This window comes from Kluyvera sp. 1366, from assembly GCF_054823405.1.
Genome location: NZ_JBTRDW010000016.1, coordinates 1 through 42290, shown reverse-complemented (window position 1 = coordinate 42290; position 42290 = coordinate 1). Strand labels below are relative to the sequence as shown.

At 52.1% G+C, this 42290-nt stretch carries 27 protein-coding genes and 5 pseudogenes; 13 read left to right on the top strand and 19 right to left on the bottom strand.

What is annotated here, in order from left to right; all coding sequences use genetic code 11:
• The 8 genes and pseudogenes from ACVLVH_RS23540 to umuC all read left to right on the top strand — a co-directional run.
• Positions 1–681, top strand: a pseudogene (locus ACVLVH_RS23540) (F-type conjugative transfer protein TrbC); the annotation flags it as partial.
• Between the two features lie 217 nt (positions 682–898).
• The gene (locus ACVLVH_RS23535; RefSeq protein WP_498950317.1) at positions 899–1432 is read left to right on the top strand and encodes a phospholipase D family nuclease; all 534 of its coding nucleotides are present in this window, start codon (positions 899–901) and stop codon (positions 1430–1432) included.
• A gap of 134 nt (positions 1433–1566) precedes the next feature.
• Entirely contained in the window at positions 1567–1821 is a 255-nt protein-coding gene (repA, locus tag ACVLVH_RS23530; RefSeq protein WP_498950315.1) for a replication regulatory protein RepA, read from the top strand.
• 223 nt (positions 1822–2044) lie between these two features.
• On the top strand, positions 2045–2116 hold the full coding sequence (gene tap / locus ACVLVH_RS23525) for a RepA leader peptide Tap (protein WP_498950319.1): 72 nt from the start codon (positions 2045–2047) through the stop codon (positions 2114–2116).
• Complete coding sequence (gene repA, locus ACVLVH_RS23520) at positions 2109–2975, top strand: plasmid replication initiator RepA (RefSeq protein WP_498950313.1); 867 nt, start codon at positions 2109–2111, stop codon at positions 2973–2975. Before tap ends, repA (ACVLVH_RS23520) begins: the two co-directional genes overlap by 8 nt.
• Positions 2976–4056: 1081 nt before the next feature.
• Positions 4057–4290 carry an EexN family lipoprotein gene (locus tag ACVLVH_RS23515; protein ID WP_498950311.1) on the top strand — a complete coding sequence of 78 codons (234 nt, stop codon included), beginning with the start codon at positions 4057–4059 and terminating at the stop codon, positions 4288–4290.
• 347 nt (positions 4291–4637) lie between these two features.
• Positions 4638–5015, top strand: a complete 378-nt coding sequence (locus tag ACVLVH_RS23510; protein WP_498950309.1) for a S24/S26 family peptidase — start codon at positions 4638–4640, stop codon at positions 5013–5015.
• 2 nt (positions 5016–5017) lie between these two features.
• Positions 5018–6280: a translesion error-prone DNA polymerase V subunit UmuC gene (gene umuC / locus ACVLVH_RS23505; RefSeq protein WP_498950308.1), complete on the top strand. Its 1263-nt coding sequence runs from the start codon at positions 5018–5020 to the stop codon at positions 6278–6280.
• A 156-nt stretch (positions 6281–6436) separates the two neighbouring features.
• Here umuC and ACVLVH_RS23500 read toward each other — a convergent pair whose 3' ends face one another.
• Positions 6437–7105: an SOS response-associated peptidase family protein gene (locus ACVLVH_RS23500; protein WP_498950306.1), complete on the bottom strand. Its 669-nt coding sequence runs from the start codon at positions 7103–7105 to the stop codon at positions 6437–6439.
• A 54-nt stretch (positions 7106–7159) separates the two neighbouring features.
• On the opposite strand from ACVLVH_RS23500, the pseudogene ACVLVH_RS23495 reads away from it, so the two are divergent.
• Positions 7160–7404: pseudogene (locus tag ACVLVH_RS23495) on the top strand (DNA polymerase III subunit theta).
• 60 nt (positions 7405–7464) lie between these two features.
• Here the strand turns inward: ACVLVH_RS23495 and ACVLVH_RS23490 are convergent.
• A complete protein-coding gene (locus ACVLVH_RS23490; RefSeq protein ID WP_498950305.1) occupies positions 7465–7590 on the bottom strand; it encodes a hypothetical protein in 126 nt (41 codons plus the stop codon).
• A gap of 845 nt (positions 7591–8435) precedes the next feature.
• Between ACVLVH_RS23490 and ACVLVH_RS23485 the strand changes: the two genes are divergently transcribed.
• The gene (locus ACVLVH_RS23485) at positions 8436–8894 is read left to right on the top strand and encodes a helix-turn-helix domain-containing protein (protein ID WP_336769032.1); all 459 of its coding nucleotides are present in this window, start codon (positions 8436–8438) and stop codon (positions 8892–8894) included.
• On the top strand, positions 8891–9466 hold the full coding sequence (locus ACVLVH_RS23480) for a VapC50 family PIN domain-containing toxin (protein WP_498950303.1): 576 nt from the start codon (positions 8891–8893) through the stop codon (positions 9464–9466). The genes ACVLVH_RS23485 and ACVLVH_RS23480 overlap by 4 nt, the downstream gene beginning before the upstream one ends.
• 8 nt (positions 9467–9474) lie before the next feature.
• On the opposite strand, the gene ACVLVH_RS23475 is transcribed toward ACVLVH_RS23480, so the two are convergent.
• Positions 9475–10509 carry a tyrosine-type recombinase/integrase gene (locus ACVLVH_RS23475; protein WP_498950301.1) on the bottom strand — a complete coding sequence of 345 codons (1035 nt, stop codon included), beginning with the start codon at positions 10507–10509 and terminating at the stop codon, positions 9475–9477.
• Between the two features lie 1083 nt (positions 10510–11592).
• Positions 11593–12054 (bottom strand): GNAT family N-acetyltransferase, encoded by a 462-nt coding sequence (locus ACVLVH_RS23470; protein ID WP_498950299.1) that lies wholly within the window; start codon positions 12052–12054, stop codon positions 11593–11595.
• A gap of 651 nt (positions 12055–12705) precedes the next feature.
• Between ACVLVH_RS23470 and ACVLVH_RS23465 the strand changes: the two are divergent.
• A pseudogene (locus ACVLVH_RS23465) lies at positions 12706–12945 on the top strand (hypothetical protein); the annotation flags it as partial.
• Between the two features lie 210 nt (positions 12946–13155).
• Here ACVLVH_RS23465 and ACVLVH_RS23460 read toward each other — a convergent pair.
• The 6 genes and pseudogenes from ACVLVH_RS23460 to ACVLVH_RS23435 all read right to left on the bottom strand — a co-directional run bounded on the left by ACVLVH_RS23460 (position 13156) and on the right by ACVLVH_RS23435 (position 23714).
• Positions 13156–14688, bottom strand: a pseudogene (locus tag ACVLVH_RS23460) (IS3 family transposase).
• A 40-nt stretch (positions 14689–14728) separates the two neighbouring features.
• Positions 14729–15528 (bottom strand): annotated as a pseudogene (locus ACVLVH_RS23455) (Tn3 family transposase); the annotation flags it as partial.
• Positions 15529–15807: 279 nt separating this feature from the next.
• Entirely contained in the window at positions 15808–19785 is a 3978-nt protein-coding gene (locus tag ACVLVH_RS23450) for an Ig-like domain-containing protein (RefSeq protein ID WP_498950298.1), read from the bottom strand.
• 651 nt (positions 19786–20436) lie between these two features.
• On the bottom strand, positions 20437–21120 hold the full coding sequence (locus ACVLVH_RS23445) for an outer membrane protein (RefSeq protein ID WP_498950297.1): 684 nt from the start codon (positions 21118–21120) through the stop codon (positions 20437–20439).
• Between the two features lie 252 nt (positions 21121–21372).
• Positions 21373–22890, bottom strand: coding sequence for a catalase (locus ACVLVH_RS23440; RefSeq protein WP_498950318.1), 1518 nt, complete (start codon positions 22888–22890; stop codon positions 21373–21375).
• Positions 22891–22964: 74 nt separating this feature from the next.
• Entirely contained in the window at positions 22965–23714 is a 750-nt protein-coding gene (locus tag ACVLVH_RS23435) for a carbonic anhydrase (RefSeq protein WP_498950296.1), read from the bottom strand.
• Between the two features lie 633 nt (positions 23715–24347).
• Between ACVLVH_RS23435 and ACVLVH_RS23430 the strand changes: the two genes are divergently transcribed.
• Positions 24348–27416: an Ig-like domain-containing protein gene (locus ACVLVH_RS23430; protein ID WP_498950294.1), complete on the top strand. Its 3069-nt coding sequence runs from the start codon at positions 24348–24350 to the stop codon at positions 27414–27416.
• Positions 27417–28064: 648 nt separating this feature from the next.
• On the opposite strand, the gene ACVLVH_RS23425 is transcribed toward ACVLVH_RS23430, so the two are convergent.
• The 9 genes from ACVLVH_RS23425 to ACVLVH_RS23385 form a co-directional block, all read right to left on the bottom strand.
• Positions 28065–28757, bottom strand: coding sequence for a response regulator (locus ACVLVH_RS23425; protein WP_498950293.1), 693 nt, complete (start codon positions 28755–28757; stop codon positions 28065–28067).
• Between the two features lie 28 nt (positions 28758–28785).
• On the bottom strand, positions 28786–30657 hold the full coding sequence (locus ACVLVH_RS23420; protein WP_498950291.1) for a TolC family protein: 1872 nt from the start codon (positions 30655–30657) through the stop codon (positions 28786–28788).
• Positions 30658–30671: 14 nt separating this feature from the next.
• Positions 30672–31907, bottom strand: coding sequence for an HlyD family type I secretion periplasmic adaptor subunit (locus tag ACVLVH_RS23415; protein WP_498950290.1), 1236 nt, complete (start codon positions 31905–31907; stop codon positions 30672–30674).
• Complete coding sequence (locus tag ACVLVH_RS23410) at positions 31907–34255, bottom strand: type I secretion system permease/ATPase (protein WP_498950288.1); 2349 nt, start codon at positions 34253–34255, stop codon at positions 31907–31909. Before ACVLVH_RS23410 ends, ACVLVH_RS23415 begins: the two co-directional genes overlap by 1 nt.
• Positions 34256–34410: 155 nt before the next feature.
• Positions 34411–35241: a hypothetical protein gene (locus ACVLVH_RS23405; RefSeq protein WP_498950286.1), complete on the bottom strand. Its 831-nt coding sequence runs from the start codon at positions 35239–35241 to the stop codon at positions 34411–34413.
• A 35-nt stretch (positions 35242–35276) separates the two neighbouring features.
• The gene (locus ACVLVH_RS23400) at positions 35277–36167 is read right to left on the bottom strand and encodes an OmpA family protein (protein WP_498950284.1); all 891 of its coding nucleotides are present in this window, start codon (positions 36165–36167) and stop codon (positions 35277–35279) included.
• Between the two features lie 46 nt (positions 36168–36213).
• On the bottom strand, positions 36214–37275 hold the full coding sequence (locus tag ACVLVH_RS23395; RefSeq protein WP_498950283.1) for an Ig-like domain-containing protein: 1062 nt from the start codon (positions 37273–37275) through the stop codon (positions 36214–36216).
• Positions 37276–37504: 229 nt separating this feature from the next.
• Positions 37505–38386, bottom strand: coding sequence for an OmpA family protein (locus ACVLVH_RS23390; RefSeq protein ID WP_498950281.1), 882 nt, complete (start codon positions 38384–38386; stop codon positions 37505–37507).
• A gap of 53 nt (positions 38387–38439) precedes the next feature.
• The coding region (locus tag ACVLVH_RS23385; RefSeq protein WP_498950279.1) for an Ig-like domain-containing protein at positions 38440–42290 on the bottom strand (3851 nt) is incomplete at its 5' end.

Below are 42290 nucleotides of genomic sequence, written 5' to 3'. Positions count from 1 at the left end.
CCGAAGGACACGCTGGAAATTCTGCAGCTGATGGCCGGCACCGAATACCGCGCGCACATGAGTGCGCTGGTGCAGCAGGGCAGCATCCTCGGGAGTGGCCTGAGCGATGACCCGCGTCTGCAGGTGAGCGAAAAGAAAAAGGTCGACGTGGAGGAGGTGCAGGCGCTGCAGGAAGGTGAAAACGTCACACTTTTCGGGGGCAAGGTTGTGCGCGGCAGCTCGCTTTATATCAGCGATGCCGACAAGTTCACGAAGGAAGCGGTGCGCATCAATCGCTTTATGGAGGTCAGCCCGCCATCCGAAGCCCGGCTGCTGGCCACCATGCCTTATCGCCGGCGCCGCAGCTACGTGCGGGCCGACCGGGTTCAGCACATTCTGCAGGTCCTGGACGCGCCCCCGGCCGCCCAGGATACCCGTGGGCTGGTGCTGACCGACCCGGCGCTTGCCGCCGTCTGTGAATTCTCCCTCGAGTGCGAATACAGCTGGAAGCGGGCGCCCTCAGCTGCGGTGCGTTCGGCGATACTCTGGCACATGGTGCAGGAAAGCCTGCCCGCGCGGGGACGGGGCTATAAGGTCCGGCTGCGCGAACCCCGTCTGATGGGCATGGGGCGCGAGGCAATTGAAAAAGCCGCGCAGAACTACGTGGCGCTGGCGTCTGAAAATACTAAAACGTTTAGCTAACCGATTGTCACATATGGTTATTTACAGCGAAAGGGCTAAAGCTTTTAAGCCTGAGTCCGATAACAAACGTGAGACTGCTCCACAGTCTGCCACTGCTTGAATAAACGTTTGTAATGCTGATCCCTTTTAGGGCCTTTGAGGCCCTCTTTTTTTGCCTCTGCAACATGAATCATCAGACTTATTGCCGGCCACTGCCGGCTTACTGCAGGAACAAAACATGAAATTAACGTTTGCAGCGATCGCTATGGCGACCTCGCTGAGCTTTGTCGCGTACGCATCAGCCGCGAGACCTTCCATTGACGTCGGATTTTCGCCTCATGGCAGCGCGGAGCAGCTGGTCCTCCGTACACTGGACGAGGCGCACGAGAGTATCCGCCTGATGGGCTACATCTTCACCTCGCCCACGATCGTTAAGTCCCTGGTTGCGGCAAAACGTCGCGGTGTGGACGTCAGGGTAGTGGTGGACGACAAAGGCAACCGCAGCAAATCGAGCCAGGCAGCAATGAACGTGGTGGTCAACGCCGGCATCCCGCTGCGCACTAACGGCCAGTACAAAATCATGCATGACAAAGTGATCATCACCGATGGCCAGAACGTGGAGCTCGGCTCGTTTAACTATACGCGGAGCGCAGCGGAGTCGAACTCCGAGAACGCGCTGGTCGTACGCGGGGTGCCCTCGCTGGCGCTGGTGTACCTGACGCACTGGCAGTCTCGATGGGATGGAGGTACGGACTGGCGATCAACTTACTGAATTACGCCTGACAAAAGTGAGAGTGGTCCGCGCGCCAACGCTGATCACACTAAAGCTTAAAGTTAAGTCGCTGATTTATGGGTTATGTAGTATTCTCTGCAAAATTCGCTCTGAATTTAGTGGAGGAGGCAGAAATGTCGCAGTCAGCTAACAAAGTCACTTCCTCAGCAGGATCTAAGCGCCCATATCGCAAAGGTAATGCGTTAAGTGCTTCTGAAAAGCAGCAGGCAGCGGTGGCCAGAAAAAAACTGACTCATAAAGAAGTTAAGATTTTTGTGCGCAATCCAATAAAAGCCCGGCTTTTGGTCGAGTGTGAAAAACTAGGCATGACACAGGCTGAGTATATTGAACGTCTTTTAGAACAGGCGTTTGAAGTGAGCAATAAGTAATGGCATTACTTTCTTGTCGTATGTCTGTTGAAGTGATAGATTGCAAACCGTAAAGAATTCTGGCGGGCCACGCCGCGAGGTGGCAGGGTACTGGTACTGACAGATTACTGAAAGCCAGAAAAAAGAAAACCCCGATAATCTCTGAGTTTGGCGACTGAGGAAGGTTAACGGGGCTCACTGAAACTGCATAGAAGCTGTTGCTCTATGCGGGGAGTATAGTTTTATGCCCGGAAAACTGCAATACCTCCTGTGCATACTCCTTCTGTGCAACATAAGCGCAGGAAGGTGTGACTGAACAGGTATCTGAAAACACTTCATTTTACCGGCAGGTAAAGAATCCAAATCCGAAATTTGTCCCGGAGAAAGGAAAGAAAACTCTGCCGTTCTGCGAAAAAATTCGTGAGAAGGCAGTGGGCTTTACGCAACGCGTAGAATTCCAGATGCTGGTTGCAATGTCGATCGCCCGTGGTGAACGCAAACGCCGTCCACCCAAGCTCCGCATGCGCGCGCTGGAAGCAACACTCCAGGCAATGTGCTGGTACCTGAATCCGCTGGCCAACCGCGTGGGCGCCTCGCTCACGACCATGAGCATCCGCTGTGGGCTGGCCACTGAGAAAAAACGCCTCTCGATCACCCGATTCACGGGTGCCTGCCATACGCTTGAGCAGCTAAAGCTCATCACCTACAACACCGAGTATGATAAAGAGATAGGCTGTAACATCCCGACAGATATCACCTTCACGTCGCTGATGTGGAAGGTGCTGGACGTGTCGGAAGAAGCCGTTGCTGCTGCACGCCGCAGCCGTATCGAGTGGGAAAACCTTCAGCGTGAGAAGAGAGGGTTACCGCGCGCAGACGCCGGTGAACTCATCAACGCCGCCTGGGCGTTCGTGCGCGAACGCTTCCGCGAGTACCAGAAGTCGCGCCGGGAGCAAGGCATCAAACGTCACCGTGCGCGCAAAGACGCACCGCGCACCCGTAAAGACATTGAGCTGCTGGTCCGCACTCAGCTGAACAAAGATATCGTTAACGGTCGCTTCTTTGGCGGCCTGGACGCGGTGAGAGCGGAAATCGAACGCCGCGTGGCGGAGCGCATGAAGATGTCGCGTGGCCATTATGCGCGGCTTGATGACGACAAGCTTGTAACCACCTGACACGTTTCTGATATCCTTCTTTTCCACCGAATGGCGCTCTGGCGCAGGCTTATCCGCTTCCGCAATCCGGCCTGTAAGGCCGCTCTTTACCTTCACCCCATTGTTTCGGCTATCCGGTTTGCGCCGGAGGCCCACGCGCGCCTGTGATTCTCCATATATATGAATATCATTCACTTGTGGCTGATTCCCGCCATAAGTCCAGGTCATACTCAGCCCATTAATTCATCAATGCAGCGACGCTGAAGTCACGCCCCGCTGCGTTTCTGTGTTATCCACATTAACCGCGAGAGGGTATTTATATAATCTCCTGACCGAAGGGCCAGTTAACTGCGATTCGAACTTTTTACAAACCGCGATGATCCTTTTAAAAACCCGATCTACTTTCTTTTAAAGATCCGTCATTACTCACCTTTAAAGAAAAAACCTATACGACTCCGCCCTGTGGACAATTAAATGTCAGCCCTCGCAGCGAACTATTGTTCGCGCAGGTTCGTAATAGGCGCTTCGCACCTTTAGGTAGCTCCCGCCAGGGCGGGCAGGGCAAAAGTAGTTACAACACACAATAAATTCACCTGCAAAAACAACCGAACTTAAACCCTGTGCGAAATCTACCCTGAAAAGCGCCGCCGCCCCGGCGCAGAAGGCCGGAACAGAATCGCTTTAAAGATGGATGATGTAACTACCACAGGTGTTGCTGTAATACTGAGGCCCGCGGTCTCTGTCTTTCGTCTTCGACCATCAGACTAATACGCGACTGAAAGGCCGCTGCTTAAACGGCGTCTTGCAGGGAGGGGTTGGGCTTTCGCCACCATTGAGCCTGTAACCGGCTCTGCCGGGCTCACGGCGCCCAATGGCATAAGGGTGGTCCTTAACGATTTCTGGCGCCTCCATGCCGCTAACGCGGCATACAGTGGACAGGCTGCGCGCTGCTCGCCTGCCTGAGAGTATCCGAGATGCTGGGCACGCGACCATTACCCGTTGATTCATAGACGTGTATTTACTCAGAGCTTGGACTGCCGAACTTTAAAAACGCGTATGATGCCCGTCTGCAATTGCTGTAGATATTCTTAAACAGGGAGACATGATAAAAACTGGACTGCTGTCACTGAGTTTACTGGCCACCATGCTGCTTGCCGGTTGCGATGCGAGCGCGAAGAGCATTGACTGGTACAAAGAGCATGATAAGGAGCGTGCAGCTAAATTTGAGGAGTGCAGAAAATCCTCCGATCCGCGCGGCACTGCAGACTGCCGTAATGCCATAGATGCCACCGTCCATGGCGGCTCTTTCACAAAGAGTCCGGATAAAACCTGGTAAATCCTGCCCCGGCGCTGCCGGGCTGTTTATTTCATCCCTTCACTATCGTTCGTTAATTCGCTCGCACTGCAGAAGAAAAGACCTCTGACAGGATGAGATCTGTCACATTGTTACGTCCTGTTGTCACGACCCGTTAAAATACTGGTTTGCATAATTCATGGCCAAATACCTGAGTGATCGCCTGATTTTTTAACTATAAGCCCGGTCTAACTGGCGAACGTAAATCACGCGGTTATGGTTAATTACTGCGGACAGTACAATACGGTTTTTTCCCTGCCACTGGCTCACAAAACCGGACGTATCACCGTAATTTGGCAGACATTAATGAGTAAGAAGGGAGCATAACGATGGCCTTTCAGAGCCCGGCACAGAACTACGTTGAGACGCGTCTGAATCTTGGTGACCTCGTTCATCTGTCACCCTATTCGACCTATCTGATGCGCAGCGACAGTGATTTTCCTGACGCCGGCATCGTGAAAGGTTCAGTGCTGGCCATCGATCGGGCGCTGATGCCATCGCATGGCCAGCTTATCGTGGCGGAGGTCGACGGTGAGCTGTCGCTACGGCGTCTGCTTCTCAATCCCGTTCCCGCCCTGCAGGCTCCGGATGCGGATGAAACCGTCACGCTTATCGATGTGAGCCAGCCGCTGCCCGTCTGGGGCGTTGTGGCCTATTCCCTCACCGATGTGGCCGGCCTGGGGTTTAGCGGACCGCCGGTAGAGTGACCATGTTTGCCCTGGCCGATGCCAACAACTTCTACGCTTCCTGTGAAACCATATTCAGGCCCGACCTCCGGGGCCGGCCTATCGTGGTGGTCTCCAACAACGACGGCTGCGTTATCGCGCGTTCGGCAGAGGCGAAGCGCATGGGTATTAAAATGGCCGCTCCGCTGTTCCAGAACGAACGCTTCTTTCGTGAGAATGGCGTGCACGTGTTCAGCTCCAACTATGAGCTGTATGGCGACATGTCGGCGCGGATGATGGCCATACTGGGGGAGATGGCGGCCGGGCAGGAAGTCTACTCCATTGACGAAAGCTTTCTTGACGTCACCGGCATTGGCAGCCTCATTCCGCTGGAGATGTTCGGGCAGCAGATGCGCGCGCGTATCCGGCAGGAAACCGGGCTGATTATCGGCGTTGGCTTTGGGCCGACTAAAACGCTGGCCAAACTCGCCAACTACGCGGCGAAGAAGTGGACGCAGACAAAGGGCGTGGTAGACCTCTCCGACCGGAGCCGGCAGCGGAAGCTGCTGCAGCTGATCGACGTCAGCGACATCTGGGGCATCGGACGGCGCATCAGCGTCCGGCTGAACCAGCTGGGCATCAACACGGGCCTGCAGCTGGCAGACAGCAACGTCAGTATGATACGTAAAAACTTTGACGTTATCGTCGAGCGCACCGTGCGGGAGCTCAACGGTGAGTCGTGCCTCGCCCTTGAGGACGCACCGCCACCAAAGCAGCAGATCGTCAACTCCCGGTCGTTTGGCCAGCGCGTTATTCAACTCGAGGATATGCAGCAGGCGGTAGTGCTTTATGCCACCCGCGTAGCAGAAAAGCTCAGGGAACAGCAGTCATACTGCCGGCATATCAGCGTGTCGATCGCAACCGGGCGTCACGGAAGTGAGCCTCAGTATTCCAACACAGCCTCCCGCATCAGCGATTATCCCACGAATGACACGCGCGATATTATTGAATTAGCGCTCAGTGGACTAAGCACTATCTGGCGGGAAGGCTACCGGTACGCAAAAGCCGGCGTCAGTCTGGCCGATTTCTATCAGTCGGGTGTGGCGCAATATGACATGTTCAGCGAACAGCAGCCGCGTGCAAACGCCGATGCGCTGATGTCAGCCCTCGATAAGATAAATCGTTCCGGGAGTGGAAAGGTCTGGTTTGCAGGGCAGGGAGCGCGTGACAGCAGCTGGCAGATGAAAAGAGAAATGCTCTCGCCCAGATACACGACGCGACTTAGTGATATTCCCTTGATCAAATAAATCACTTCCGGACGATTCTTTAAACAGCATCCTTATTAGCGGAAATATTGAGTAAATGCAGCGGAGACAATCATTTCCCTGCGCTTTTGTTGTACGTCAGATGTTTCGTGCTTCGGTACGCCTGCTCATTACTTGTTTACGAGGATGAAGTATTTCTTACTGAACGGGTTCAATAAGCTCGATACCCTGATTATGGATGTTGCCCACCTTCGCGCTTACGGGGTGCCAGGTGAAGTCCTTCTCCGGAATGACCGCATCTCGTACGATTTCTTCTGCCCGTTGTGGTGTGGTGTCAGCACTCAGCCATTCACGGACGGCGTCAGCAGCGATCACTAGCGGCCTGCGATCGTGGATGTCGACCATGCCCTGGTTGCTCGATGAGGTCACAATGACAAACCCTTCCTTACCGTGGTCCTGTCCATAAGGCTGCTTACCGATGGCAGCAAAAAACAGGGGCTGCTTTTTTCTGTGGCAGATTAAGAACGGCTGCTTTTTCCCGCCCTCTTTCTGCCATTCGAACCAGCCGTCAGCCGGCACAATGGCGCGCCCGTGGTTCCACAGTGGCTTAAACATGCGGCCGCTCGCTGCCGTTTCGCCGCGTGCGTTAATGAGCGGCTGCTTATCCCACCACTCCGGGCCGTAACCCCAGAACACGGGATCGAGGTGCAGCGCATCCTCACGCTCGCTGAGGAGCAGCACCTTTGTGCCTGGCGCCACGTTGAAGCGGCCAATGGGCTCCGGATCGAACGTGATTTCGTCCGGTTTCAGTCCGAGTGAGTCAAAATAGTCATCACGGCTGCTGTACTGCGCAAATCGTCCACACACAGACACCTCCTGCTGTAAGGATAGAGGGGTATACTGACGTCAGGAGGATTTAACATGAAACACAATTTAGCCGCACAAAGCCCGGAAGAACGCGCTAAGGTCACGTGGATCTGGCCGCCTCAGGCGTGGCGTACAAAGAGCGCCTTAACCTTCCCTTTATCCCGGCCGAAGCTGAAAGGCAGCAGCCAGAGGAATTGCGCGAATACTTCAGGGAACGGCTGCAGTATTACCGTAATCTGGCACTGAAGTTCCCGCGCGGGACCGATCCGGTTTATCAGAAGGAACCAAAGGGAGAATGAAAGGCGATGACGTGCGGGGCAGGTATGGACATAAGCCCCTGACAGGGGCCCGGTTTACTTCTAATGCGATGAGGCCGGCGATCCCAGCATAATGCCGATCATCGAGAGCCCGGTAATAAACAGCCCTGCAATCACGATCACGCCGGTCAGCTCTGACACCTGATTCATGTCCATCCATAAGTTCATCAGATGAACGCCGCTGTCCGGAACCGGCGTCCTGTCCCCGTCGGGAATGAACTCGCAGAGCCCGGCGGGTGGCACCTCGAAGTAATTTTCCTTTCATCAGCCTGAAGGCATTAACAAAACCGGACCGGCAAATCGCTGCGAGCCTGTAAACAATTCGATTACGGGCCGATGTGGCTCTGGCCGTTCCCCAGAGTCTGTCAGGCGGACAACATCCCGATCGCATTACAGAGTCACAGCGCCCTCACAGCCGGTATGGGCGCCTCAGTAGCGCATGACAGAAAGACAGTCAGCTGATAGACGATGAGCTTATTATCGCAGCGGTTGCCATGGGCAAGCGTGAGCGCAGCGACGTATCCAAACCTGCCAGCGAAAGAATGCGCTAAATGGCCGGGTTAACAGGCCTGTCCATACATCCTGACACCCTGCATCAGACGGCATGAACTGTTTACCCTACATACGCCGTGAGCAACCCTTCATCAGTCACTGCAGTTTCCGGCGTTCATCACTTCCGGTACAGAAGAGTTTCATTCCGGGTATGGCAGTCATCCTCAGCATTTCAAATAAGTCTGCAGAAATCTGACTGCGCATAATTTCTGCAGTCACTGACCAGCCAGTCACTATGGGTATTTGCGGCGTAAGCGATTATCGCCTGACGGATCCGCCACCTTCGTATAACAGTCCATGGACATGGCATCAGCACATCCGGTAAACAGACCTCACCGCCATGCCCGCGCTGCCGGACTACATAGCCCGGGGCGTTAAGCCACATCATCACACCATAATGCTGTTGCATAAGGCGCCAGCATTTGCGAAAATTTCGAATAATAGGTACAGGAGGTGTTTAAATGACACAACTTCAGAATAAGCTTCCTTCCCTGCATGAAGCGGAACTTGCGCGCCTGTGTAGCCGGGAGCTCTCCGCCGTCCTTGAAACACGGGCAGAGTCTCAGCAGGTTTCACTCACTGACAGAAGTGGCCGGATCCACAATGTCAGCATTCCGGTCAGCGCGCTTCGTATGCTGGTTGACGTGCTGACCGAACTCGGTGACGGGAACGCCGTGCGCCTTGTTCCGGTAGGGGCCGAAATGACTACGCAGGAAGTGGCCGACCTTTTGAACATATCGCGTCCGACGCTGATTCGGCTTCTGGACAACGGTGAACTGCCTTACCACCGCGCGGGAAACCGCCGTAAAATCCGCTACGTGGACGCGCTGGCCTACCGCGAAAAACTGGTTAATCAGAGGCATGATGCACTTGATGAGCTGGGCGCGCTAGACCAGGAACTGGGGCTGGGTTACGAATGAGTTCTGGCTATACCGTCATATTTGACGCCTGCGTTCTCTACCCTGCACCTCTGCGCAGCTTCCTGATGTACCTTGCTGCCGGCGGACAGTTTCGCGCGAGATGGACGGAAGACATACACGAAGAGTGGATCCGGAACGTGCTGCTCAACCGCACCGAACTGAACCGGACTCAGCTTCAGCGGGTCCGTACCTTAATGGATCGCCACGTGCCCGATGCTCTCGTCACCGGATATCAGTCTCTGACTGAATCCATCAGGGGATTGCCTGATAAAGACGATCGTCACGTTGTCGCTGCGGCAATCGTTGCCCAGGCTGAAGGCATTGTCACATTTAGCCTGAAAGATTTTCCTGACGACGTTCTCGCGACATGGAATCTGCGGGCCATTCATCCTGACAGCTTTATTACAGATCTGACCGAACTGGACGTTACCGTAGTACTGGATGCCGCGCGCCGCCAGCGCGCCAGCCTGAAATCACCGCCGTTCACTCCTGACGAATTTCTTGACTGCCTGCTGCGCCAGCAGCTGCCGGAAACCGTTTCACGCCTGCGTCCCCTGACGGCACTTATTTAACAGGATTATTACTGCCAGTCCTCATCCTCCATCAGTCCGACCATGGCCCCGTTGTGCGCATCGACTCTGCGGATATAGCGCATCACCGTCTGCGTCTGTGTCCAGGTGCCTTCCTGCATAATCTGCGCGATGGAGATCCCTATTCTCGCCATGTCCTGCGCTGCGCCGATCCGGGCGCTGTGGCCGCTCCAGCTGGAATAGCGTCCTTTATTCGTTTTCAGCGGCGTCCCCGCACCCGCCTGACGTCGGGCACGCCGCCAGATATCTTCCAGACACGGCGCGCTCATGGGCACGCCAGAGACTGCGGTCACTTTGTTTGACCGGTGTACGGGGCAGAATATTACCGCATCAGGCTCGCCAGCCAGACCGGCTGCGTTGATCCACGCCATCAGCCGTTCGGAAGAGCGGGCGCTGAGGGCCTTAACGATACCGCCCGACTGCAGGATGGTTTTGGTCCAGCCAACGTCCAGGAGGATGCGCCCGTCGGCCGCGCGTGAGATATCCCGCACCCGCAGCCGGGATATCTCACTCATACGCAGCAACGTGCCGTAGGCCACGTGCATGAAGGCGAGGTCACGCAGGTGCTGAAGCCGGGGCGAGTTGTTCCATACCGCATCAAGGCGGTTCAGATCAGGCCGGCAGAAGGGGACCGCCTGGCCGGTGCGCTCACCCGAGACGACGGCCGTACGGTTGATCTTCTTTCTGGCGCGCACAACGTCGGGTGAGACCGTCGGAGGGATCAGCCCTGCGTTACGGTGTAACATGGCGATAAGCGCGGCGTGCACCGCTATGGTTGAAGTAGCCCGCCCGGTGGCCTGCAGGTGAAAAAGATAGTCCTGCAAATCCGCGGGTGACATCGGCAGGAACGACCGCCGGTTTTCCTGCGACCAGCGCCAGCAGCTCCGCATCACGCTCAGCAGCTGCCGCCACGTGTTTGGAGAAAATGCCTCACGGTGACGGACGAACGCGGCCAGCCTCGCGGTCAGATCGTCATCACTGCTGCCGCTAAGGGCAACACCGTTAAAACCGGAGAGTTCGCTCATGTTGGAAGGTTTCGCCCGTATATTAAGCGGCAACGCTACGTGAATTCTGAGGACACGGCAGGGCAGTTATCCGCCAGAATTTACGTAGCGCTGCCGGAATTTTAGCCGTTTGCGCTCAGCGCCTGTTCAGCCGGGTGGGGTCCAGGCCTCGCCGTTTCGTATAAATGGCCACAAAGGTCAGGATCCGCCCCGGATCCTGATGATAGCGCGTTTCTGCGCCGGTGTCTGGCCTTATATAATGGTAATTATATAAGGTTAGACATTTTTGTCAGACGTTTGCTCTACCATAAAGGTGTAGTCGTAATGGTTTATATCAAGTCCATTTTTGGAATTTATAGATTTTGATAAATCATAAATAATTATCAGCCCATGTAACAATGAATTTTCTTTCAGAGTTTTATTGCCATTAAAGCTTAACCCACTGACATAAGTGCGAATCAGGACGTTAAAGACTTTTAGCGGCTCCGCAATGAATGCTGAGAGCAACGAGATACTCTTTGCCGAACCGAATTAGCGAATGTTATAACGGCCTAAGTAATTAATCCAACGTGAATTAATAGAGCATGTATTCACATCCTAATGGATATTTATTTACAGGGAAATAGCACGAGGAGTGAGCATGCGTTAATTTTTAATGGCATGCCACAAACTGAAATCTCCTCAAAACCGAATTCGTAAAGTAATAATCGGATATGAACAATCTGGTGTTAGATCAGGCCTGCAACTTTGTAAATACGGTGATGATTTGTTGAAGAAAAAGCAGTTCCAGGTATCGTCAACAATCTGCAATAAGAGAATGAATGCCATATTTGTAGATTGAATTTTAAAAAAAACCTGCGCTGTTAATGATAATTTAAGCATGAAAAAAAAGATATAGTAAATATACCAATTTAGCAGTGCCAGTTTTGAACTAAGCTGATATGGCGACTTAGAATGACCTGTTAAGAAAACTGTGATGGCGGTTTCTGGTGCGGCCTTTTTTCATGATAAGTGAAGTTAACGGGCTAATGTCATCAAGGATATTATTGAATAAGGCTAACTGTAGAACGTCTTGGTATTTATGACAGGTACTCTTTATTTCCTTTAATACGAAAGGATCAATATATCGTTATCCTCCGATTTCACAGTGAAGCCGACTTTACTGATAATGCGTCTGGCGACATGCATTTCAGGATGAAGATGAATTTCACAACCATTTATCGGACCTGAGGAAACACGCAGGATCTCCATCATCCGGCTGAAAATGCCCTTTCCACGCCATTCTGGCCATACACCAGCCATATATAAAGTAAAAGGATCTAAACGTAAAGAACACGCCATAAACATGTATGACTCGCCATTGTTTGACCTTGCCAGTAGCAGTTGCTGTTCGGTGCTGTTGAATGCATGCATCAGGCGGACTTCAAGGTCACCTTCAACATCGGACGGGAATCGCTGTGAGGGATAAGGCGTTGAAATTCGACTGGTAAATGCGCAGACGATAAAATCTATATCATCGCGGGTTGCCTCTTCAAAAGTATGGCCCGGAAATGTAATTATATTCATTGCTTACATGTCAAATAATATAATTCAGACATGATACATCTGAATTAAGATTGATATTCCATATGAGAGGGTCAAGAATGACCAAGCCAGTCATACATTCCGTTTATCATATTCCATGATAAAGACTTAACTTTCAGCCTTCCTGGCAGATGGGTCGTTTATGTACATATGTAATTTATAATTTCACATTCTAACAAAAATCTCCTGCGGCTCATGCCAGCATGATAAATCATGACGTATCAGAGCTTCATGGCTTATAAGATTCTGTTTTGACGCCCTAGGATATATTAAATAAATATCAAACATACCAAGTACTTTAGGTTATCATCGTATAACATGCAATATTAACACCCATATTTTTTCATATATCCCAGTGGTAATTAGGGTAAGCATGGCTTACAGATTCATGTGATATTCATTCTTATGACAGACCGCCCTAGCATCAGATTTTTTATAAAAATTTTAAAATGCATCCACTCTGTATTTAAATGGAATTCCGGCATTTTTGACTACTGCCTGAAAGGCCTCTGCTTAACCTAGAATCGGACGGGGGAGATGTTTAGGTAGGTCGGCCGAGATGTTTAAGCGTAACTGTAAGAAAAACGCGGCTAGGCCTCCCTGTTTGTGGGTTCGCATTCAATTTGCGTGTAGTTTAAGGGATTGATGGAGAAGTATCGCCAGCGCACTGGCAAAGAGCCGGATGCAAAGAAAGAGAAAGAGTTCACTGCGGAAGCCCGGCAGCAGATTATGACGACGAAACTGGCCAAAGAGAAAGCGCTGGCTGAAAAGGCAAAGAAAACGCCAACGCGCAGGAAGAAACCTGAATCGTTGAAAGAGAGTGAAGTCAGTGATTTCAACTGGAAGGCGTCGGTGATTAAAGGGCGCAGATAACGGCAGCGTGCGTTCAACAGTCCGTCGCCGGGATGATCGCGGGTTACGGATTGTGGGTGACGGAGGTGAAAGAAGGCAGGTGATGAGCGGATAATGGTTGAGGTGCGCAATGAGATACTTCATTTAACATAATAAGTATTTCGCGAACGATTATTGTTACTCCAAAACGCTAATGTCGTACGGGGGAGAGGCGGATGTTTTCCTGGACTGTTATGTTTTGATCTCCAGATGCTGCCGGTACCTGACCGGACTCATTGCACCTAATGATATTTTGATCCGACTCTCGTTATACCAGCGTATATATCTGTCCAGGAAGCACATAAAATCTTCCAGCGTTGTGCCCGCCCAGTTTCTGCTGTAGTACATTTCGTTTTTGACCCGCCCGAAGAAGCCTTCACACGCTGCATTATCCGACGAGCAACCTTTGCGCGACATGGACCTTATAAGACCCGATGCGTTGATACGATCCAGTCATCCCGGCCACCGGTAATGGCTGTCTATGTCGCTGTGTATCACCGGCCTTTCATGTTCTCTGAGCGTATCGATCGCATCATCCAGCATGGCATCCACCAGTTTTGCATCAGGCCGTGTTCTTATGGTCCAGCTCACCACTTTGCCATCAAAACAGTCGATGACTGGCGACAGGTAGACCTTGCCGGCCGGAAGCTGGAACTCGGTTATATCGGTCAGCCACTTCTCATTTGGCCTGAAGGAGCGAAAATTTCTTGCGAGAAGATTTCAGGTGCCTGACCGATTTCTCCGCAGTAAGCGCTGTAACGGCGACGCCCTGCACGCTTAACTATCAGCTGTTCTTCAGCCATCAGCCTGCGGATAACCTTTTCTGAGATGTACGTGTTGTTTTCACGGAGCATCGCGTGGAGACGCCGGTAACCATAGCATCGGTAATTTCCCTCAAAGATCTTTGCCAGGGCTATGCGTATTTCCGAGTACTTGTCATGCAGATGAAGGCCCGCTTCGTGATAAAAATAGCAACTTTGTGCGAGCTACAGAGCACTGAGCAGTTCAGCAACTGGATAACTTTCCTTCAGGGCATCAACGAGTTGGGTTTTTTCGCTGTTCTTCAGGGTCAGGACGCTGATGCCCATGTCTTTTTTTACCAGTTCATTCGCTTTTGTCAGGATGTCACGTTCAAGTTGTAACTGATGAACCTGCTGTTTCAGCTGCATTATTTCATCGTGCAGTGCATCCTGCTGCTTATCCGGCGGAGCTGGTTTTCGTTTACGCATGGACTGATAAGCCTCATCGTCGATCAGGTCTTTCTTCCATTTGTACAGGACTGGAACGCTGATATCTATCTTTTGTGCAACTTTAAGGGCTGTTCCACGGCGGGTGCACAGCTCGCGGACAGCCTGAGTTCTTTCTTCCTGGCTGAAGCATTTATGTGTGTTGGAGCGAATAATCAGGGTGCCGCCGTCCCGGATAAATCTCTTCGATCCAGCTCTTGAGCACTTCGCTGCTGGGATAGCCAATGGCGCGGCGCGTATAGACTAGGCAACCGCCATGCGTAATGTAATGCTCAACCGCAGCGACTTTCTGCGCATGTGAATAGCGTTTTCTGGATTTTAATCCCCTGGGTAAGTCGCCGTACTCCTCAAAAATCCGAACCCACCGACCAAGCTGTTTAACGGATGGATAGCCCAGCTCCCTGACAACAACTGTCAGCCTTTTGCCATACCTGAGGTAAAGATCCACAGCCCGAATACAATCTTCATATGAGTGCATGAATTATCTCCTGAAGGTCCAGGAAATCGTCCGCACCTCCATCGTGTAGTGATTTATCAAAATCGCCAGATGGGATCAGATAAACATCGAAACTCCTGTACCTGCGAGATCCCTTTACCCAGATATCACCTGAACGCAAGGCTGCCTTTAGCTCATTCAGGACGCAAAATTCGTAATATTTCGGTCGATGCCAGTGGGAGTGATCATAACCTCTCTCCAGCTTTCCGGGATAAACCCGGTTGGGGCGGAAGGTGGTACTTTTCGGAGTTGTTTTCTATACATCTCTCTGAAGGTATCCAGCGCGTCACTGAGCTGCATTGCGGTAGGTGCAGCCCTGAACTGCAACGAGTACAGCATCCGGAGGGCGTTTTTACGCAGCGTACTGTATTTTTCTGTGATTAGATGCAACGGGTCGAAGTTGTCCTCTCGTGACAGGAGCCGCGTCTCTTCCACGCTGTTGATAAATTCCTGCCAGGGAAGGACGTCTTCTATTGCGGGCTAGGGGTCTTCACCGGATTCTCTGGCATTAAGCAATACCTGTCCTACGGTAACGTATTGCTTCAGCTTACTCTGAATCAGCTTTCCTGTTTGCTGGAGTTGTTCGACCTGCGTGCGTTTTGCCCTGCTAAACAAAATGCCCAGAATACGCTCGTGCAGATCAATATCTTCGTCAGTCAGGGTGGCCCTAACTTCCGATATAACACGGACCTGAGAGGCATAACGGCGAACATCTGTAAATTTTGCCAGGTCCCGGCTACTCATTTTCCTGCATTCGCGTGCGAGTTTCAGGATCCGGTTCTGGTGAACGGAACGCGCAATACCATCAGGCAGTGCCAGCGACTCATACTCCGGGTAAAGACAAGACAGCAGTAATCCTGAGTTACTGGCTGTACGGTCCGCTCTTGCCAGAAGTGGATTTTAAAACTTTTAGTAAGATGACAAAAATCAGTGATCCACTACAGGATTATATTTTCAGCTTATTCGCTCTTTCTTTCAAAGCCATATTAAGCGACTCAGAGAAATCGGCTCAACCTGTGGAGATTTAGGGAGGCAATTTAGGGGGGGGGACGATTAAAGCCCTGCAAGACTGCAGGGCTTGATTACATTTACTTTTGAGGTTTACTTAACGCAAACGTATCCATTGTTTGCACCTAATGTATCATTTCGGATACCGATAGCGGCATGAAGGCTATTAAAGTCTGCGTACCAATTTGCTTGCCATTTCGATGCGATGTAATACCTTGCATCACTGAATTCTCCAGTGACTGCCATATCTTTAAAATCTTTATTCTCACTCAAGAATGTAGCGAATTCAGTTTCTCCAGCCGCTTTTCCTCCACCATAAGTGGCGCAATATCCATTAGCTGTACTTTCTACCGAGGTTAAGTGATCGCTTGCCATCGTCCAGAACATCAAAGTGCCTGCTTTTAAAACGGCGCGAACCGCCACACTTCGGCTGACACCATTCGCAGTAACCGTTGCCGTACCGTTACTTTTCGCTTCAAGTACAGGGGCAGTGAGAACTGCCGTGGCTTTTCCTGTGCTGTCACTGGCACCGTTGTCTGCAATAGCGCCCGTAGTGGTTAACCATGTTGGTTTAAAGCCTGCAACTGAATTTCCATTGGCATCGGTGATGGTTGCCGTCAGCGTTGCAGTTTCAACGCCGGTACCAGTAATTTTAGCTTTATCGGATGCAATACTGTCAACTTTAGCGGTGGCAATATCCCCAATGAAGCTGACTGTTGATGCATCCGTGTCGGTGCCGCGAACCGTGGCGGTGACCACTGCTGCTTCCGCTTTGGTATGTCCCAACTTTATAGTGGCTTTACCCGCAGAGTCAGTTGTGCTGCTGCTGGCGCTCAGTGAACCCTTATCTGTGCTCCAGCTCACCGTGAAACCTGAAAGCGGATTTCCGTTGGCATCTTTCACCATCGCGGTGTACGTAGCGGCATCAGTGCCGTTCGCGACGACGGTGGTTTTATCTACCGTCATGTCACCGCTGCCAATTACTGCACTGCCCGCATCGGCGATAAATATGACGGCGGCGGCGGAAATCGCGCCACTTGTGCCGACCTGAGCTTCCACTACGGCGTTGCCTGCTACTGCTGAATTCAGGGTAACAGTTGCTTTTCCATCCGAATCAGTGCTGCTGGAACTGGAGGCCAGGTGACCAAAGTTTGTCGTCCAGCTCACGGTAGCGCCTGAAACCGGGTTGCCGTTCGCATCTTTTACTACCGCGGTGTAAGTCACCAGTTCAGTACCGTTTGCCAGTGCGCTGGATTTATCGGCGGTGAGACTGCCTGCATCAATCTGTGCGCTGCTGCTGTCGGCGATCAACGTTACCTGTGGCGCGTTTACCGCTGTGTTGCCGTTGGCGGCGGCCGTCACCTGCGCGGTACCTGCCGCTGTGCCTGTCAGCTTCACGAATGCATCACCGCTGCCGTTAGTTACGCTGCTGCTAACACTCAGAGTTCCGTGATCTGTTGTCCAGCTAACGTTCTGACCGCTGACCGGGTTGCCGTTGGCATCCTTGACGCGAGCCGTGAACGTTGCCGCGTCACTGGCGTCAGCTACGATATTTGTTTTGTCCGCCTTCAGGTCGCTGCTTTCAATCTTCGCAGTGCTGCCGTCAGCGGAGAAGTTTACCGCCTGTGCATTAACTGCGGGTTTCATTGCGAGTGCTGCACTGACAACCGCGGAACCTGAAGTAATGGAACTCAGCTCTATCGTCGCTACGCCGCTGCTGTCGGTTTTACTGGTGACTGCGCTGAGGCTACCCAGCGTGCTCTCCCACTGTACGGTCTGGTCGGCCAGCACATTGCCTGTCGCATCTTTCACAATAACGCTGTAGGTAATGGAATCAGCACCATTGGCTATTGCTGTATCTTTATCTCGCGTCAGGTCACCGCTCGCGATGCCGCCTGTTGCCGCATCGGCACCGAAGCTCACTTTTGGCGCGTTAACTGCCTTATTTTTACCCACCGATGCCTGAACCTGCACCATCTGCGCCAGTGTATGGGTCAGTTTGATAGTGGCCTTGCCGTTGCTGTCCGTAGTGCTGGTTGCGCCGCTAAGCGTGCCGCTGTCTGTCGTCCAGTTCACCAGGGCGTTAGCGATTGGATTGCCGTTGGCATCTTTTACCGTTGCGGTGTAAGTCACCGCGTCCTGGCCGTTTGCCAGCGCATCTGCGCGGTCAACGCTCACGCCATCTTCACTAATGATGGCAGTAGCCGTGTCAGCGGTAAATACAACGCTGGCTTTGGCGCTACCGTTCGCGGTTGCAGCAGTAACTGCGATGGTTTCCGCAACCGTGTCAGTCAACAGCACGGAAACATAGCCGTCAGAGCCGCTGACGGCAGTCAGGCTGCTGCCAGCCGCCACCTGCGCGCTACCGCTCAGGCTGAAATTTACTGCCACACCGCTGACCGGATTACCGGTGGCGTCAGTTACACGAGCACGAACTTCATTGGTCGCGCTGCCGTTGGCGGCCGCGTTATTCACCACCAGGCTGATATCGCTGTCTTTTATCGTTGCGGTAGCCACATCGCTGACCTGATTGACCTCAACATTTTTCAGCGCCTGACCGTCAACGGTGGCGCTAATGACTGCAAGCGCCGGACGCGTTGCGGCGGTTAACGTCGCGGTATAAACGCCTTTACCCTGTTCAGCGATTTCACTTATGACCGCAGGCTGTGCCGGAACCTGCGACATCGCCATGATGGTTTTAGCCTGCTCTTCCTTCACGCTCAGTTGCAGGGCCTTAGCCATACCATCAACGGATTGTCCCTCTTCATCCTGCAATGTGATGCTGATGGTTGCTGTCGCCTTGCCGTCCGCCAAGATAGTTTCCTGTGACGTCGTAATGCTACTCCCCTGAGCGTTAACGGCCGGACGCGCCACGCTCACTGTTGTCGTGGCCGTTCTGGAGGTATTTTTGCGCACATCATACGCCACTGCGCTCAGCACATAACTGTTCGCCGCGCCAGCCACATATTTAGGCAGCGCAATCTGATACTGACCGTTGCCCATGTCCTGAATTTTTCCGCCCGCCGCAACCAACGCCGCATCGTTCCAGAGAATATGGGATAGCGCATACTTAGTGCTGAGCTGATAGCTCACCGGCACCAGACTGCCGCTGGTGCCGCTAATCTCTTTGGGCAAAATCAGGTTCATCAACTCTTTTTTGCGGTACTCCAGCACGATGTTGTTATTGCGCTCAACCAAATCCAGTGCGCTCCCCGCCAGGGTGCGCTGTAATGCAACGTTAGCCGGGTCAATCTGTGATGACATCGGCTGACCTAGCTGATAGGTGAGCTGCAGGCCAAAAATCGTGTCATCCTGGCTGCCGCCTTTTTTATGTTCGGCAGAAAGGGAAATGAGAGGCACCGGCGTATAGCTTAAGCCAGCCGTAATGGCATCCGGATTTTTCTGACGCTTGTCTTTACCAAACAACGCAACTTCGTTGCCGTAATATTTTTCGTAAATCAGCTTCGCGCCAAGGGAAGGATAAGCGGGCAGCCAGGCCTCGGTGCGCAAATCAAAACCGGAGGCCGGGCGCGCGTCGTAGTCTTCAACGTCACCGGAGTCGCGCCAGCCGGACAGGCGATAGTAGCCATTGCCGGAGAGCTTGAGATAGTCGCGCCAGGCCTCAACGCCGGTGCCGAAGCGCTTGTGTCCGCGACTGAAGTTCTGGTCATAAAAGGCGTTGTAGCCGACCATCCAGTCACCGGCGAAGTGGCGCTGACCCAGGCCGAAGTTGCCGGTGATTTGTCCGTCTTTATTGCGCACGCCGTTCTGAGTAAACAGAATGCGCTCGTCATTTTTATACAGCGGCACCAGCAGGTCCAGTGAGGCGGTATGAGGTTTGAAATGATTATCGGTGCCCAGTTCAACCTGTGCTGTGCCGAAATTCTGCAGCCACTGTTGCAACTGCTGCTGCGCCATACCGGAAGCCTGCTGAGCAGCAAGACCGTTCAGGTCGCCATTTTGTGCCGCCTGGCCGAACGTGCTGAGCTGCTGTGCAGCAGCGTCGCTCTGCCGATCAACTGAAAACGGGCTGACAGCTGCCTGAACCGTCAGGGCATAAAAAGGCGTCATTGATATACCTGCCTGCACAGCGATTTGCAGGTAAACCATTTTTTTTACCCACGTTGTGGCAGGTGCTGAGTTTTTAGAAATTGATTTCACTTTAAAATTCCATCTAAAGGGATGTAAGAAAATTCTGTGAGAATTTTCCCGCATCCGATGGGAGGAATTAACGGGCCTGGTCTTGGTTACATTGTTAGGTTAGGCACTTCTCAATTTTTCAAATTAATCAATATTGAGTAAGCATTCGTCTAAAGAGGTATTGGCAGGAAAAAATGCGGCTTGAAGAATACTTTCATCAGAATTTAATGCTGACTTAATTTTTGAAGGATGATCAAGGCATTTACGTCCGTTTTTCACTCGCATCAGCACGCTAAGCCTGCTTAAAAAACAGGCTTAGCGTAGGATGATTTCTGTTGTCCAAGCGGATCCCTAGCTGATTGAAAACAGTAAATTCAGCCGCCGTGCAACTTGTAAACACATCGATATCTACCATTATCCAAAAGGGAAGAAAAGAACTCCGGCCGAACTGAATCGCCGCGGGTTTTAACAGCCAGCTCCGATTCATTTAATATGACTTAATAGAATAATGCAAACTGTCCTCTGAATGTAAAAAAAGCCGACTATCAAGTCGACTTTTAACTTTCGATTCTGATTATATAATCAGAATAAATAACGCATACCTAACATAAGCTGGTTTTCAACCAGATGGGCCTTCATCTGCTCATCTTTGAGCAGACGTGCATTGACGAAGTTATTGTAACCGCTTTCTACTTTACCCATATCCACATAGCGATAACCCAAATCAATATTAAGTTTTTCGAATGGTTTGTAGCTAACACCTGCGCCAACACTCCAGTTTGGATTAATCTGCGTGCTGTCAGCATACTGGCGGCCTGGCACTCCCTGCCAGCCACCGGCTTTAATTCTGCTTAAGCCGATGCCTGCGGTACCGTAAAGAGAAAAATTGTAGCCGAGTTCAACGTCACGATATGCATTAATCATCAGACGATGAACGTTTGTTTGCAAATGATTGTAACTGGTTGCGAACGTTGACGAACCGCTGGTAAATTCAGAACTCTGACCGAAGGTATATTCACCTTCAGTACGCCAGCCATTACCCCACTGATAGCCATAAGCCAGAGCAGCCGATGAATTAGTCGCTTTCTCTTTGCCGGTAACAAACTGTCCAACACCCGGACGAGCGCTGGTATTCATTTCCTGTGCACGTTGCTGTGTCAGCAAATATCTGGCAGCGCCGTAGTAGCCCTCATCAGGCTCTGCTGCAGTAGCCATATTGGCAATCAAAAATAAGGGAGCCGTATAAAACATATTTTCCATTTTCATCAAAATCCGTTCTCATCAATAGTTTAAGGGAGGAGTCTTTCTTCTTGCATATTTTATAAAGCGAATGAGAATTTAAATATCAGGATAAATACGCAGAGCGCCAGGTATTACTACGTAACAAATATTAATTAACAATCACGCCATTTATCATCTGAAGAAAAAGCACTAATTACAATTGAAGAAAGGAAATTAATATATCGTAATGGAAAGCTGATGACTGCTAAAAGCCACCAACATTCCTCTAATCACCAATTAGTCACTTAATTTTTCAGCAAGCGTCTTAATAGTTGAAACATTGTCGCCCGTCACTGCTGACAGACGCGTTCCGTAATCTTTATCTGCTTTATAAAAGTACGAAAGCATGATTTCTCGACTTTCTTTATCAACCGGTTTCAACGCGCCACCGAGAGTGGATATCAGGTCAGTTTTCATTTTTTCGGAGAAGCTGCGATAGAGTTCACCGGCCTGTTTGAAGTTCTGAGTCTTCGCGATCTGTTGCTGTTGCGTGGTACCACTAATTGGTAACTGACTGTAGGTCGCAGTGGCGAGTTGTTCACGCGGATACAGGCGGCTTGGCTGATAATTAACCCCCTGATTTTCTGACTTAGTGCCATTCATCTGACCGTCCTGATTTCCATTATTCACGGCCACGTGCGGTTTATTGATAGGTAAAGTAAGCACATTGGTCCCAACACGATGCAACTGCGTATCCGCATAAGAGAAAAGACGGCCCTGGAGCAGTCGATCTTCAGAAGCCTCAATCCCCGGGATCAGATTGGACGGTGCCATCGCAACCTGTTCAGTTTCCCTGAAAAAATTATTGACGTTACGGTCCAGAACCATCTGACCTATTTTAACTTCTGGAACATCAGGCCAGATTTTCGTGGCGTCGAGAGGGTTGAAATCGTATTTACTTAGTTCGCTGGCTTTAATAGTCTGGATGTATAGGTCCCATTTAGGATAGTTATGCTTGTCAATAGCCTGCACCAGATCTTCAGTCATGTGGCTGTAGTTTTTAGCCTGAATTTCTGCGACTTGTGCCGGGTCGAGGTTTTTCTCTCCCTGTAGTGACTTCCAGTGGAATTTTACGTAATGCACTTCGCCTTTAGCATTAATGAACTTATAGGCATGAACGCTGTTTCCGTCCATTTCACGGTATGAGGCGGGCGTTCCCATGTTGGAGAACAGCATGGTCAACCCATGCGTGGCTTCCGGGACATGAGAGAAGAAGTCAAAAGTACGCGCACTGTTGTCGAGATTGGAGCGAGGATCAGGTTTAAAGGCGTGAACCATGTCCGGGAATTTTATAGCATCACGAATAAAAAACACCGGAAGATTGTTTCCCACCAAGTCCCAGTTTCCCTGTGAGGTGTAAAATTTGGTTGCAAACCCTCGCGGATCGCGCAGCGTTTCGGGGGAATGGGTGCCATGCACAACCGATGAGAAACGCACGAATACTGGCGTTACGGTATTAGGCTTGAACACGCTGGCAACAGTCAGTTCACTGATATCTTTTTCAGCGGTAAACTGACCGTGCGCACCGGTACCACGTGCATGCACCACACGTTCAGGAATGCGTTCGCGGTCAAAACGCTGTAGTTTCTGGATTAAGTGCCCGTCCTGCAACAAGGTGGGGCCACCCGGGCCCGCCGTCTGCGAGTTTTGGTTATCACCAACGGGAGCACCATTATCCTGAGTCAGCGTAGCTGCAGCGATGGGCAGTGCAACACTAAGTACAATTGCACCTGTTAATGACTGCGACAAAATCATATTTCTCATTTGACGATCTGACTGTTCCATATATGCAATTTTCCCTGGGTAGTAAGCGGGTAAGCCCCGCAGAATTATTCGACAATAAGACGCCCGTTAATTGGCTGAATGGGCCGGTTATTTGCGTTGGCTAGTGCATTTTTAATTTTTGCCAGCTGATTGGCTGACAACGTTACGGTTTCTTTCATGACCAACCAGCGCAATCCCTCAGTGCAGGGTGGTGTAGTCAGGGATCCGCTGTAACGATAGTAATGACGATCTGCCGGGAACAGCGCGCTAAGGTCTGTTTTTTCTCCCAGTGACACGACCTTGTTTATGTGGGTTGGCAATATGGACAGCAGATGTTCGAGCGCCTTATTTTCGTCACCCAATTCAAACATCACGGCGATAACTGCGACTTCACCTGACGCACTGGCATGCACAAAATGCGCTTCAAGTGGGAAAGCCTTACCGTTGATGCGGTTCTCGCTGGGGGCGTGGAAATGGTACTGACGCAAAATGAAAATCTCGTTATCAAGCTTGAAGTCGTCTTCGTCTTTCACAATAACCTGCAGCGTATGCCCGTCATTGACTAACGATTCTGCTTTGGTGTGGAAATCGAGTTGAAGCGGCGCTAATCCAGCCTGAATGGTCGTGCGGATATCAATAGGTGACTGGAATTTTCCAGAACTACAGGTAAGAAATTCAGAGCTGAGATCCCCCCAGTTAGTGGGGCCTGCCTTGCCTTCATACTGCCAGTGGGTCTGTGTATCTGCAAAAGTTGAGATACTTGCTAGAGCAATCGCTAAAGCGAGGATGAGATTTTTTAAGGTTGTTTTAATCATGGCTCACTTCATTCAATTTTCACGTCCCTGCACTCGTGTCAGAAAGCAGTTTCCTTTTAGCGGTAATTCAATAATGGCAATCATATGAGATAGGCAGTAATGAATTGAATTGTACTGACACCTGTATCTTTAAGCATCGAGCCCGGTCTTGAATTAATAGCGCTAACTGGAAACTTTCAGATATTTTTATGGCACGCAAAGAAAATCCAAGAGAAAGATATGTAAAAAAATCACTTGCATCTATATTTTGACAATTCATCATAATCCAATTCATGAGTAAAATTTCACCTCATAGCGAACAATCTTAATTCTCACGCTCGTTTGCTTTATATCTCAGAGTTCAGCAATAAAAAACCTTGAATCACCTGGAAAATCACAGAATTATTGCGCAGCGCTCAATCAAATTGAATCAACCTATTAAATAAATTGTCAAATCAAAGTTGGTTATCTTTGGCTTTATTCGCTTGCTAAAAATCTTGTTGATTTTACCATTTGTGGTTAGATTTGTGTTTTCGTTAAAGTAAATACTTAGCCCCCTGGATTCATTCAGGACATGGCTCGTATCAATTATAAAAATAAACATTTATTTTCCTCTGTGGTTTTGTTGTTCTTCGAAACACACAGGAAGATTAAATGAATAAAGACTACGAAAACTCAAGCGCAAATAGTTCCCTTAAAATCTCATGGCTTATATCCGAAATGGGATACGTCGTTCCCGGGAGTGTATTAAGCGAAGCCACTCCCGTTGTTTCAGGTAATGCGGTCCCGGGCAGCACAGTCGAAATTTATAATGGGAGCATGTTACTGGGGACCGCTGCTGTTAATGCATCAGGAAACTGGAGTTTTGCCACCACGCCAGAAATGTCGCTTTCGGGTAAGGTTTCAATCAGCGCATCACAGAATGGACAAGCTTCTTCTCAGTTCAGTTTCACTGTCGCAGACGAGGGTGTTCCTCGCGCCTCGATTATCGCCATAATGAGCGGTGAAGATGCCATCTATCCGGGTATGGAATCTGCCCCGGCCCCTACTTCTATGGCCATAACGGGGAGACCGTTTTCGGTAGTTAACATCTATGACAAGGGCATCAAAGTAGGCAGCGTATCGTTAGACGATAGCGGGTTGGCAAACTATGAATTCCTGCCTTCATCCCAAACGGGCGACCATGCTTTCACGGTGACAACATCAAATGAATCGGGTGAGACGGCTCCCTGGACGTTAAGTATTGCTGACAGCGCTACGACGGGCGATGATGCAGATTCAGAGACGACTCCCGAACCAGATCCTGTTATTGCCGAGCCGGTGACCATTGATGTACAGGCCTATGATAACGAAAACGTTCGTCAGTACTTCCCCAGCGGCGGCACGACCGATGACAGCCGGCCGACATTCACCGGCACGGCCGGTGCAAACCAGATCGTCACGCTGCATGATGAGAAGGGCCGCGTACTGGGTAGCGTGCAGGCAGGCAGCACGGGAAAATGGCGACTGGAAATAACCGAGTCGCTGGAAAATGGTGCCCACGCAGTAACCGCCCGCTCACTGAATCAGGAAAGCTCTGCGTTCCAGCTGAACGTAAAGGCCGCGGACAGTACCCCTGTCACCTTCTCCACCTGGGCTTATGACAGCGAAGGCGTGCGCCAGTATTTTGCAAGCGGTGACACCACCGATGATTCGCGCCCGACCTTTTTTGGCACCGCGGGTGCGAACGAGACCGTCACGCTCTTCGACGGCAGTAACAACGTGCTGGGCAGCGTCCGCACTAACGCTTATGGCTCGTGGAGTCTGGAAATAACTCAGCCTCTGACAGATGGCGCACATGCGGTAACGGCCCGCACGCCTACCCAGGAAAGTACCGGGTTTAACCTGACGGTGCAGACGACGCCGATCACGCCGGTGACCATTGATGCACAGGCCTACGACAACGAAAACGTTCGTCAGTACTTCAGCAGCGGCGACACGACCGATGACAGTCGGCCGACATTCACCGGCACGGCCGGTGCAAACCAGATCGTCACGCTGCATGATGAGAAGGGCCGCGTACTGGGTAGCGTGCAGGCAGGCAGCACGGGAAAATGGCGACTGGAAATAACCGAGTCGCTGGAAAATGGTGCCCACGCAGTAACCGCCCGCTCACTGAATCAGGAAAGCTCTGCGTTCCAGCTGAACGTAAAGGCCGCGGACAGTACCCCTGTCACCTTCTCCACCTGGGCTTATGACAGCGAAGGCGTGCGCCAGTATTTTGCAAGCGGTGACACCACCGATGATTCGCGCCCGACCTTTTTTGGCACCGCGGGTGCGAACGAGATCGTCACGCTCTTCGACGGCAGTAACAACGTGCTGGGCAGCGTCCGCACTAACGCTTATGGCTCGTGGAGTCTGGAAATAACTCAGCCTCTGACAGATGGCGCACATACGGTAACGGCCCGCACGCCTACTCAGGAAAGCACCGGGTTTAACCTGACGGTGCAGACGACGCCGATCACCCCGGTGACCATTGATGCACAGGCCTACGACAACGAAAACGTTCGTCAGTACTTCAGCAGCGGCAACACGACCGATGACAGCCGGCCGACATTCACCGGCACGGCCGGTGCAAACCAGATCATCACGCTGCATGATGAGAAGGGCCACGTACTGGGCAGCGTGCAGGCAGGCAGCACGGGCAGATGGCGACTGGAAATAACCGAGTCGCTGGAAAATGGCACGCATGCTGTCACTGCTCGCAGCAATGGGATATCCAGTGAGGCGTTTACACTGACTGTCAATAATCAGCAGAATGAAGTCACTGAGCCAGAGCTGCCAATCATCCCTGAGATACCTGAAGAGCCAGAGTCTGAAACCCCGGAGCAACCGATAAAACCGGAAAATCCTGATGAAACGTCACCACTGCTGACGATAAATAGTAAGATCGTCGATAATTACCGTCTCGCTTCAACTATTGATGCGGCAATACAAACGACCGACGATAAACGTCCCCGCCTCAGCGGTACCGGCCCTGTAACGCGATATGTCGAATTACTGGATGATACCGGGCGCTTGCTGGCGAAGGTGTTAACCAACATGTACGGAAAATGGTCAACCGAATTAACTGCCGACCTCAATGAAGGCGTCAATACGATCTATGCAAAGTATGGCGATCTTGTGAGTCAGGCAATGTCAGTGACCGTTGATTCCACTGCACCAACAGGTTTCCATCTATATAATAATGCTTATGACAATATTGATGGGGCAGCATTCTATAAGCTCAATAATATTGCCAACGTGCATGACAATCGTCCGACCTTTGGTGGCAGTGCGCCTGAAGGAAAAACCATTTACCTCTATAATAAACTGGGCGACTTCCTTGGCAGCACCAAAGCAGACAGTAACGGCGAATGGGAATTGCGCATCACTCAACCCTTAAGCAATGGCTTACATACCGTTGTAGCGCGTATGGATGGGCAAGAAAGTGAATCGTTCGTAATGCGGATCAACGCCAAGAATCCTCCGGAAGCCGTTATCAAATCTCTGAGCATCGATAGCCTGCTGCAGGAGGGCGAAACATCATTGTTTTTGAGTGATGAGGTGCAAAAAGAGATAAAGAATTTGTCGCTTGAGGATATTGTTCTGGATATGCGTCATGAAACGCAGGATGGCGTCAATGCAAGCAGCATGGCGTCCACATTCGATAAGTTTGATGATGATAAGCACGACATTCTGTAAATGTCTAAAAGGTCTATAAGTAGATGATCATCCCATCGACATAAAATATGAAAAAATGGCGACCAAATCCATATGGTCGCCATTCCTTATACTCAATAACTGGCTTGCTGGTTATTTACAGAAACAATACGATGTGAGTTCACCATCTAACAGTTTTGACTCTTTAAAGGCAGCCTCAAGTTAGGCTCCTGTTTCATGGAGTTCTTCCTGTTTATCAGATAGTTTTATTTGATATCTACCAACTTCCTAAAGTCTCCTGATCCTGATGAACATTATGAAGCAGTGCCCTGAGGTTCTGTTGATTGTCTCAATCTTTTCCTGCAGGAGAGTTATTTTGCATTGAGTCGTCAGGTAAAACTGCTCCCTGTGCAATGTGCGTTTACTTCGGTTAACGCCAAACTGAAAGTGGCTAAACAGCCCTGAAAGTAAGTTGCCCGGGTTTTAGCAAGTTCTCTTTCAATCTCAGCTTTACGCGTTGCACAGTCCTGGACTGAAATAACTGAATGAGCAATCCTTAAGGCCATTGCAATAGTCAGAACTTTGAAGATGACATGTATTTTCAGACTCGTAGACATTATGGACCCACGACGACAAAAGCTCGTTATCTTTGCTACGAGCTTTTTTATAATCACTTAAACACTGTCGGGATTATTTGAACAAGTCATTCCGGTACTTGAATAACTCAAGATCGCTTGAAACGCCAAGTTTCCGCATCCCGGATTGTTTGTGACCACTGATAGTTTTACGGCTTCGTTTTAGCTTTGCCGCAATTTCAGTCAGGCTCATCCCCTCTAGAAAGCTGTAAATCACCTCGGCTTCACGGGGTGTCAGTAATTTGGTCAGAGAGGCAATACACGCTTCTTCGCTACCGTTGATGATAGCTGCATCGCGCTTTCGTGCTGGCACCTGAGCCAGCTCAAGGGCAATTTCATCAGGCACATGCCGGTGCCCGTACGCTACGCTGCGGATGGCCTGCAGATAAACGGCCGGAAGCTCACGCTTTGCAATGTAACCGCGGACGCCAAGCATAAACGCAGTGCGGATCACGGCGAGGCTCTCCATCGAAGAAAAGAGCAAGATTTTAATATTAGGATTATGAGATAAAAGCTGTTTAATAAATGATAAACCATCCAGCTCATCACTATGCAAAATATAATCTAACAACAAGACATCACAATCATGGTCGCGCAGCCACGTAAACAATTCACTGCTGTGTCCGAAGCTTCCAACCATTTCAATATCACTGGCATTTTCAATCACGATCCGAATCGAGTGGCGAATAATTGGATGGTCGTCCAATATCACCAGCCTTATTTTATCCATTGGCATCGTCGTAGTCATAATTTTACTCGCTCTCTTGTGGCGGAAATTACTGCACTGCAGGAGAATTATTCAGCCAGCTATACAACTGGCCTGCGCTGGCATAACCGCGGAAAATAGCGCTATAGCCGTCAAAACGGTTGGTTACTTCCGCCACACGGTTATTGTAGAAATCCGATTCAGCACTCAGGACGTCGAGTAGCGTACGCTTGCCCAGGTGATACCACTGGTCAAAGAAATCAAGACGGATGCGATCAGACTCGCGCGACAGGCTTCGGTAGAGATCAGCACGCTGTAGCATGGAACGCGCATCTTGATCGGCCGCGCGAACGCGCTGCTCAAGATCGTCGCGCTGGTTATCACCCTGCTCGCGCATGGCAGCAGCACGCTGCACAGCAGCCTGCTCAGCGGCTTTGGCTGAACCGCCGCGGAAAAGCCCCCAGCTAACATTGATACCGGTTTGCCAGGACTGTTCACGACCGTAATAGTCTTTACCTGTGTCTTTACTCACGACCCAGTTCACCTTCGGTAATGAGGATGCTTTCAAAGCATCAGCCTCGGCAAACGCCGCCTGAGACTGCGCGCGCGCCTGCTGCAGGGTTGGATGTTTTTCAATCTGAGCCAGCAACGCATCGAGACGTGAGGGCTGCAACTGCCACTGTGGAGACGGCGGCATTGCCACTTGCGTTTCACCGATCAGGCGATAGAGCACAATTTCGGTATCGCGTGCCTTGGAAACAGCATTATCCAGCGCTGACTGTGCCTGCAGATAACGGCCGGTTGCCTGCGTCAGCTCACTGCGGCGCCCCTGGTCGGCCTGAACAATGCCGCTCAGCATTTTCACCAGCTCCTGCATGCGCGAGACATACTGTTTGCTCATCTCAATCACAAGGCGCTGCTTGCTTAACTCGATTAAGCCACTGCTGACCTGCCAGGCCAGATCTTCACGCTGGGCGATGTTCTGCTGATCCGCCGCTTTGACGGAGAACTCTTTACTCTTGATGGTGTTACTGGTCTGCCCGAAATCAATAAGGTTAGTGGCCACGTTCACGCCAAAGGCCGGCATGTTGCTGTCGCTGGCATTACGTGAACCATTTCCAAACTCATAGCGGCGCGAATTGGATGTCACATCAACCTGTGGCCAGCGCTGACCTTTTGCATTGCTTACATCCTCTTTTGCTGCATCAACCTGGAGGCGCGTGCTGCGCATTTGCGGGCTGCGCTCAAGCGCAGTCATCACTGCACGCGCAAACAGACCGCGTAATTCTCGTTCGCCCGGACTTGCGCTCGCTAATGCAGCCGGCGCTGGTGTAACAGATAGCGCAGGATTAGGCGTGAGCTGTGGAGACACTATGGAGGGCGTCATCAGCCCCGGCTGTGCACTTCCGGCAGGGCGGAATACGGGTAAGTCCGCATTCACCGTTGCCACCGGTGCTGACGTCAATCTCGTCACGGGCTCGGCACGCTGACCGTATTCAGGCGCCCCTGGAAGCAGCGGCGCCGCCGGCGTTTCCGATACGGTCGGTGCCGGGCGTTGCAGCAACGGTGTGGCAGGTAACGTTTTGATTTCAGCACCGGTAAGCAGTTTTGGCTTGTCAGCGACAACTGGAGTAGCCGGTTTCACCGCGACAATGGGTGCTTTCAGTACGGCTGCCGGAGCCTGAGGTGCGGCCGGTTTAACCTTCACTGACTGAGGACGTGTTGTCCGTGTCCGCTCAGCCAGCATCTCTTTCATTGCATCGGCGTGCACAGTGGTACTGGCTTGCGTCGTCGAGTTTGTAAACGGTTTGGCTTCCGCTTTGCTCACTTCAACGAACATCAGTAACTCATCATCATTCGCCTGCAGACGGCCACTCTCCAGTGCCAGCAGCGAACCAATCAGCATGGGCAGCAGGCGATAAGAGGTTTTTAACGTTTTCATTATTCTGCTCTCTCTTATCGTTCACGGAACGCTTCACGCGCTTTCATTACCGGCTTGAGCAGGTAATCAAGAATGGTTTTCTCACCTGTGCGGATCTCAACAGATGCAATCATGCCAGGAATAATGGGCAGGGCTTTGCCACCGGCATTCAATGCACTGCTGTCGGTAAGCACCATGACGCGGTAGTAAGTGTCATCCGGTCGGCCTGCAGCGGCCTTTGCATCATCTTTCAATGTATCCGGGCTGATGAACTCCACCTCGCCTTTTAATCCACCGTAGATTGCGTAGTCATAGGCGGTAACCTTCACTGTGGCGGGCAGGCCGGGATGTAGAAAGGCCACGTCAGAAGGACGAATTTTCGCCTCAACCAGTAACTGATCTTCAAGCGGCACAATCTCCAGGATGTGCTCGCCTGGCTGAATAACACCGCCAATGGTATTAAAGCGAATGTTTTTTACCGTGCCCTTTACGGGCGCATTGATGGTAGTGCGTTCCATTACGTCGGCGCGCCCAATCAGGTTTTCACTGGTCTGCGCCAGCTCCAGCTCCAGCTTGTTGAGCTCGGAGTTGGCATCCGCCTGGTAGCGATTACGGCGCTCGACGATCTGTGACTGAATTTCGTTGGCCTGACGGCGCATACGTAACAGTTCAACTTCGGATAATAAGCCACGTGCTGCCAGCGGTTCCGCCAGACGGATTTCACGCATGGAGAGTTCATAGCTGCGTTGTAAGGCGGAAACTGAGTCATGCAGTGCACGCTTACGTGCCTGATATGCCTTCGTCTCCTGCTCAATCACACCGGCATCTTTCTGTACCTGTTCGTCGTCAAAGCGGAGCGGCTGGCTGTAAGCCTCGGCGCGCAGGCGTGCGATTGTGGCTTTCAGTCCAATAACCTTGTTTAACGCTTCGCGATAGCTCGCCTGCGCACGGGTTGGGTCAATTTTTAACAATACCTGACCGCGCTCAACGTTCTCGCCTTCACGTACGTTCATCTCCGCCAGGATCCCGCCTTCCAGACTCTGGATGATCTGTTCACGGCTTTTGGAAATGATCTTCGCTTCACCTTTTGTTATCTCTTCAACGCGGGCAAAATGCGCCCAGGTTACGCCTCCGATCAGAACCGCCATTACTATCCACAACACCAGGCGTGATCCAGGCGTACGCTGGCTCAACAATGAAGACTGAATGTCGTTCATAAAATCAGCGTCCACCGCTGATAGTTGGGACTTGCGGCTGAATAAATTACGCATCACGCGGAAACCTCTACGTCTGATTTTCCGTCTGTTACCGTAGTACTGCGGCGGGTGACGACCGGTGCAGCCGGTTTAACGGATGTCTTATTGGCCGCAGTGGGCACTTCGCTGTTCGCTGCGGGTTGTTGTACGTTGGTGGGCGCCACCGGCTGACCGCTCAGGCGAGCCAAGACCGTGTCTTTTGGTCCATCAAGCACGACTTTGCCTCCATCAACCACAATCACACGGTCTACCAGCGTCAGCAGTGAAGGACGATGGGTAACCATCACCAGCGTCTGGCCTTGGGTTGCGCCATGCAGGTGGCGGAGGAACTGATGTTCGGTCTGGCTGTCCATGGCGCTGGTCGGTTCATCCAGTAGCAGGACCGACGGGCGACTCAGTAAGGTGCGCGCCAATGCGACCAACTGGCGCTGACCGCCAGACAAGCTGCAGCCGTTCTCGCCTACTGGTAGGTTGATCCCGAGCGGATGGCGTGCGGCGATCTGATCCAGGCCTGTCAGGCGAAGAACACGCAGAAACTCCTGCGGTGCCGCGTCGGGCATACCAAGCATGACGTTTTCGCGAAGTGTGCCAAAGAACAGGCGTGAGTCCTGGCTGACAAATCCAATGTGGCGGCGCCAGTCAGCCGGATCGATTTGATTGACATCCAGGCCATCTGTGAACAGTTGCCCTTTCGTCGGTAGATATAGCCGTGCCATCAGGCGCAGCAGTGTGGATTTTCCGCTGCCGATTGCGCCGAGAATTGCGACGCGCTCACCGGCGGTAATCTGCAGGTTTATGTCTTTAAGGATCTCAGGATTAGGCTGCATCGGTGGCGCCGGGTAGGAGAAGCCCACTCCCTTCAGCGCGATATCGCCTTTAAGCTCTGGATTGGCAATATATTCCTGCTCACTGTCGCGATCGGTTGGCATCTCCATCAGCTTATTGAGCGAGCTCAGCGCAGATTTTGATGATTGATAGCGCGTCGCCAGACCAATGACTTGCCCCAGCGGACTGGTGGCGCGTCCCGCCAGCATAACAGTACCGATCAGGCCACCCATTGTCAGGTTGCCAGCGTCAATCATGTAGACGCCAATCAGGATCAGCATCACGGTCTGGAACTGCTGTAAGAAGGTCACCGACGTCGTTGCAAGAGTAGAGTAACGCTTTGATTTTGAGCCGCTGTTAGCCTGCAGTGCGCTGAATTTTTCCCAGCGGCGTTGCATATGTGCCTGCCCGTTGGTGGCTTTCAGCGTTTCCATACCTTCAATCGATTCAATCAATACGCCCTGTTTCAGCGCCGCGTCTTTCATATTTTCACGCATGATTTTCGCCAGCGGCCACTGAATGATTACGCTGATGATAATGATCAACGGCAGCATCAAAAGAGGGACGAAGCCGAGCGGGCCGCTGATGGCAAAAATAACGCCTACGAACAGCAGCACAAAAGGCAAATCGGCGAGAGCGGCAAGTGTGGCGGACGAAACGAAGTCGCGCAATGATTCAAACTCTCGCAACTGGTTTGCAAAGGTGCCGGAAGACGCGGGTTTATGCTCCATGCGCACGGCCATGGCCTGCCGAAACAGCAAGCCGCCAACTATCAAGTCCGCTTTTTTGCCCGCCGTGTCGAGTAAATGCGCACGCACAAAGCGCGTCAAAGCCTCGAACAGCATGGCGACAGTGACCCCAATGGCCAGAGACCACAAAGTAACAAACGCCTGGTTTGGAATGACGCGGTCGTACACATTCATGGTGAAGAAGATACTTGCCAGGGCCAGCACGTTTATCAGCACCGAAGCAACCGCCGCGCTGCGATAGTAACGGCGGTAGCGCCATAAAGTACTGAACAACCAGTGCTTCTGATTCTCCGGCAGCCCTTCCTCAACACGGCGATCAACTTTAGCAGTGGGTTTCCCAAAGATGGCAAAACCGCTGTACCACTCGCTGATTTCGCTGTGCTCAATCTCAACCGGCGCTTCGCCTAATTCCGGGAGAACAACCTGGTAGAAATAGGTCATCTTCTCCTCGGCATTTTTCCTGCGCACACGATCCAGTAAAATGCAGCCGCCAGAGGCTTTACGCACAAGAACAACCGGCATTATTTGCTGCGGAATGTCCCACAATGAGCGTTCGACTAATCCAGCCGTGATACCCGCGCTTTCCAGCGAGGTGAGCGCCAGCGAAGGAGATAGATAAACATCTTTTGGTAAGCCGGCAGTCAGGGCGTCAAAGCTGCGTGCCAGACCATAGTGGCGGCATAGCCACGCTACGCTTTGCAGCAGGGTATCATCGATACGAGTCTGCACGCGTGCCAGCGATTGCAATGCGTGTTCCTGCTGAGAACTATCTGTTTCTGTTGCGTTCATTTACCGCATCTCATGTTATGTTTATCGACCCGACCCACCGGGGGTTGCCAGGAAAATTCTCGTCTTAACCCGAATTATCTGATACGAGCCGGGTCTTGCATTGATCGCACACGGGCACGGAACTTACGTAACAACAGGATATAAATGGTTTTATTTTAACGAACCAGAATTTCGACACGCTGAGAATCTACTGAGCAATGCTCGTCACAACTGACGAATTGCGTGGAGATCACGCGCTCGGGTATGGCTGCCAGCATCAGCGCATTCTGTATCGCACGTGCACGCGCCTGACGCACCGCCTGTCCTTCCGGGCCGGTTATCCGCATCACCACGCTATGCAGCAGCGGATGATTCTGACGTACGGTCACCACAAGGTCGTTCAGCGCAGCCATACCACTTTCGCTTAACACCTCAATGCCACTCTCCTGCTTAAAGAGCTGGGTGGTGGTCAGCACATAATGGCTCTGCCGCTGGCTGGCGGCATGGTCGTAGACGCACGTAACTACTGAAGTCGCGCGCGAATGAGCATGAATTTGTCGACGAGCATGGGACATCTCACTTTCGCCCTGCTGTCGCTGAACGGCTTTGGGGGGCTGCGTTATCTGTTGTGATTCATCCACGCGCAGAAAGTAAGTGTGTCCGCCCTGAAGCGTGGCAACAAAGCGCCCTTCGCTTTTACCGCGGTATAACGGATCGTCAGTGAAGGCTCCAAGCGCGTGTTCGCCGGGTTTCAGACAAAAACTGGTGAAGCCTCCCGGCAGCAGGCTGGTGTGATAGCGCCCATCTATGTAAACGTTTGCCGGTCCCTGCCCTGTGTTATCGGCTTTTTCGCGGTAATAAACGACCTGGGTCAGCTCCTGCACGACCGACGGCACTGTTTTGTAACGCTCCCCAAATACCTTAGGCACCTGCAGCATCGCCTCAGCGTGCGCACTCAGCAGAAGACCACAGGTTATAAGGCTGCGAATCAGTGATAAATTATTCATGACGGATGCACTCCTGGAAATGTCAGCCAAGGGAATTAACGCGGCGCTTCTACGCGAATAATGACGCGGCGGTTAGGCGCATTGCAGGCAATCTTTTCCTGTTGACTGCCACGCTTACACAACACCAGAGGCTGGCTGCTACCCATGCTGCGCGCGGTGATATTGGCGGCAGAAATGCCCTGATTGATAAGCTGCTGGCGCACGGTGTCTGCGCGTTGCTGTCCCAGCTGCTGATTGCTGCTATCGCTGCCGATCGGGTCGGTATAACCGATAATTTCAATGCGGTTTTGAGTTTGCTGAGCTCGCTTGAGCTTACCGACCAGAGCAGTGATCGCCTGTCGACCCGCTGGCTTAACGTCGGCTTCGCCTGCTCTGGCGAAGTTGAACAGCACATCACTGGAGAAGGTATAATCCACTACCGGGCTGGCATTGTAAGCACACGCCACCACCGATGATGCGCGCGACAGTGCGTGTTTCTGCAGCCGCAGGGTTTTCAGCTCTTCATTTGCTTCAGCGCTTCGTACCGCCTGTGGACGTCCGTTATGCTGACTGTCGACACGCACGTAATAGGTTTTGCCGCCTTTAAATGCGGCGCGAAATGCTTGATCACTTTTTCCCTGGTAGTCCGGTGCGTCATTTTGATAGGCACCCAGCGAATGCTCGCCGGGCGTTACACAGAAGCGCGTATACATGCCGGGCAGGAGTGCTGCCTGAAACTCCCCGTCCAGATAAACCATGGCCGCATCTGCACCGCTGACGGCGGTAGTGCGGTAATAGATAACCTGCGCCTGTTCGCTGCCTGGCGACCCCTGTGAATGCCATTTTTCGCCAAAGGCGCGTGAATCGACCGCAGCACGTGATGAAAACGCACTAAGCGCGGCAGTAACCAGTAACATCAGCGTCATGGCTTGTTGTTTAGTGTTCATACATTCTCCAGGCGGCAATATACAGGCCACCAAATGATGTTAAGCGTTAAAGAGTGTGCGACATGCCGTTAAGCAAATCGTCAAATTGAGGGTTACCGTCATCGTGATGGGTATTGATGAGGAGCGCATTGCCGGCACTGTCCGGAAGTGACATCTGAGACCAGGTACTGAGCTCACTATCTGCAGGCAAGAGATCCTCAAGACCCAGAGGCGCAAGGGTTACCGGACCGCTGGTGTCAATAATAATGTCGACAGGATCCGATGGCAGTGAAACATTGCCGCTGGGGTCAGTGATCACAACATCCAGTGCGTGATTTCCATCAGCAAGCGGCTTTTCCGGCGTGAAACTCCAGCTTCCGTCTGCGGCGACCAGTGTGCTGCCTATAACCACGCCGTTGTCTCGTACTTCAATCAGACTTCCGGCGGATTGTTTGTCACCACTCAGTGTGGGCAGGTTGTCATCGCTGGTTTCGCCCGGCAGAATGACTCCCTGCTTCTCACCTACATCATCATGTATGGCATCTACCGTCGCTTTCGCTGTTGCTGTCTCTGTTGCGTGATCGGTACTTTCTTCAGTTTTTGGCGGCGTCGGGAGTTGGTCTTGGTTATTGTCGCTGCCACCACTGCTGTTAGCCAGGACAACCAGCGCTGCCACCGCAGCGGTGGCACCCAATGCGATAAGTCCCATCGCCAGCCCATTGCTGTCGACGCTCAGATCTTCCAGCGCGGCAGCGTTGTCGCTGGAGAGCAACACCGGAGACTGTTCACCGTCCTGCAGTGCGTCAGGATTTTGCGTTGTGTCAGCGTTAGCAGAGACGTAGCTGTGCCAGTCACCGTCCTCCCCCAGCCCCACCAACTCACCGGGATGATCGTAGAAGTTTTCAATGATTAGCTGCGGTTCACCACTGCTGTTTTCCAGCATCATCAGAAGATTTTTTCCGCTGCGTTTAAGGGTGATATTTTCCGGACCTACCAGTTTTTCTCCTTCAGCTAACACATAGCGTCCACCAGGCACGGCTTTAATCTTCGCGGCATTGCCCTTGAGAGACAGTTCAACGGCCTGGATAATGCGTTTCCCACTTACTACCGCCAGATTAACGTCAGACATTGGTGTAGTTTCCTCGCGTGAGGCGAGGCCATATGCCTTCGCCATTTTGACCGGACGTAACCGGTAATAGTTAATGACAGGCATTAGACAGAATTGTCTTGAAAGCAACTACAGGCTGCGTCTTGGTTAAGTGCGAGATGAGAGGGATTAATGAGGGTGAAATACTAAAAAAAACCAGCGGCTTGCACCGCTGGCTGGGTTGGGTCAGAACCCAAAAATCATACAAGAATCACTGCTGTACACGAACCACAACACGACGATTCGGCGCGTTACATTCAATCTGCTCAGCACGACTGCCGCTACAGGTGTTAATCAGCAACTCATCACTGCCGGCACTGCTGGCGCTCAGGTTGCGCGCAGGCAGCCCGGCTTCAATCAACAGGCGACGCACCGTGTTGGCACGTTGCTGACCCAGACGCAGGTTGCCTGCCGCTTTACCGATTGGATCGGTGTGGCCGATCACCTGAATACGGTTAGCCTGCACGCCATCAGTACGCAGTTTGCTAATCAGTTCAGAGATTGCCTCACGTCCCTGCCCGGTAATGTCACCACGACCGGATTTACCAAAGGCAAACAGCACGTCGCTGGACAAGGTGTAGTCCGCATGCTGAGCGCCAATATAGCGGCACTCCTCGACTTTGGACGCACGGCTCAGGGTGTGCATCTGCGCTTTCAGGTTCGCTAACTCACGGCTGGCCTGCTGTGGATTTACCTGAAGCGGACGGCCATTAGCTTCGGCATCGTACTTCACAAAATAGGTTTTGCCTGCTTCAAGGTTATCGCGGTATGGCTGCTCCTCTTTGCCTTTGTACAGAGGGGCATCCTCGATAAACCCTCCCAGTGAGTGGTTACCCGGCGTCACGCAGAAGGTAGTGAACATACCCGGCAACAGTGCCGAGTGATATTCACCGTCCACATAGATATGCGCGGCTTCCTTAATGTCGGTGGCTTTATCTCGGTAATAGACGATTTGAGCCTGGCTGTTCGCCACGCGCGCGACCGGCTGATACTGCGCGCCGTACACTTTTTCGATATCGACTGCTGCATGTGCAACGGAGAACAGACCACCTGCCACCATCACCGCAATCACCGAAGCGTTAAATTTTTTCATGACTCCTCCACAGAGGCCCTTTCGGGCCTCTGATTCTGACTGTGCTAAAGGGATTAATGGTTGTTAAGGTTGGTCTGTACACCCAGTTGTACCAGCAGTTCGGTATCAGCACCGGAATGCTGATAAACCTCATACTGAACACCGCCAACGGTGACGGTACCTTCGGCTTTGGCCCAGTTACCTGGATCAGTGCCATCTGGCAAAAGGTCTGACAGGTTCACTATGTCGCCCTCGTCGCCCTTTATCATCAACTGCGTTGACTGGGTGTCAGTGAAAACACCTTCTTCACCATATGTCAGCAAATCACCCAACGAAATATTGAGAACCGTCGGACGTTCGTCAGCCATATTGATGACATGGTTTAAGTCAACCAGCTCATGATCGACAACAGATATGGATTTCGGCTCTGTCAAATTAGAGTCATCATTAATAAATGCCGTGTGGGTGTTACTGATATCCGTGGCATCCGGCTGAGTTTCTTCCATAATCTCAAATGAACGGGAGTTGGCCTTCGTGCCCCAGACAACGTTGTCGAGACCGAGCCCATAATGGTCCACAGTCTTAATGACAATTTTGTCAATCAAAACTCCAGGCGGTGCAGCAAAATCATATGAAACGACACTGAAGCGGGCGCCTTCCTTTGTAACAGAACCTATCAAATTGTTATCCGCGTCATAGAAATAAGCAGTTGCAGTACCTTTTTCTTGACCTGGGTAACCACTACCCCATCCGTTTAAGGTAAATGAAACATCTGTTGTCTTACCTACGGTGAAGGCTAAGTCAACTCTCTGATATATCCTTAAGAAAGGGCTGACTATATCGTAACCAGTTGTAGTACCTTCAACCCTCGTAGCACCAGCTAACAGCTTAAAACCTGAAGGAAATTCAAATCCCACGCCGATACTCTGGGACAGATAATTATCAAATGTTTCACGCCCGACCGTTGCAGGCGGAAGGATATTAAGATCCCATTCTGTATATGTACTGGAATTGCCCGCGCTATCGGTAGCGTGCACACGCAATACATGAGAGCCATAGGACAGATCTGCATCCGGAGTCCAGCTCCATTTACCATCTGCACCCACCACAATGGAAGCAATTTCTTTACCATCCATTACAAGTGTCAGGGTGCTGCCAGGTTCAGCTGTGCCCTCATACGTCGGTGTGCGATCTTTTGTACTGCCCCCATAAGGTATATCAACTTCCCCTGCCGAGGAGTCGTCCACAACCCGAGTAATCAATGGCGTAAGGGGAGCCACTGTATCAACGATGACTGTCCAGGGATCAGAGCTGGCCGAACTATTACCGGCTGAGTCCGTCGCAATGATAGTAAAATCATGCTGTCCGTCATTAAGCGGTACATCCGGCGTAAATCTCCAGTCACCGTTAGCATCTACTATAGCGCTGCCGATTACCTGACCATTATCAAGCACCGTAACACGATCGCCTGCAGTCCCCCTTCCCTGAAGCGTTGGTGTACTATCATCGGTATAACTGCCATCTTTAATTGTACCTTGATGAATACCGACATCGTCAGTGACATCATCAATCACCGGCCTCAGAGGAGCTGTGGTATCAATTTCCAGCACAAAATCAGCGGTAGGTGCACTTTCATTTCCGTTTACATCAGTAACTGTGGCGGTAAATGTCCATTGGCCCTCACTCAGCGCCGGATTAATTTCATAAGTCCACTTACCGTTTGCGCCAGCCAGCACCGAACCAATCGCCGACGTACCCTGATAGATCGTCACCAGCATACCAGGCGTGGCCTGTCCCACAAGTGTAGGTGTTGTATCATCGGTAACACTGCCGCTGCTAAGGTTGTTCGTCACCGTGCCCACATTGTCTACTGCATACATGATGGCGATGTCGACTAGTGAGGTATCTACCACAAAGTCGATTGGGGCACTTTCCGCGCTAAGATTTCCCGCCGGATCCTGTACGACTGCCGAGAAGCTGTGGTCACCATCCGGCAACGGAAGTGAGGGGGTAAAGCTCCAGTCACCTGCTGCATCAACCGGTGCTCGACCAATTTCCTTACCGTTATCTTTAATAATCACCGTGCTGCCTGGCTCAGCCGTACCGCTAAAGGTCGGCGTATTGTCATCGGTGGTATCGCCGCTTAAAATTGGACCGGTTATCGCTCCAACATCATCAGTAAGAACAGGGCTACCAATCGCGCCCGGCGCCTGTGTATCCACAGTAATTGGATAATCACCCGTTGATGGACTGGTGTTGCCTGCTGCGTTTGATGCTACCGCTGTGATGTTGTGCAAACCATCTGCTAATGCCGCTACCGGGGTGAAGTTCCAGCGACCATCAGCTGCCACGGTTACAGAACCTAACGCCACACCATCGGCATATACGGTGACGATAGTGCCTGGATCGGCGGTGCCGTGCACGGTTGGCAGGTTATCGTCAGTTATACCACCCGGCTGGACATTGCCCGTAATTGTACCAACATCATCAGTAATACCGGTAATAGCTGGAGCAGCTGGCGAACCACCGGCCGTCACGTCAAAGCTAAAGGCGTCGCTGGCATCACTCAGGTTGCCCGCTTTATCCATTTCACGCGCCGTGATGCTGTGCGCGCCGTTCCCCATTGGCCGGGACGGCGTAAATGTCCAGCTTCCCGTGCTGTCAGTCAACGTTGAACCGATCTGCACACCGTGGTCATATATGATCACAATGCTCCCCGGTGATGCGGTACCGCGGACTTCCGGCTGCGCGTCATCGGTGGTGGCGCCGTCGGCAATCGGGCCGGTCACCGCGCCCTGGTCATCGATGATTTCCACGATAGCCGGGGCTGTCGGCGCCTGCGTATCCACAATCACCGGATATGGGTCGGACTCAGCCGAGCTGTTGCCCGCCGGGTCGGTCACGATGATGGTAAAGTCGTGCTGACCGTCGTTCAGCGGCGTGTCCGGCGTGAACTGCCAGCGGCCGTAATCGTCCGCCACCGCCGAGCCAATCGGCTGACCGTTGTCGATGATGGTCACCACGTCGCCCGGCTGCAGGCCGCTGCCTTCCAGCGTCGGCGTGGTGTCGTCGGTAGTTCCGCCCGGCTGCACGCTGCCCTGGATCGGGCCCACGTCGTCGGTGATGTCACCAATGCCGTCGCCGCCCGTGCCGCCGTCGCCCGGTTTGCCCGGCGCGGTGGTGTCAATTTCCAGCTCAAACGCCGCCGTCGGGTCGCTTACCGCGCCGGTTTTCGGGTTGGTGGAGACAGCGGTGAAGCTGTGCAGGCCTTCAGCCAGATCCGTCGCCGGAGTGAATGACCAGTCGCCGCGTGCGTTCGCAGTGACAGAGCCGATGGCAACGCCGTTATCGAAGATTTCAACCACGCTGTTCGGCGTCGCCTTGCCGGTAATGGTCGGAGTTGCGTCATTGGTCACGCTGCCGCTCGCCAGGTTGCCGGTGTGGGCAGGCTGGTCGTCGTAAACGAAATCGATGCTCACCACCACTTTCGAGGTGTCCACGATCAGGTCGATCGGCGTGCTCGGATCCGACTCGTTGCCCGCCGGGTCGCGGATAACCACGATGATTTCGTGCGGACCGTCCTCGAGCGGGACGTCCGGGGTGTACTCCCAGCTGCCGTCGTCGCCGACAACGGTGGAGCCGATGACGTCGTCGCCGTCCTTAATGATGACGGTGTCGCCCGGCTCCGCGCCATCACCACCGATAGTCGGGGTGCTGTCGTCGGTGGTGTCGCCGCTGTCAATCAGGCCCACGTCCGGACCCACGTTGTCTTCCGCGGTCACGTCGTCCGCCGCCGCCGGCGGCACGGTATCGATTTCAAGCTGAAAGTCGCCGGTGCTGGCTTTGTTGCCCGCCGCGTCTGAAATCTCAGCCCTGAAGTTGTGCACGCCGTCGGCAATGTCCGCCGCAGGCGTCCACGACCACT

Bases quoted from the DNA above. Each gene is read 5' to 3' on its own strand.
- ACVLVH_RS23535 (WP_498950317.1), top strand. From the start codon at position 899: ATGAAATTAACGTTTGCAGCGATCGCTATGGCGACCTCGCTGAGCTTT.
- repA (WP_498950315.1), top strand. From the start codon at position 1,567: ATGTCGCAGTCAGCTAACAAAGTCACTTCCTCAGCAGGATCTAAGCGC.
- ACVLVH_RS23515 (WP_498950311.1), top strand. From the start codon at position 4,057: ATGATAAAAACTGGACTGCTGTCACTGAGTTTACTGGCCACCATGCTG.
- ACVLVH_RS23510 (WP_498950309.1), top strand. From the start codon at position 4,638: ATGGCCTTTCAGAGCCCGGCACAGAACTACGTTGAGACGCGTCTGAAT.
- umuC (WP_498950308.1), top strand. From the start codon at position 5,018: ATGTTTGCCCTGGCCGATGCCAACAACTTCTACGCTTCCTGTGAAACC.
- ACVLVH_RS23490 (WP_498950305.1), bottom strand. From the start codon at position 7,590: ATGAACTTATGGATGGACATGAATCAGGTGTCAGAGCTGACCGGCGTG.
- ACVLVH_RS23485 (WP_336769032.1), top strand. From the start codon at position 8,436: ATGACACAACTTCAGAATAAGCTTCCTTCCCTGCATGAAGCGGAACTT.
- ACVLVH_RS23480 (WP_498950303.1), top strand. From the start codon at position 8,891: ATGAGTTCTGGCTATACCGTCATATTTGACGCCTGCGTTCTCTACCCT.
- ACVLVH_RS23475 (WP_498950301.1), bottom strand. From the start codon at position 10,509: ATGAGCGAACTCTCCGGTTTTAACGGTGTTGCCCTTAGCGGCAGCAGT.
- ACVLVH_RS23470 (WP_498950299.1), bottom strand. From the start codon at position 12,054: ATGAATATAATTACATTTCCGGGCCATACTTTTGAAGAGGCAACCCGC.
- ACVLVH_RS23450 (WP_498950298.1), bottom strand. From the start codon at position 19,785: ATGACGCCTTTTTATGCCCTGACGGTTCAGGCAGCTGTCAGCCCGTTT.
- ACVLVH_RS23445 (WP_498950297.1), bottom strand. From the start codon at position 21,120: ATGAAAATGGAAAATATGTTTTATACGGCTCCCTTATTTTTGATTGCC.
- ACVLVH_RS23440 (WP_498950318.1), bottom strand. From the start codon at position 22,890: ATGATTTTGTCGCAGTCATTAACAGGTGCAATTGTACTTAGTGTTGCA.
- ACVLVH_RS23435 (WP_498950296.1), bottom strand. From the start codon at position 23,714: ATGATTAAAACAACCTTAAAAAATCTCATCCTCGCTTTAGCGATTGCT.
- ACVLVH_RS23430 (WP_498950294.1), top strand. From the start codon at position 24,348: ATGAATAAAGACTACGAAAACTCAAGCGCAAATAGTTCCCTTAAAATC.
- ACVLVH_RS23425 (WP_498950293.1), bottom strand. From the start codon at position 28,757: ATGACTACGACGATGCCAATGGATAAAATAAGGCTGGTGATATTGGAC.
- ACVLVH_RS23420 (WP_498950291.1), bottom strand. From the start codon at position 30,657: ATGAAAACGTTAAAAACCTCTTATCGCCTGCTGCCCATGCTGATTGGT.
- ACVLVH_RS23415 (WP_498950290.1), bottom strand. From the start codon at position 31,907: ATGCGTAATTTATTCAGCCGCAAGTCCCAACTATCAGCGGTGGACGCT.
- ACVLVH_RS23410 (WP_498950288.1), bottom strand. From the start codon at position 34,255: ATGAACGCAACAGAAACAGATAGTTCTCAGCAGGAACACGCATTGCAA.
- ACVLVH_RS23405 (WP_498950286.1), bottom strand. From the start codon at position 35,241: ATGAATAATTTATCACTGATTCGCAGCCTTATAACCTGTGGTCTTCTG.
- ACVLVH_RS23400 (WP_498950284.1), bottom strand. From the start codon at position 36,167: ATGAACACTAAACAACAAGCCATGACGCTGATGTTACTGGTTACTGCC.
- ACVLVH_RS23395 (WP_498950283.1), bottom strand. From the start codon at position 37,275: ATGTCTGACGTTAATCTGGCGGTAGTAAGTGGGAAACGCATTATCCAG.
- ACVLVH_RS23390 (WP_498950281.1), bottom strand. From the start codon at position 38,386: ATGAAAAAATTTAACGCTTCGGTGATTGCGGTGATGGTGGCAGGTGGT.